The sequence below is a fragment of the Domibacillus sp. PGB-M46 genome (assembly GCF_022668875.1).
In the GTDB taxonomy this organism is placed as follows: Bacteria; Bacillota; Bacilli; order Bacillales; family Domibacillaceae; genus Domibacillus.
Genome location: NZ_JAKGCR010000024.1, coordinates 1 through 57,671, shown reverse-complemented (window position 1 = coordinate 57,671; position 57,671 = coordinate 1). Strand labels below are relative to the sequence as shown.

The window sequence follows — 57,671 nt, the reverse complement described above, 5'->3', positions numbered from 1 at the left end:
TCAAAAGTACTATAAGGTCTTTTTTGTTTCTGAAATTTTTATTAAAGTTTAAAATAAACTCCTCATCATAAAAGAAAAGGAGATTTTCCGTACATAACGCCCATCATTTGAATCTCCCAGAGAGCAAGGCGCTCTTCCGCAAAAAATATTCCACATTAAATAACTCTGCAGCTTTATTAACGGCCAGCCGTTTATCGAGGAGCAGATCTAATTTTTCAAGCATAAAAGTCGGCATGCAGAAGTGAAGGGTGAAGGTCTTAGCTTGCCACTCTTGCAGCTGGACAAAATGGAGGCTTGCTGAATAATCCAATGGCGCAGGCGTTCTAAAGCAAATTCATATTCTACGTTGAAAACTTCATTTATAACTGCCGCTGCAGCATCTTCAGTATCCGGCACATGCAGGTTCTCCGACATAAAAGTAGGGAGACAAAAATGATAAGAAAAAGCCTGCGCCTGCCCTCTTGTGACCGTATAAAAGGTAAGGGGAGAGTTTCTTGATTGCCAGCATGACAAAGAAAATGGCAGAGCTCATGTGCAAATTCCTTCCATTTCTGCTGAGTATTTAGCTGGTTAGTGATCCGAAAAGCTCGAAAAATGCTAACAAATAGGGCGTGCGAAAACTGGATAATTTTATATTAGGCAAAACCACTGCACATTTTCCTTTCCTATCTATACCTTATAGGGAGGAAGGAGTGTTGGAATGTATGATAAACATGTATCCAGTAGTTATTGAAGGAAAACAGTTTACCGCCGTAACGATTAACTTTCCGAAAACGTATTTCTCTGCTGTAACAAATGAAAAAGGCTATATTATGTGCGGAGCTTTAGATGTGGAAATACTGAATAAGAAAAAAGAGAGAGGCATTATTGCAGGCCGTGCACTAGGTGTAACCACAATTGAACAATTGTTGGAAGCGCCGTTGGAATCGATCACTGATGAAGCGAAAAAGCTCGGCATTGCGGCAGGGATGAAAGGGAAAGATGCACTGCTCCTAATGGCTGAGGATTAATGTTGCACATGAATAAAATCATGACTAAAACAAGGTAAGGGTACAAGAAAAGGACACAGTAAACCGTGTCCTTTTTCTGCTTTAAAGTGATACAGGTGCCCAAATAGCGCCTGTTTCTGTGTTTCGTATGATTCCGAATAAAAGTGCCAGAATGGCTGCGCTGACCATTAAGCGTTCAGCCCATACTCGGTTTCCCTTATGAGACCAGTATAAATAAAGTCCAAAGAAAGGGATCAGGACATAAACGAGCATATTATAGCGGAAAGATTGATACAAATTCCCATCAATCAGGGCTAAGGATGCTCTTGTGACACCACAGCCGGGGCAGTAAAAGCCTGTTGCTTCCCGGAACAAACAAGGAATATGCAGGCCCCATTTTGGAGAAAGAACTTTAAGGTAAATAAGGGCTGCTATGAGAAATGCAGCCCCTATCAAAAGCTTTCTTTCCCACGCTTTTCTATTAGTCCACGAGCTTATTAATCTCTGCCTGAGCGATTGCCATGGATATAATCCCAAATCCAAACACCCCTAAAATGACAAATAGAACGCCTTGATCTGAAGAAGAAACACCTTTCGTTTCTTGTGCTGTTCGTAAAGCCCGGCCGATTTTATAGTACCAGTATAACGTATAAAGTCCACACGTAATCAGTCCTAAAAGAATGGCCATTCCTCCAGATAAAGAGTAATCGCGGCTGAGTTCACGAAGATCCTCCGACAATGTGTACTGCCAGTACAAAGTGTACAGACCGCATGTAATTAAGCTAAGAATGATTGCAATTGCAACGCTGCGTTGCTTTACCATGATGACACGTCCTCTTTCAGCAGTTTTATAGCAAGTTCATTCCTGCCAAGCAGGTAAGGATGAACGACTATACATCAAATTCATGTCCTTCAATCTTGTCTGTTTGAAAGAATATGTACAAAATAAAAAAGCAAACTGGGTTAAAAAGATTGATTCAACAGACCTAATCTATAATAATCGAAACTAAACTATAAGTAAAAGGGAATTTTGAAAGGAAAAGTATTAAATGGGAAAAAATTGAATCTAGGTGCTCTGCAAACTTCTTTTCCTCAGATTAAGTCGATTCGTCCTCTTTAAAATTTAGTAGATCATTTGAAAAATATCGTTATTTAAAGGGGGATAAAAAGTAAAAAAAGAAGCATAAAGCTTTACTTTAGACTTTAAACTATAATTTCTTTTAAGGTTAAGCTCTATATTTTTGTCATTACAGCAACTAGCAAAACAGGTGTTGTATTAAGAGGGCAAGCGAATAGGGAGGCTGCTAAGAAACGCTTCTCTTCTCGTTTAAAATCTTAATACAAACGACTTTTGGTTCTTTTTTTATTTATAGGTTTATATTTCGATTGGGGGATAGCCATTAAAAATGCTAGAGAAAAATCGAATGGATATAAATGAGTAATAACGCCATTGACACTCATATAAAGAATACATATAGTAATTATTATAATAACTACTAACCAAGGGAGAAGCTAATGGAGGAAATCTTTAAAGAATTGCAAAAACTAGGCTTTTCCCAATACGAATGTAAAGCCTATATTAATTTGTTGAAAAATTCACCTGTAACAGGGTACGAGGTCAGCAAGCGATCTGGTGTGCCACGCTCTATGATTTATGAGGTTTTAGGCAAGTTGTTGGATAAAGGGGCTATTTATACTGTTCCTTCAGAGCCCGTGAAGTATGTGCCTCTTCCGGCGAAAGAATTAATCCAGCGGATGCGGAAAAGCTTTGATGAGTCTTTCGATTTTCTAGAAAAGAATCTGCTATCGTTAGAAAATGAACAAGAAACAGATGTAATTTGGCGTGTAAATAGTGATGAGAAGGTGATGACTGAAATCATTGAAATGATTGACAAGGCGCAAGAAGAAGTCTGGTTATCCATTTGGAGTCCTCAAGCCTCAGCTGTTAAGAAAGTGATAGAGAAAAAGGTTAGTGAGAAAATCAAGGTATTTTCAATGCTTTTTTCAGAACCAAACACGAAACTAGGTATCACATACCACCATGATTTTATGGCTCATGATATATCAGAAAAACGGATGGGCGGACACTTAACAATTGTTGTCCGGGATAAGGAAGAAGTATTAATTGCCAATTTCTCTCCTGATACAGCTGCTTGGGCAGTTAAAACAAAAGACCCCGCCTTGGTTTTAGTGGCAACCGAATATATCAGACATGATATTGCATTTGGGGAGCTCACAAAAGAAGTAGGAATTGATAAAGTACAATCTTTTTGGAGAAATGACCCAGATTTGTACTACGTAGTTACAGGAAAACGGTTCGAATAATGAGCCGTCTTTTCTTTGCTTTTTTAAATAGGCGTTAGGTTTATAACACCTAAAATGAATGCGGAAGAGAATTAGAGAGGAAAGGAATGAGAAGAGTGATGACTCATACTATATCAATTCTTGTACAAAACCAACCGGGAGTTTTGGCTCAGTTATCGGAGTTGTTTAGAAGCCATGGTTATAATATTGAGAAGATTAAAGCGGGAAAGAGTAAGAAAACAAGCCTCACTAAGATTAAAATTGCTGCTACGGGAAGCGATGAGTCATTCGAATCTCTTGCTGTACAATTAGGAGACATATCACATGTAGTAGATGTAGATATATCTAGACAACGTCATTACTCTTTTTGGTTAGTAGCCTATTGCTTGTGTATTACGTTACTTGGCACTAATTTTCCCGCTCCTCTTTATGCGGTATACCGATCAGAATGGCAAATGTCTTCAGGGATTATTACTTTTTTGTATGCACTCTATGCGCTCATTGTAATTCCAACTATTATTATTGTTGCGCAGTTCTCTAAACAGTGGGGAAGAAAAAATGTATTATGTGCAGGTGTCATCTTTTCTATTTTAGGTTCTGTTGGTTTTGCCTTGTCAAGTGGTGTAAGTGGATTACTTATCGCCCGTTGCTTTCAAGGGCTATCAGTTGGAATTCTAAATGGGATCGCCGTTACGTATATGACAGATTTTCATCCTAAACACGACAAAGTAAAAAGCGCATTTGTTGCTGCTATTGCCGGAACTTTGGGAAATGCGGTAGGGCCGCTTGTTTCTGGTTTCCTTGGAGATTATTCACCCTATCCTATGCAATTTTCTTACGCTGTCCATGTTTTACTTGCTATTGCAGGGCTTTTGGGCCTGAATTTTATGTTGGATAGCAAAACTGCTGCAAAACGTGTAACCGTCCTTCAAATACCAGTCATTTCAAAATCTTTAAGAAGGCCTTTCTTGCTGGCGGCTTCTGCCTCTTTTCTCTCCTGGGGCGTTATGAGTTTAATGCTGTCGGTTATACCGACCTACCTTAATCTGTTCTCCAACCAGCCTAGTCTTAGTTTTTCAGGGACCATGGTGGCTTTAGTTCTAGGTTTGTCAACTATTCATCAAGTAATATTGAGAAAACAGCCTGTATTTCGTTTAATCATAATAGGTTATGTTCTTTTAATTCTCGGGCTGCTGTGTTTATTTCTCACCTTATGGTCAAAATCCTTATTGTTGCTCGTTTTAACGACTATTTTTATCGGATTGGGAAATGGACCGAGTTATGCAGGCAGTTTAGCTTACCTTAATCAAATTTCCACAGACGACAATCGAGCAAATATGACCTCTTCTTTTTTCGTGATGACATATTTAGGAGTCAGTATTCCAGTCATAACGCTTGGTTACGTTGGACAATGGCTGGGTCTTACTCATGCCATTCAGGGGTATTCTTGTATTATGATTGCTTTAATTGTTATCAGCCTGTTCGCCTGGTTGCGCAAGAAAGAAGAGTAAATTTAGATGTTGAAAGATAGGGAGTTTAATTAAGGTGCTCACAATCACTAAATAGCTGAATTTGGGGTTTGCCTTTCATCCGAATGAAAGAAACAAAATTTGTATACCGAATAAAATATAAAAGAACCTTGAGTTTGATCAAGGTTCTTTTATATTTTATTTAATCTGTTTATAAATCAAAGCTATACAGGAGCTCTTTTCTTTTTGTTTGTTTCTTTCTTTTTTGTTCGCCTGAAATTTGCTGAACAGGTGTAGAATCTTAGGAAAGTTATATTTCTAATCCGGCAATTCCAAAGGCGCCAGGACCGCCATGGGTGGAAATAACGGCACCAGCTTCGATCCATGTAACATGTTGAAAACCCGCTTCTTCAGCGATGTCATCCATCTGCTTCTTAGTACTCTCATCAAGCCCGATTGAATAAAGAAAATAGAGCTGTCCTTTATCGATATTATACTTATTTAAATAATCATGCATCATTTTCACTGTGACGCGGCTCATACTGCCACGGTATTTTTTGGTTGATACAAGTTTACCATCCACTAATTCAATGAGCGGCTTGATTTTCAATAAAGATCCGCTGAGATAAGCGGCATTTGAGACCCGCCCGCCTGCTCTTAAAAAATCAAGGCTGCCGGGAATAAAGGCAAGACGTGATTTAGGAACCTGTGACTCGATTTTTTCGATCAATTCAGAAGGAGTGACAGAAGGTTCCGCTTCCAGAAGAGTAACCGCATGCATAACAATCGCCATAAGGCCGCCTGACACATTCAAGGCATCAATCAAAAAAATATCGTCAAACTCCCCGGCCGCGGTAACCGCATTTTGAAAAGAAGAAGAGGCACGTGATGTGTAGCCGATATGAATGATAACGCAGCCAGGAAAATCCGACTTGATTTTCGTGAAAAATTCGTGATATTCATTGGAATTGACTGAGGTGGTAGAAGGTATTTTTTTTGTGCGTGCATAGTAGTCATAAATATCTCTAACAGGTATGAAGCCATCCAAATAATCCTGTCCGTCCATGATGACATGCATGGGTACGATTTGAACACCGTACTTTTGTGCTACATGAACAGGTAAATCGGCTCCGCTTTCAGTAGAAAAAATAACTCTTCTCATTAATATCTCCCCTTTTCCGTTCTGCGGCCACTTTTGTATGTTTATTCTATTTTCCAGCTATATCATATGGTGAAAGTATGAGATGATTAATAAAAAGTGTATATGATTTTGAATATTTTTTAAAGATGAACAGTCACTGGCTGTTCGTTTTGCTCTACATTAGCAGCTTGATCCTTATGAATACATATCTAATGAAAGGCTGCATGGATTTTATCCCTATAGGTCTGGATGGAAGTGCCCGAATTGACAGAACAGGCGATACAAGAATTTTTTGTAAATTAATTATGTCATTTTCAAAACTAGTAGTAGCTGTAGCAGCTATGAACGGATTTGCAGGTTCGCTTGGTGACTTTATTTGATCTTCTATTATTCTCAAAACGCTGGAATCCTATATGCTTCCAATTGGCTTGTAGAATCTAGTCAATGAGGTCACGGACGCAAGTTATACGACATTTGCGGCTGGAGTGATTTAAATCAGTATTCCAATTGCTCTTATCTTTGTCATGCTGCAGAAAAACTTTGTTTCTCGCTTAACAGCAGGCGGAACAAAAGGATGAGAAAAACGATTAAATAATTGGGACGAGGAGAAATGTATGTCAAAGCTTAAAAAGACATTTACGACACAAGCGAAGTTTATGCTTCATGGCGGTGACTACAATCCTGATCAATGGCTGGACCGGCCGGATATTTTGATGGATGATATTGAGTTGATGCAGCTTTCCAAAACCAATACTTTTTCACTTGGTATTTTTGCCTGGAGTACGCTGGAGCCGGAAGAAGGGGTGTATCACTTTGAATGGCTTGATGAAGCGATTGATAATATCTACCGAATTGGAGGCCGGGTTATACTGGCTACACCAAGCGGAGCCCGTCCTGCCTGGATGTCACAAAAATATCCGGAAGTTTTACGGGTCAATGCGTCAAGGGTAAAACAGCTGCCTGGAGGCCGTCACAATCACTGTTTTACATCGGAGATATACCGCGAAAAAACGCAGAAAATGAATCGTTTGCTGGCCGAAAGATATGGTGATCACCCGGCTTTATTAATGTGGCATATTTCAAATGAATACGGCGGAGGATGCCATTGTGAAAACTGCCAGGGTGCTTTTAGAAACTGGCTGAAGGAAAAATATCATCATGATATTAAATTGTTAAATGATGCATGGTGGAGTCCGTTTTGGAGTCACATATTTAATGACTGGTCCCAAATCGAATCACCGTCGCCGATTGGGGAAAATGCTGTTCATGGCTTGAATTTAGACTGGCGCCGGTTTGTGACCGATCAAACGATTTCTTTTTTTGAAAATGAAATCGTTCCGCTAAAAGAGCTGACACCTGACATTCCAATTACGACCAATTTCATGGCGGATACACATGATTTAATTCCTTTTCAGGGCCTTGACTACAGCAAGTTTGCCAAACATCTTGATGTCATTAGCTGGGACGCTTATCCTGCCTGGCATAATGATTGGGAAAGCACAGCTGATTTGGCAGTGAAAGTCGGCTTCATTAATGATTTGTACAGAAGCTTAAAACAACAGCCTTTTTTATTGATGGAATCAACACCAAGTGCTGTAAACTGGCACCGTGTCAATAAAGCAAAACGCCCAGGTATGCACTTGCTTTCCTCTATGCAGATGATCGCGCACGGATCGGACAGCATCTTATATTTTCAATGGCGAAAATCGAGAGGATCATCAGAGAAATTTCATGGGGCCGTTGTAGATCATGACAACAGTGCCGACAATCGTGTTTTCCAGGAAGTCACCAAAGTCGGTGAAACCTTGCAGCAGCTTTCCCATGTGGTTGGAACAAACCGTTCAGCTGATGTCGCTATTTTATATGACTGGGATAACCATTGGGCGCTTGAAGATGCACAAGGTTTCGGTCTAGAGACAAAACGTTATCCGCAGACGCTGCATCAGCATTACCGGCCGTTTTGGGAGCAGGACATTCCAGTAGACGTCATTACAAAAGAGCAAGATTTTTCCCCGTATAAATTGCTGATCGTACCGATGCTGTATTTAGTCAGCGAGCAGACCATTTCGCGGCTAAAGACTTTTGTAGCAGGGGGCGGCACGTTAGTTATGACGTACATCAGCGGAATCGTCAACGAGTACGATTTAACATATATGGGAGGCTGGCCCCAGGATTTGCAAGGGATATTTGGGATGAAGCCGGTTGAGACCGATACGCTGTATCCGGCTGACAGAAATTATGTGAATTATCAAAACAAATTATATGGGTTGCAAGATTACGCCACGGTGATCGAAAATCAGTCCGCTCAAACAGAAGGGTTGTATCAAGAAGATTTTTACGCCCATACACCGGCTGTAACGAGCCATCGGTATAAACAAGGAAAAACCTATTACATTGGCGCCCGCTTACATGATAATTTCCATAAAGATTTTTATCAGACCTTGATCAGTGAATTGTCTCTTGCACCCGTTTTTGCCGTTCAGCATGAAGAAGGTGTATCGGTACAGGTTCGCCAGTCTGAAGAAAAAGACTTCATTTTCATTATGAATTTTACAGAAGTGGAACAGCAAATAACGCTTGAAACAACAGTAAAAGATACAGCGACTGAAAAAGAACTGGCAGGGGAAATCACACTGGCAAAATATGAAGTGAAAATAGTAGAGAAAGAAAAAGCTCATTAAGCTTTATAAGCATCCACTTTATGCTGTAAAACCGCTAAAGTGGATGTCTTTTCGCATTGTTAGAAGATGAAAAGTGCATTGTCTTGCAAACGATTACTTGATAGAAATACAGCTTTGAGAGATACTAATCATAGACGTAAAAAAGAGTGGAGAAAAAGAGACGTAAACCTTCATTTTATTTGTGCTGTATATACTTGTCGTGACATTTACTTTACGTGGGCTACAACCAACAAGCGGCCTTGCTGGCTGGGGTAACAGAATTCTGTGTAGCCGCTGACATCTTTGAGTAAAAGCTGAATTGAACGAGCCGTTACAGGAATAGAAGCCGGATTATACAATCTATCTTGTTTTTGCAGGGCGGGAATGCACACAACTCGAATATATATGTATAAGCCCGAACAAGCGGAAAACAATATTAAGTGGACATGGCTGTACAAACTGGAATAACCCTATAGTGATTAATATTCCTATTTCAGGACGGAGCAGTTACAATCAGCAAAGAGTAACCTATCACTCTTTGACAACGAATAACTGAAAGAGAGAAAAAAGACAGCGTGGATACAGCCATGCTGTCTTTTATATAAATCAATGATTAAAATCTGTATAAAAAGTAAATCATAATAAAAAAGTTGATTAGGCGCTCCCTGGTTCATTATGGATGAATAAATACGAATTTTTCAGAAGTAATAATAAGAAAATAAAACAGAGGAGTAAGAAAATGAAAAATAAATCACGATTTCAAGTTGGCCAATGGGTGGAAGGGGAAACGTGGGACAAACAAAGAATTTATGGTTATGTAGTAAAGGTAGGAAAACCAGCAGATATCACAAAAGTATATATTGTCGATTCAGCCAATATAGAATTACGCGGAAGAATGATTCATGTTTTGTCCAAATCACTTCAAAAAGTCCCCGAGCAGACACCAGCTGAGGCGGCAATTGAACAGCTGATTGACCTGGCACTTTTAACAAAGGACCAAGGCTGGTTTGAACATTTGTCGAAGCAGCTTTGTGAGTTGAGAGTACAATATTCATAGCTGTATCTGTTTTCCTCTATATTGAAAAACCAATTTCAAACGGAGAAGCAGTGTATACAGCCAATGAAAAGGAGCTCACGGTGAAAATAAATACTGATCAGATTTAAGCAGTATCCACTTTGCACATTAAAAAGGCTGAAGTGGATGCTTTTATAATGTTAAAAAGACGAGGGAATAACAGGGTTTATAAATTATGTGTACAGCATTTCTCTTCTAGTTGCAAAAAGTGGTTTAAGATAAATTGTTTAAATTGAAGCGCTGCATGTGATAATAACTATCTTCCTCCCACCCAGGCAATGTCAATGTTCCGCTTACAGCGCGGCTGTGATACGGGTATTTGTACGATTTGGCTTTGGTCGGTTCCTTTTAAATCGGGCAGAATCGAAACACCCAGTCCTGCGGCGACAAGCCCCGCTACCGTGTCCGCTTCCTCTCCTTCAAAAGTAATCTTTGGCGTAATGCCTGCTTCTTTACATAGTTATTCAATCATAATCCAGAGGGAGTATCCTTGTTTCAGCGTAATAAAGGATTCATCTACGCCTTCATGTTAGATCCTCATCTGCTTCATAAAATACTCGCCTTAGGACTATTCACGTTTGGATTTTTTGGCAGCCATTCTGCTGCAAGCGGCTGGGTAGGGCAGCATGCCTTCAGAAACAAAACGCAGGCTTCTTCACTATATTTGTTTCTGTACTACATGGGATCAAATATAGGAGGAACGGCGGGCGGCATGTTTTGGACCTTTTTTGGATGGAAGGACTTATCACCATGACAATGGGCTTTTTCCCCCTTGCTTTCATCCTGTCAGCATACCTGTCCAAAATGGCTGTTAAGTCAAAGCAGGTTGCAAAATATAAAATGTAAGTTGAAAAAGCATCCTGCGACTGGCAGGATGCTTTTTTGGATTAAGAGGAAAGAGATAAAGCTTCGCTTTGCACGCTGGCTTCGATATTGCGCAGCATGGAAAACAAAAACTTTTGGGAAGCCCGGCAGTTTTGCCAGGAAGACAGCATAGCTTGAGGGGATTGAACAAATGGGCCTTCTTTCAAAGAAGGATGCAGATGTTTCGCAATATATTGTACGCTCTCAGGCGTAAATTCTGGATGAAATTGAAGGCCAAGCACCCGGTTGTTTACAGAAAACATCTGCCTTGTGCATGCCATGCTTCCAGCTAAGAGAACTGCTTTATCCGGCAGTTCAAATGTATCTTGATGAAATTGAAAGAAACACTCAGGGATCACAACATCTCCCAAAAACGGATGCCTCCGGGCGTGGGGATGAAGAGCGACCGGCCACCATCCTGCTTCACTATATGTGTGCTGCCGTACTTCTGCGCCAAGCGCTGAGGCGATAAGCTGGGCTCCCAGGCAAATGCCAAGCACATGTTTCCCGCCGTCGATAACGTTTTTCAGCCATTGTTTTTCTGTTTTAAGCCATGGATACTTGTTTTCTTCATAAACAGACATGAGGCCGCCGAGCAAAATCACCAAATCAAATTCCAAAGGGTCGGGGAGGCGTTCTCCTTTATGCAGCCGTGTAGATGTAAACAGCTGATCGGTTTCCTCAAGCCATTGATGTATTGATCCAAGTCCAAGCAAATCCATATGTTCGATAATGTGTACTCTCACAGCCCTCACCCCTTTTACATTTCTTTTTATTATAAGAACTTCAGAGGGAAAGAGGAAAGAAAGGGTTAGATTTTCTGACAGGATTCTTGGTTAGAAAGAAAAGACTCAAGGATGAGTATTTTATTTAAGTAAAAGTTTCAAAAAAGAAACAAAGTGAATGATAGGTGTGGTTCATCAGTACTTTACTTTTCTTTAAAATCATTTTTAAAATATAGCAGATTATGTTATTCTCGAAGAATTGGATAAAACAGGGATGAAGGTGATGGAAATTTATAAGCATTCTCGTGAAAAACGAACAAACTTCAAGGAAATAAAAATCATGATTTCAGGGTATGGGGCAGTCGCAAAAGAGTTAGTGCGGCTTTTGAGTAAACAAAACAATTGGGCCGAAACATATGGTGCCACCTTTCTTTTGACAGGCATCATCGGAAGTGAAGGAATGATTTATGAAGAGAATGGAATCGACCTTTCACAGTTGCTGCAATGTGAAAAAGGATCAGCTGGACTGCGCTCCTATAGTAAAACGAAAGGAATTCCCGTCACTTCTGCCTGCTTGAATGGGGATGTATTAATAGAATGCTCACCAACTGATATTCAAACGGGCGGGCCTGCTCTTGGCTATATAATGGAAGCTATTCAAGATAATATGAACGTTGTTTCTGTTTCAAAAGGAGCGCTTGTCCATTCTTTTGCTTCCATTATGGCTGCAGCAGAAGAAAGGCAGGTTCAAATCAAATATAGCGGAGCAACCGCGGCCGCGCTTCCTACACTCGACATTGGCGAAATGAGTTTAGCAGGCAGCACGGTAACGAAAGTAGAAGGTATATTAAATGGAACGAGTAATTTTATTTTAACGGCTATGCAAAAGGAGCTTGTTTCATACGAACAAGCCCTAAGTATTGCAAAGGAAAAAGGCATTGCGGAATCTAATCCGGCACTAGATGTTGAGGGAACAGACAGTGCATGCAAATTATTGCTTATTGCCAATAAAATATTTTGTGCTCAGTATACATTACAGCACGTACAAGTTGAAGGAATTACACAACTGACGCGAAGCACAATGATAGAAATAGAGGGACAAGAACAGAAAATGAAGTTGCTTTGTACGGCTGAGAGAACGGGAAATAGCGTGTCGATGAAGGTGAGGCCTGTTTCAATCAATCAGGACCATCCCTTGTATCATGTAGAAGGCGTAGAAAAGGGTATTACGTTTTACACAGAGGAAATGGGCAGAATCTGCTGCACAGGCGGGGCATCCAGCCCAAAAGGAGCAGCTGCTGCCGCATTAAAAGACCTGATCAATTTATATCGAAGCCACTAAAAGAGCCGTAAATAAAGTATACGGATGAAACCGCTGATCCATTCAAGATCAGCGGCTTTTTGATGGTGGATCTTTTTTCCTGTTTAAAAGATAAGAAGGTAGTCATAAAAGCACGCTGCTTTGCATAAAAATAGATTCTATAAAAGGATTTTGATAGATCTGTAAAGAAAGGAGGGGATTGCATATCTTTTGTGCAATTAGGTGATTCTATCTTTAAATTTAGCGGGCCAGAAACTAGCATTCTATTCTACAGAGGAACTTATTGGGAATTTATATGCACTGGACAGGTTGGTTAAATTGGAAAATATTTTATAATATTTAGTGCAAAAAGCCTATTAATAAGATATAATTCATTTAAGTAAATTGGGAATTTATTCATTTTACAAGTTGTACATAAAGGTGAAAAATTAGAAGGAGCTTTATGCGTCTTAGACATCATAGCTTCTTTTCCTCTAAGAGCAAGATTTCTCAAAGGAGTAATGATGAACATGATTGAAAAAACAGTTCCTGTAGATGCCCTGCATCCAGAAATCGCTTCTTCTCTTCTTAATCATATACCGGATGCTGTGATGCTCCTCTCTGTTGAGGGTGAGATGTTTTATCGCTTTGCTTTCATCAATAACGCAGCAATAGACTGGTTTAATTGGCCTGCAAATGTGTGTGGAATGCTTTTACACCAGGTGTGGCCGGAGGATTCACAAGGCATTATCCTAAAGCACTGCAGGGAAGCGGCAGCTTCTCGAAGCAGCATAACCTTTAATGAGCTAGTTTGTCTACCGCAAAATAAAACGGCCAGACAAATGGTTTTGACGCCTTTGTTTAATGAAAGAAATCTTTGTACTCACCTTATCTTCACTATTCAAGGGATCAGCAAATCATCCATCCAGAAGACGCAAATTGAGATGGACCATTCTTTTTTTGAAGCATTTTTTACTCATTCGGTGGACCCAATTTCGTTATGGACGGTGAAAGGTGATCTTTTGGAATTAAACCCTGCTTTCAAAAAAGTGTTCGGTTGGGAAGAGGGGGCATTTAAAACAGAAACAGCGCTTCATACATGCGGCTTTATTCCCGAGGATAAAGGAGAAGAAGCAGAGATTCTTTTTCAGCAAATGCTTCAAGGACACACTATTTCTCATTATGAAACGCAGCGGCGGCATAAAGATGGAAGACTGCTTGATGTAGCCATTACCTACCTGCCTATTAAAAATCAAAAAGGAAATGTGACAGCAGGAGCTATCAGTTTTTGTGATATTTCTGAGACGAAGAAGCTTGAAAGAGAGCTGCGTAATGTAAAAGAACAGCTTGAGCTCGTTTGGAACAACACAGCGGACGCGATTGACTTATTTACGCTTCAAGGACGACTGCTGCAAATCAATCCTGCTTTTACTTCTCTTTTTGGCTGGACAAAGGAAGACACGGAAGGGGAAAGGCCAGCCATTATCTTCACGCCGCCTCATTTAAAAGAAGAGCTTCAGCAAATGCGCAGCCAGCTCCGAAGAGGACAAACGATTGTTAGTTTAGAAACCGAACGACAAAAAAAAGACGGCAGTACGCTGGATGTACTGGCGACTTACAATCCTCTTAAAAATAAAGCAGGAGAAGTATGGGCTGTAATAGGGGTATACAAAGATATTACGAAACTAAAGCAGGTACAGGCAGAGTTAAGGGAAAGCGAAGAACGGTACCGCATCATTGCTGAACATTCACATGATATTATTAAAGTTCTTCATTCAAATGGCCAGATTACCTATGCTTCTCCTTCCCACGAGAAGGTAATCGGTTTTAAGCCGGATGAGTTAGTAGGAAAAACATTTTTTAATACTATTCATAAAGAAGATGTCGAGCAGATAAGAAAGCAGTTTGAAAGTTCAATAGCGGAAAACAGCATGTGCCAGGCACAATTCCGCCAGTATACAAAAGACGGCTCATGGATCTGGGTAGAGGCCATTTTTACACCGGTCAGTAGCAAAGAAGGGCTTGTTCAACAATACACAGTAGCAGCCCGGGATATCACACAAAGGAAGCGGGATGAAGAGGAACTGCAAAATTATGCATCACTTGATTCATTAACGGGTGTATACAATAGACGAATGTTCACTGAATTTATCGATAAGGAAATTGCTGCAGCGAAGCATTCCTGCCGCAGTTTTGCCGTTATGTACATGGATATCGATAAATTTAAAGAAGTTAATGATTCATATGGCCATGAAATAGGTGATGAACTATTAAAACAGTTTGTCCAAAGGCTGATGAAAGCAACACGCAAAAGTGACATGATAGCCCGCATGGGAGGAGACGAATTTACGATTTTGCTCTCCGGTATCAACAGCTTAAAGGAAGTAACGGAAGTAGCCGAAAGAATTCAGCAGGAACTCCGGATGCCCTATCACCTTCAGGGGCACATGATCAGGGCCACATCAAGCAATGGCATTGCTTTTTATCCGCATCATGGCGAAAGTACACAAGTATTACTGCGTCATGCAGACAGAGCATTATACAAAGCCAAAGAGAACCGTAATACGTATCATATTTATGGATGAAAGCAGAAAAAAGGCATTGCTTGTTTCAATTTCCTCATAAGCAAGTCTATAAAACAGTAGGGAAAACAACAAACAAGCTGGTGAATAAACACGTAAAACCGCAGACAAAACTGCTTACCAATCTTAGATTGGAGGTGGCTTTGTCTTTTTTGCTTTCTACTCTAAAAATAAAAAAGTACAGATAATCTTAAAAAATTGTAGAAAAACAGGGCGCTAAAACAGCCTATAATCAATATAGTTAACGCTTACATATAGTTGGCCTCTCATAAGAAGCAGGGTGGATTGTTCAATAGCTGTGACGTTTATTTTCATATTTATCCAGTTTTTCAGAATGATTTAATGTATCTGCGTTTAAAACAGCAGTTTGTGAAGTGAAAAACTACTTTTTAGCAGGGAACTCAAAAATGGGGGGTATCATAATGGGAAAACAATTGAAAAAAATCAAAAAGACATCACAGCTGAAACGGTTCGCCGCTTTATCTGCAGTCGGCGTGTTATTGGTTACTTCTAACGCTGGAGGAATGACTTATGCACAAACATCTGCAGCAGAATCCTTCCAGGCCGCTGTCTCTGCTGACTCCCAGACTGAAACACCTCAATTAATCAACGCACAATCAATCGATTCAGTTATTCAAGCTATGACCCTTGAGGAAAAAGCAAAACTTGTAGTAGGGACCGGCATGCCTGGCATGTTTGGCACACCAAAAGCAAAAGTAGCCGGTGCGGTTGGACAAACGTATGGCATTCCGCGTCTCGGTATACCAAGCTTGCTGATGGCTGATGGACCGGCCGGGCTGAGAATTAGTCCAACAAGAGCAGGTGACGAAAAAACCTACTATGCGACGGCTTTTCCGATTGCTACATCTCTGGCTTCCACATGGGATACAGAGATCGTGCAAAAAGTAGGACAAGCACAGGGAAATGAAGTAAAAGAATACGGAATTGATATTTTTCTTGCTCCTGCTCTCAATATTCATCGAAACTTATTAAATGGCCGTAACTTTGAATATTTTTCCGAAGACCCGCTGGTGGCTGGCAAAATGACAGCGGCTCTTGTAAATGGAGTAGAATCAAACGGGGTTGGGGCTACGATCAAACATTTTGCAGCGAATAACCAGGAAACCAACCGGATGACGATTGACACAGTGGTTTCAGAAAGAGCTCTAAGAGAGATTTACCTAAAAGGGTTTGAAACGGCTGTAAGTGAAGCGCAGCCGTGGGCCGTGATGAGCTCTTATAACAAGCTAAACAGCCTGCCGGCTTCTCAAAATAACGAGCTGCTTACCAGTGTGCTTCGAAATGACTGGGGATTCAAAGGATTTGTTATGACAGACTGGTTCGCCGGGACGGACCCCGTCGAGCAGATGAAAGCGGGCAATGATCTGATCATGCCAGGTATGGGACAAGCGGAGGCGATTGCCAATGCGGTAACGAACGGCCTGTTAGATGAAGCAGTACTTGACCGCAATATTAAACGAATTCTGCAAGTGGTAATTGAAACACCGACTTTTAAAGGATATGAGTACTCAAGTCAGCCGGACTTGCAGGCACATGCTAAAGTGGGAAGGCAAGCCGCAGCCCAAGGAATGGTATTGCTGAAAAATGAAGGCGGAACATTACCTCTTCGTACAAAAGAAAAAGTAGGGTTGTTTGGAAACACACAAATTGAAACAATTAAAGGAGGTACCGGAAGCGGAGATGTCAATGCAGCCTACACCGCCTCTATTGCGGATGGATTAGAGGAAGCGGGCTTTCATCTGAATCAAGATTTGCTGAACAGCTATAAAACTTATATTGCAGACTTGAGAAGGATGGATGAGTATAAAATTGTCGACAGTCCATGGGGAAGCGACTTTGGAAAGCTTACGCCGCTGATTCCAGAGAAGACATTGGCAGCAGACGAAATTCAGTCAACGGTAAAGGAAACGGATACCGGGGTCATTGTGATTGGAAGAAATTCTGGCGAGAGCGCTGACCGAAAAAATGAGAAAGGGGATTATCTTCTGACAGATCAGGAGCAGGCGATGATTGCAGAAGTAGCAGGAGCTTATCATAAGGAAGGTAAGAAAGTGGCGGTTGTCCTAAATATTGGCGGCCCGGTTGAAATGACCAGCTGGAGAGATAAAGTGGACAGCATTCTTTTAGCCTGGCAGCCTGGCCAGGAAGCCGGGGGTGCAGTAGCAGATGTGCTGTCAGGAGCCGTGAACCCGTCAGGAAAGCTTACAACCACATTCCCAGTTGCTTATAGTGAAGTACCTTCAGCAGATAACTTCCCGGGTGATCCGGCTGAAAACCCGGAAAAAGTGGTGTATGAAGAAGGGATTTACGTCGGTTACCGTTACCATTCAACATTTAAGGTAAAGCCTGCCTATGAATTTGGCTATGGCCTGTCATATACAACATTTGATTATAGCAACATTCGAGTGAACCAAAAAGAATTTAACAAAAAAATAAAAGTTTTTGCCACAGTAGAAAACACGGGTAAAACAGCAGGAAAAGAAGCGGTTCAAGTTTATGTTTCCGCACCAGATGGAAAACTGGAAAAACCAGCACTTGAATTGAAAGCATTCGGCAAAACAAAAGAGCTTCAGCCAGGTAAGAAAGAAAATATGGTATTTGAGCTTGATGCCAAGTCGCTTGCTTCTTTTGACGAAGATAAGTCTGCCTGGATTGTAGAAAAAGGGACATATACGGTAAAAGTCGGTGCTTCTTCTGAAAATATTAAAGGAACCGCATCTTTCCAGGTAAACGATGATATTGTAGTAGAAGAGGTGGAAAACGTTTTGTCACCAAAAGAACCAATAGACGAACTTTCAAAAGAAAGTAACTAAGCATGCTGACACGATAATTTTGCCTGCAGAAGAAACGAAGAAAACCCTGTTAAACAGTTGTTGACTGTTTAACAGGGTTTTCTCCGTTTCTATGTGAAGCATAGCTGTGTGAAATCATTCCCACAATTACAAAAAGGATACCACACCAGGCTAACGTAGAAGGAGCAGGGATTGCTAAAAATAGAAGCTCCCCGGCTAAAGCAAAAAGCACTTCCATCGATTGTGTGGCTTCAACTGAAGCCAGCTTTTGCATATTTCCTCTTACCATATCCGTTGCTTTAAAAAACAGTACTGTTGCAATCACACCTGAACAAAGGGCCACTAATAAAGATTGGAGATTTTGTTCCTTGCTTGGCAGGCCGACGGTATAAAAGCCGTACAAAGAAAGAAGAAGCCAGAATGGAAGACTTGCCAGGGTCATGCCTAACACTCTCTGAAAAGCATCCAGCCGTCCTTCACACACGTCCATCATTTTTCGGTTCCCTAAAGGATAGGCAAATGAGGCGATCAGAACAGGAACCACGCCTAGCAATACGTTTTCGGCAGAAAACTGCTTTGCATGTTCCATTTGCATGAATACAATGCCCAGCAAAATAATGAGTGACATAACCATGCCTTTAAAAGGAATTTCTCCCTTTGCCTGCAATGGACCATCCTTTGTATACACTGTTTCAAAAAATAAAGGGGCAAGTAAAGCTCCGGAAATAATGGTAATTTGCCACGTTCCAGCAATCAGCCAGCCCGGTGAATAAGCAGCGGCATAACATAACGGTGCATAAAAAAGGCCGAACCCAATAAAGCTCCATAAAAGCCATGTTCCGGGATGCTTTTTTATTTCGACCAGGAGCGGACGTAAATTTTTTCTTAGCATTACAATACATAAAAGAAAGGGCACCATAAAAATGTAACGGAGCGATGCACTCCATATCCAGCTGCCGCCGGACAGCTCCATGGAGGCATTAAGCACAAAAGTAAAAGCAAAAAAGAAAGCAGCACAAACTCCAAGAAAAATAGGCTTCATAGGACTATCACCTCGATTCTGTTTGCTGCGTAAGCAGTGTTCCGAGACTTAGCCAGTTTTTCTCTACAAGATAAACCGCTTTTTCAAACTGTTGATTTTCACACGCCGATATAATCTGATTGTGCTGCTCGATCGAGTTTAATGCTTTTAAGGTAGCGAATTGTGAAATCTCTAAACGGTGAATTTTTGGCTCGCTGCGTTCTAAGGCCAGGACAATTTCAGGATTTCCAGCCGCATCCAAAAATACCTTGTGAAAAGCGGTATCTGTTTCAATTGCTCCAATCACATCTCCTTTTTCAATTGAAAGCTGCAGCGCCTTATTGATTGATTTTAAAGCTTCTATATCAGTTTGATTCAATAAAGGACATGCGAGCCGGGCGGCTAGGGCATGTAAAGCAGCTACCACGGTAAAAGCGTGCTTTGCTTCCTCTACATTTAGTGGGGCGACACGTGTAGAAGAACCGGGAAGTGATTCTACCAGCCCTTCATCTTCCAGGCGTTTTAGCGCCTCCCTCACAGGAGTGCGGCTAATGCCAAACTGTTCAGCTAATTTTTGGTCGTGCAGCCGTTCTTCTGGCTGAAATTCTAATGTGACAATCGACTTTTTTAACGCTTCGTACACTTCATCTCTAAGAGATAAACGCTTAATAGGTTTTATGATATTTTTTTCCATAAAACCAATATATCGCATATCGATTTTTAACGCAACCCCGCTTTATTAGTACGAAACAGCTCGGAGGGGGCAAAGACAACTTATACGATGAGCTCTGATTTAAAGGGAAAGGGAGAACAGCGATTTATTTCACCCAGGAACTTTTTTAGAATCATCAATAAAGTTGCTATATTACAACCTTTGTAGTCTAGAGAAGGATGGTGCAGAACTTGATCCAAGCAGGACGGTTTGGAAAATAAGAGAGCTTAAAAACATTTATTCCTGGAAGATGGCCTGCAAAAAGAGCTTCATTCGAATCTTATTACTTTGTAAACACAATCTGTCATAGCGGATCATGCTGAACAACTTGTATAATGAGCAGGGAGGGTACGTCCATGGAAACATGGCTCCCTGCTTAATCAGCATGTCAAAGGGGTAGGAACAATGACATTTATTGAAGACCGGCGGGCTCTTGTGAAAATGGCACACATGTATTATGAAGAAGGAGCCACACAATCAGAAATTGCAAAAGAAATGGGCGTAAGCCGCTCATTGATTTCAAAATATTTAGCAAAGGCAAAAGAGCAGGGCATTGTGGAAATCATTATTCACGATGATATTATCCATCCATTTCGCCAACTGGAAATGCAGGTGGAACGTTCTTATGGCATTCGGGAAGTAATCTGTATCCCAAGTTTTGGCGGGGAATCGTCTAAAAGTCGGCTCGGTGCGGCAGCGGCCAAGTATTTGCTGCGCATTATGCAGGATGGTCAGGTAATTGGTGTTTCGTCTGGAACTACACTGTTTGAAGTAGCAAAAGCAATGATTTCCAATCAATCATATCCTTCTGTTCGGTTTGTCCCGCTTGTGGGCGGAATGGGGAATGAACGTGTAGACATTCATGCGAATCATATTGTAGCAATGATGGCTGGACAGCTGCATGCTGAATATAAACTGCTTCATACACCGGTTATGGTGGATTCTAAAGAAGCCAAAAAGGTATTTATGAGCCAGTCTTCTATTAAAAGTGTATTTGATCTTGCTGCTCAATCTGATGTGGCGGTTGTTGGTATTGGCGGAACGCCTGAACATTCCACGATGGTACAGTCTTATCTTGGACAGGAGCATCAAAATCATTTTGCCGATCAAGATATTGTAGGAGATATATGCTATAACTTTATCAGCAAAAATGGAACAACTTCTCGAAGTACTTGGAATGAACGAATTATTGCTTTTGAGGCTGAGAAGCTAAGAGACATTCCTCTTGTTATTGGAGTAGCGAGCGGCAAAGAAAAAGTACAATCCATACAAGCAGCTTTAAAAGGAAAACTGATCAATGTGCTGATTACGGATGAAGAAACAGCGAAAGACCTTGTTGCGGAACAAAATAAAAATTAGCCCTTTTTATTGCCCGTTTTAATGAAGCTTGACTCCTTCAAATTCGAATGAGGATATAATGTCGTCGCTTTAAAAAGAGTAGAAAGTGCAAGGGGAAAAGAGGCAGACTTCCTGGTTAAGTTCGCAGAAGATTTTATTGGAATGGTTCAAAAAGGCGGGGAAACCTTTATGGATATGTTCGCCGGTATCATTCCACACCCATTTGTTTGATTCTTGCTGTAAACACTTTAATTAAGTTTATCGAAGAAGAGCGGATTGCCCGCTTTGCCTAAAAACAACGAAAAATATTATTTTGCGGTAAACAATAAAAAAGTAAAAAAGCTGGCCTGAGGATTCTGGCCAGCTTTTTCCATTTCAATCAAAGAAAGCGTGGGGAATTTTTATGTGACGGCTAGCCCTTTACGCGATTGCTCTGCCTGCCCGGCCGGCTGTTTGGAAAGCTTGGCACATTCTTTAAAGGCACGCTGTTTGCAGCCGAGGCACGTTCCGGTATTTAAACGGGCTAATGCATAATTTAACGCTTTTCCAGTACGGTCAAAGAAATATTCTTCACCGAGATGCTGATAAAAACCGGTGCTTGAAAGCAATTCTTTCGGCTGTCGTTTCAATCCTGACAGCAGCAATTGTCCGCCTTGTTCTTTCAACTGATTGGCAATGGAGACAAGAAGCGCTTCACCCGAGGTGTCAATAAAAGAAACGTTGCTCATACGCAGCAGCAACACTTTTGGTTTTGACTTTAAAATGTGGTCAACCGCTTTTTCAAACTTTTCAGTTGATCCAAAAAACAACGGTCCTTCAATGGTATACATGCCGATTTGAGGACAGTTTTTACCTTGTGCAACCATTTCTGGCTTTACCAATTTGTCTTCTGGATCGGGAAGTACTTTAGAAATCTTTAAGCCGCGGCTCATTTTAACCACAAACATAAGCAGAGCCAATAGCAAGCCGGCTCCTACTCCAGTCGTTAAATCGGTGAAAACTGTTAACAAAAATGTAACGATCAGGACAGCTGAATCTGCACTTTTTGTTTGTACAATGTGACGGAATTCTTTTCGTTCACTCATATTCCAGGCCACGAACATTAAAATCGGCGCCATACTTGCCATTGGAATATGAGAAGCGTAAGGAGCTAACAAAAGCACGACGAGCAGCACGACAAGGCCATGCACAATGCCTGATAAAGGAGAAGCCGCCCCGTTTTTAATGTTGGTAGCCGTTCTGGCAATGGCACCTGTAGCGGGGATGCCTCCAAACAAAGGAGTCACCATATTGGCAATTCCTTGTCCAACGAGTTCCTTATTACTGTGGTGTTTTTCTTTACTCATATTATCAGCCACAACGGCTGATAAAAGAGATTCGATTCCTCCTAAAGCAGCGATTACAAGCGCAGCAGGCAAGAGCATAATCACCGTTTCCCATGTGATGGCTGGAAATTCAAAAGCTGGCAGTCCGCCTGGAATTGCTCCGAATGCCGTGCCGATGGTCTCTACCTGACCGCGAAAAAAGAAGAAGGCGACAGCACTTGAAACTAGCAAACCAGCCAGAGGCCCGGGTATTTTAGGAACATATTTTGTCATTAAAATAATCGTTCCGAGGCATATGAAGGAAATCAGCACGCTGATCGGATTAACTGATCCAATGTGCAGTATAATCTCTATCATGTTTAAGTGAAATTCTTCATGTTTCTTAATATCCCGTAAACCAAGAAAGTTAGCGATTTGCCCGGAAAAAATAATGACGGCAATGCCGGCCGTAAATCCGATTGTAACAGGGCGCGGGATGAACTTAATAAACCGTCCTGCTTTCAAAAGACCGGCAAGAAGAAGCAGGATTCCGGCCATGAATCCGGCAATCAGAAGATTTTCATATCCATACTGGGAAACAACCGCAAAGAGAATAGGAACAAAAGCTCCTGTAGGACCCGCGATCTGAAATTTTGAGCCGCCTAAAAGCGAAACCAAAATGCCGGCAATAATGGTCGTGTACAATCCATACTCAGGTCTTACACCAGAAGCAATCGCAAAAGCCATCCCTAATGGAATTGCGACAACCCCTACGACTAACCCAGCAAGCAGATCTCTTTGAAACCCGTTGATGCTGTATCCTTCAAATCTTTTTAAAGCGATCATGTGTTCATTCCTTTCTATGATTTTAGTCATTAAATATAACTACTATCTATTATAGTTATTAATTGTAAATAAAATGTTACTGTACCATTACTATCCATAGGAGGAAGGTTCTTGTTTTTGTAATAATCAGAAAAGATAATTAAAGACCAAAATTGGGGAAAGAGGAGTGTTTTAGTTTATAAAAAATTAAATTTAATGTATAAAATTTAACATTTTATTAAAATAAAAGGAGTAATTACTCTGAAATGATAAAAATTACCTTATTGTAAAAAAGCCCTATTTTATAAAGTTGTAAAAATAAATAAAAGAAATTAAAGGTTAAGAAGGGGAAAGAGGACTACCACCAAAACTGGGTAAGTGTGCAGCAATTCAATAAAAGACAGTTACTCTATTTATCTCTTATTAAAGTAGAAAAAGCAGCCGATCGGCCGCTTCAAAATTCTATTATTTGTATAATTATTCTATCCAGGCACTTTCACTATAACCGCATTGCCCAAGTCGTTTCTTGAACAGACAGCTGCCATGCCTACCCATTTGCCGCCACGCTGTTTCAATACATGCGCTAGATCCAAATAATTTGAGAAGTTTCCCTCATGTAAACTTCTCCATTTACCTCAAAAATTTGACGGAGAGATCCACATGGCTTTGTTTCCGCCATCACTTTTGGCTTCTTCAGGAGTAATCTGTCTGATTATCGTTTATGACCATGTTTGATCTTAACCTCCTGTATGCTCCGGGAGCGGTTCCGTATTTTTTCTTAAACACTTTGCAAAAGTAAGAATAAGAACCAAACCCACATTCGATCGCAATATGTTCAAGTGTCATATTCGTGTATATCATCCGGTCAATGGCGGAGGACAAACGGATCTCTTGAGCATATTCAACCATCGTTTTTCCAATACAGCTTTTAAAGAGATGGACAGATCGTGATATGCTGAGTCCTGCATGCTGCGCTACATCTTCTGCTTTGAATGTTGTCAGTGCATGCTCTTCGATATACCGCATCATACGTGTCACTGAATAGGGACGGGAAAAAGCAGGACTCGTTTCAGTGGAGGCCCGTTCGAGGGATAGACAAAGCGCCCGCAGCAAATAGCTGGTGATCGTTTTGTTATCACTGGATAAAGGCCTGCGTTCCTCAATGATAATATTCTGCCACAAGGAAATGAGGGTTTCATTAATCCCAATGTGTGAAATGGTCCGCTTTGCTGATCGGGACCACCATTCATCAAGCCAGGCGTCGTTACAAATGAGGTAATAATCACCGCTGCCAACCTTTTCTTTAATAAAAAGTTCGTAGTGATCTTCTGGATGAACCATTAAAAGATCCCCTTTTTTGATCAAAAGTTTCTCTCCATTGATTTTGGCTTCACACGACCCCTCCGTTTGCAAACGAAACAGATAACTTGCAGATCCAGGTTTGTGCTGGGAATAAAACCCCTGTGTGTGATAAGAGTAACCGCATACATATATGTTCATATCATTCACTCGCTTTTTTTACATAATAGCAAAATTGTACATGTTTTAATTATATCATTTATGTTCATTTTTAATTGTCCGTTATATGCTGTAGTCAGATTAATCATATAACAAGAAAAGGAGAAATGAAATGAAAGCGATTCCGGTAGCAGTTCAAATGTTTACTTTGCGTGATGAAAGCGAGAAAGATTTTGCCGGTACATTGAAAAAGGTAGCAGAACTTGGCTACGATGGTGTTGAACTTGCAGGATATGGAGGGCTGTCCGCTGCTGAAGTCCGTACATTGCTGGATGAACTTGGGCTAAAAGCCGCATCAAGCCATGTACCGCTGGACGAATTAAAAACAAATTTGGCACAAGTGATTGAAGATCAAAAAACATTAGGAAGTAAATTTGTGGTTTGCCCATATTTACTTCCTGAGCAGCGAAGTGAAGAAGATTATAGGGCGCTTATTGCCTTACTGAATGAAGCTGGGGAAACATGCCGACAGGAAGGTATCACGCTTTGCTATCACAATCACGATTTTGAACTGGATCGCTTATCAGATGGCCGGATGGCACTCGAAACCATTTTTAATGATACGGACTCAAAAAATGTAAAAGCGGAATTCGATGTGTATTGGCTGACTAAAGCTGGGGAACAGCCGATCAACTGGCTTCGTCGTTATAACGGAAGAACACCTCTCGTTCATTTAAAAGATATGACAACAGATGAGGAGCAATTTTTTGCAGAGCTCGGCACAGGCGGTGTGGATCTTGATGAGGTTCTGGCAGCAGGTGAAGAATCCAACGTAGAGTGGTGGATAGTAGAACAAGATATGACTCATAAGTCTCCGTTTGAAAGTATTGAAATCAGCATTAACTATTTAAAAACGAAACTGCCGCATCTTACAGGCAACTAAAAAGGGGGATAAAGATGGCAGTAAATGTTGGCGTTATCGGCTGTGGAAATATTAGTGGCATTTATTTGGAAAATAGCCGCCGCTTTCCGCAGTTTAATATTATTGCTTGTGCGGATTTAGACAAGGTAAAAGCCGAAGAAGCATCTCGTAAATATGGTGTTGAATCTGTATACAGTGTAGAGGAAATGATCGCTTCACCGGATATTGATATGATTTTGAACTTAACGGTTCCGCACGCTCACGCAACAGTAACACTCGAAGCTATTGAACAAAAGAAGCATGTGTATTCGGAGAAGCCGCTTGCTGTTTCATTGGAAGATGGAAAGAGGATTATGGAAGCTGCACGTTTAAACGATGTCACAGTCGGTTCCGCACCGGACACTTTTTTAGGCGGCAGCATTCAGCTTGCCGGCCAATTAATGAAAGATGGAGTTATTGGAAAACCAGTTGGCGCAACCGCATTCATGATGTCACGAGGGCCTGAATCATGGCACCCGAATCCCGAATTCTTTTACCATGCAGGCGGCGGGCCGATGTTTGATATGGGTCCGTATTATCTTACGGCACTTGTCAGCCTGATGGGTCCGGTAAACCGCATTACCGGATCCGCTCGAATTACGTTCCCGGAGCGTACCATTACAAGTGACACAAAATACGGAGATAAAATTACCGTTCAGGTTCCAACTCATGTTACCGGCATTCTAGATTTTATAAACGGGGCCACGGCAACCATTACAACAAGCTTTGATGTATCCGCAGCACGCACGCCATTCATTGAAATTTACGGTGAAGAGGGCACGATCAGCCTGCCGGATCCTAATCATTTCAACCAGCCTATTTTAGTGAAAAGACACGATGAAAAAGAATGGAAAGAAATCAAACCAGAAGGAGATGCTCTCGATAACTTGCGTGGAATCGGACTTGCAGATATGGCGGAAGCGATTGAAACAGGCAGACAACCGCGCGCAAATGGAGAGATGGCCCTGCACGTTCTTGAAGCTATGCATGGTATTCATCTGTCATCCGAACAGGGAAGGCATTACATAATGGAGAGCAGTTGCAATTGCCCGCCGTTAATCAAACAGCCAAATGCAGCAGTATAAGACTGGGGAGGAAAAGGGAATGAGTAAATTGAGGGTAGCAGTTATTGGATGTGGAAGTATTGCAAAATATCGTCATCTTCCAGAATATAAAGCAAACAATCAGGTAGAGGTTGCAGCGGTATGCGACATTGTGGCAGAACGTGCAGAAGAAATGGCAGCAACGTATGGCGCAAAAGCCTACACCGATTATAAAAAGGTAATAGCTCTTGATGATATTGATGCTGTCAGTGTATGTCTGCCTAACTATTTGCATGCGCCTGTATCTATTGATGCGCTAAATGCAGGAAAGCATGTTTTGTGCGAAAAGCCGATGGCTACTTCAAAAGAAGAAGCAGAAGCCATGATTGAAGCGTCGAAAATAAATAATAAAAAGCTAATGATTGCGCACAACCAGCGTTTCGTCTCTTCTCATCAGACGGCAAAAGAGATCATCGACAGCGGCAAGCTTGGGAAAATTTACAGTTTTAAAACAACATTTGGCCATCCAGGGCCTGAAGCATGGAGTATAGATGGAGCGGAAAGCTGGTTTTTTAATAAAGAGCAGGCGTTTATCGGCGCAATGGGCGACCTCGGCGTCCATAAATCAGATTTGATGCGTTACTTGCTTGGTGAGTTTACAGAAGTGGGTGCGTTTATTGAGACAAACGCAAAACAAAATACGGAAGTGGATGACAATGCGGTTTGTATTCTAAGAACAGAGAGCGGCATTATCGGCACGCTTGCTGCAAGCTGGGCCTACGTTTCGGGCGGCGACAATTCCACGATTATTTATGGAGAAAAGGGTGTGCTCCGTCTAGAAGCAGATCCGGAATATTCCCTCATTGAAGAATACCGCAACGGTAACGTAGTGAATCATAAATTGGATAAAATCCAAACCAATGAAGAAGGCGGGCAGACAAACTCGCATGTAATTGATCATTTTATTGAAAGCATTCAGGAAAACAAGGAACCGCTTATCAACGGTGAAGAAGGCCTGAAATCTCTGCAAATTATCTTAGCGGCACTTGAATCACAGGAAACAAAGCAAATTGTTTCACTAAGACAGGAAGTGCCACTCGGATAAAGTAAGGTATTTGTAGGACGGCAGAAAAATATTGTAAAAAACAATCACTAAAAAACAGTTTAGCTTTCCATGAGTTTGAGCTGCTTCCCTTTTCAGGAGCGGCTTTTTTATATTTCTTTTATAAAAAGAAAAAGGTCTTGGGGAAAATTCTTCATTGTACTAAAGGTACTAATAGATTACTATAATCAAGCAGTGGATACTAAAAGCTATGTGTACAGCAGGTTTGAAGTGTTTAAATTGTAAAGCTTTCCCATTCTCTTTTACAGGGTTCAATTCACAGTTGATTTAAACCAAAGGGCAAAGTAAAATACAAAAACCGGCGAAAAAGTGAACGCAGGTTTGCATAAACATTAGTGTAAGGAAACAAAGGGAAAATGTGACGGACCGTGCGGAGGCATTCAGGCTAAAAGCCGAAGCGGCTTCTAATAAGTTGTAGTTAAAATAAAAAACAGAAGAGGGGAAGATATGGACTGGGAAATAGAATTATGGATGATTGGGAAAATCGGATTTGCGGCCTTTTTGGGTTTCTTGCTTGGTGTTGAAAGGGAATTTAAACGCAAGCCTGTCGGCATGAAAACCTCTATTGTAATCGCTGCGGCAGCCTGCCTGCTTACCATCGTGTCGATTGAATCAAGCTTTCGCTATGCAGAAGCAGCGATCCGGCCGATGGACCCGCTACGCCTTGCAGCCCAGATTATTTCGGGTATCGGTTTTATCGGAGCGGGGGTTATTCTCCGCCGGAGCAATGAAATGATTTCAGGTTTGACCACAGCTGCCATTGTTTGGGCATCGGCAGCAACAGGGATCGCGGTCGGAGCAGAGTTTTATCTGGAAGCCGTTGTAATGGTCATCCTCGTGATTTTTGCGGTTGAGATTATACCTTTTTTAATGAAGTTGTTTGGCCCAAAAACACTTTTGATGAAACCCATCTACGTGAAAATTAAGGTAGAAGACAGCGTGAATTTAACTCTTTTGCTGAAAAGTATTAAACAAACTGGCGTGAACGTAAAAAATTTGCGGCTTAAAGATCTAGAAGATGATTGCAAGAACATGTATCTGGAAGCCGAAGTAGAAAAGCAGCGGTATACAACGGACGTTTATGAGAGCATTCGGAGGATTGAAGGCGTAATATCTGCTGAAGTACAAGGAACATAACGTTCTCGTACTTCAGTTTTTTTCTGAAAAAATCGCAGTTTACATACATGTCCAAGTTTTCGGACATCATATACGTGGGTGTCCATACATCCGCTAACTACGATGTGGAGGGAGATTCCATTGAACATTCGTGAAGGCTTGATTCCAACTGTATTGGGTTCAGCTGTTACGGTCACTGGATATGCCCTAAGACAAAGAGATGGGACGAATAAAGCCATTGCAAACACCGTTTTTGGTTTTGGACTAGCTCACATAGTATTAGGCGCAATTGACCTCGTGGAGCATCGTCGTTAGTTAAAAGGCAGGCACAAATTTGTGCCTGCCTTTTTAATTTTAAAGAAAAAGGAATCTGACATAAGAGCGGCTTAGCTGGTTCAGTTTGAGGAGCAGAAAGAAATATGAAAAATCTTTCAGCACAATCAGTTGACAGACAGAAAAGAAACAGGTATATTTATCTTGAATTCAAGATAATTTATTTTAAAGTGGAAACTACTTAGAAAGAAAAAGCAGAATTTATAAAAAAGCTCTTATCCTTACTTAGTCTTAAAACAGAAGATTTATCATCCTTTATACATCAATATCTCGAATTCGAGATATTTGTTCTAGGGGGATGCGAAAATGACTGAATTCACTCAGCTAGTAGAAGAACGGCGCTCGGCGAGCAATTTCCTGGCCGATATGCCTATTACTAAAAACGAATTAAATGACATTTTATCGCTCGTCAAATTGGGACCATCGGCTTTTAATCTGCAGCATAAAAAATATATAACCTGTAAGTAATAGATCCAGAACTGAAAGAAAAGATAAGAACGGCTGCCTTCGGGCAATATAAAGTGTCAAGCGTTTCAGCCGTGAATATTGTGCCAGGAGACAAAGGCGCATTTGAGAAGACCTCACAAATTTACAAGGGTTTAAAAATGCTCGGAATTGTGAACAAGCAAGAATATGAGCAAATGGTGGAAGATACCGTTTCCTTTTATGAATCAGGAGGACGGGAATTTCAGCGGGACGAAGCACTCCGGAATGCTTCTTTATCCGCCGTGCTGTTTATGCTGGCGGCTAAAGAAAAAGGCTGAGATACATGTGCCCCGTGATTGGATTCGATCCTAGAGCGGTAAGAGAGCTGTTAAATATATATAATGAAGATGAACCCATTTTAATGATTAGGATTGGAAAAGAAAAAGCAGAAAGCAGAAAGCTGCGCGGGTACCGAAAACCTCTCAGTGAATTTGTGACGTACTACTAAGTCGTTCAATCAAGAATCCGGTGCATAACGAAGCCGAACCAATCAAATCAAAAAGGAGTAAGTACAGTGAGCAAACAAACAGCAGGCATTCACCATATTACAGCGATTGTCGGCCATCCACAGGAAAACGTTGATTTTTACGCAGGTGTGCTGGGGCTGCGCCTCGTAAAACAAACAGTGAACTTTGATGACCCCGGAACGTATCACCTTTATTTTGGCAATGAAGGGGGAAAACCGGGAACCATTATTACATTTTTTCCTTGGGCAGGCGCCCGCCAGGGGACGATAGGAGATGGCCAGGTAGGGGTCACTTCTTATGTGGTTCCAAAAGGAGCGATCGCATTTTGGGAAGAACGACTGGCGAAATTCAATGTACCGGTTACCAAAATGGAACGGTTTGGAGAGCAATACCTCGAATTCGACGATCCGCATGGACTTCATTTGGAGATTGTGGAGCGGGAGAAAGGTGAAAAGAATACATGGTCTTTTGGAGAAATTACACCAGACACAGCCATTAAAGGGTTTGGCGGTGCTACTTTACTATCAGCCCAGCCGGATAAAACGGCCCACTTACTCGAACAGGTGATGGGACTAAAAAAAGTAAGTGAAGAAGGAGACTTTTTGCGTTTCGAGTCTTCAGCCGACATTGGAAATATTATTGATCTAAAGCGAACGCCGATTGGGCGGGGAACAATGGGTGTGGGCACTGTACACCATATTGCCTGGCGCGCCGAAGACGATCAGGATCAACTGGAGTGGCAAAAGTATGTGGCTGAAAACGGATATGGTGTAACGGCGGTACGGGACAGAAATTACTTTAATGCCATTTACTTCAGGGAGCATGGTGAAATCCTGTTTGAAATTGCAACTGATCCTCCAGGGTTTGCGCATGATGAGACATTTGAAACCATGGGAGAAAAGCTGATGCTGCCGGAGCAGTACGAACCCCGCCGGCAACAAATTGAACGGGTGCTGATTCCTTTCCAGGTAAGAGAACTCGATTAAATTCTGATTGGAGTGAGTGCTTTGCTTTCCATTGACCCATCTGCAAACACAGAACGGGAAAATTATAAGTTTCTAATAGGGAGCATTATCCCGAGACCGATTGCTTTTGTAACGTCGATGTCAAAAGAAGGAACACTGAACGGCGCCCCATTTAGTTATTTTAATATTGTTTCGTCTAACCCTCCGATGATTTCTTTAGCAATTCAACGAAATCAGGGAGAACGAAAAGACACTGCCCGAAATATTATCGAGTCAGAAGAGTTTGTCGTTCACATTGTAGATGAACAAAACGTAGAAAAAGTGAACGAAACGGCTGCTAATCTTTCTCCCGAGGAAAGTGAAATAGAACGGGCGCAACTGACGCCGGTAGAAAGTACGAAAATTTCCGTTCCAGGCGTGAAGGAAGCAAAAATTCGAATGGAATGCCTGCTGGAGCAGTCACTGGAACTAGGAGGCGGAGATACTCCTGGGTGTGACCTGATCATCGGAAAAGTCGTGCAGTTTCATATTGCAGAAGATATTTATAAAAACGGCAAAATCAATCCGGATGGATTAGGAGCTGTAAGCAGGCTGGCGGGAAATGATTATGCAAAAATCGGCGAAATCTTTACCATTGACCGTCCAAGCTGACAAAAGTTGAATCCGGGAGAGAAACGGGGTGTACAACATGCAAAAAACAGCGGGCATTCATCATATTACCGCGATGGTGAACGATGCACAAAGAACGATTGATTTTTACGCAGGGGTGCTGGGGCTGCGGCTCGTAAAGAAAACAATCAACTTTGACCGTCCAGAAGTGTATCACCTATATTTTGGAAACGGATCAGGAGACCCGGGAACAGTCATTACCTTCTTTCCGTGGGCTAAACAGCCGAAAGGCCGTATCGGTACGGGACAAGTGGGCAGTATCAGTTTTGTCATCCCAGCCGGTTCAACGGAATTCTGGAAGAGCCGGTTACAGAAGTTTGGTGTAAGATTTTTTTCATCGGTCCGTTTTGGCGAAAAACATATTGCTTTTCAAGATCTAGATGGCCTTGAACTGGAACTGGTCGAAAGGGAAGAAGTATCATCACATAACGGATCCTTTGGTGGTATTCCATCGGATAAGGCGGTTCAAGGATTTAGCGGGGCGATGTTAATTTCTGTGCAGCCCCATAAAACGGCGGAAGTGCTTGAAAACATACTGGGCTTCGAATGCCTGGGACAGGAAGAAGGCTTTCTAAGGTTTAAATCAGAAGCACCGGTTGGAAACACGGTTGATATTAAGCTCACTCCTTCTGTCCGCGGGCTGATGGGAGCAGGAACGGTTCACCACATTGCCTGGAGAGCAAGAGATGAAGAAGAGCTTCTCAAATGGAGGGCGGTTCTTCAGGAAAAGAACTTCTATCCGACCGAAATCCGTGACCGGCACTACTTTAAAGCTCTTTATTTTCATGAAGGGGGCGGTATTTTGTTTGAAATCGCCACTGACCCGCCAGGCTTTGAGGTGGATGAACCGATCGAGAAGCTCGGGCAGAAGCTGATGCTGCCGTCCTGGCTGGAATCAAAACGACAAGAATTACAAAAAAACTTGCCTCCTGTAGAGGTTCGTATTTTGGAAGGAGACCAGAAATGAAACACCTTTTTCAAAAAGGCAAAGACCCCTCAAAGCCTACACTATTACTGCTTCACGGAACAGGCGGCAACGAATTAGACTTGCTGCCTCTTGCCGGGAAAGTAGATGATGAGGCTTCCATTTTAAGTGTAAGAGGAAATGTACTGGAAAACGGTATGCCGCGTTTTTTCCGGAGACTGGCGGAAGGGGTATTCGATGAAGAAGACCTTATTTTCCGCACAACAGAACTAAATGTATTTTTGGATGAAGCGGCTGAAACGTATGAATTCGACCGAAATAATATGATTGCGATTGGCTATTCAAACGGAGCCAATATTGCAGCAAGCTTACTGTTCCATTATCAGCATGCACTAAAGGCGGCGATTCTTCATCACCCTATGGTGCCTAGAAGAGGCATAGAGCTTCCTGATTTGACTGGAACGTCCGTTTTTATCGCAGCCGGTACGAATGATCCAATTTGTGCCCCGATGGAATCAAAGCAACTTCAGTCTTTACTGGAACAAGCAAACGCATCGGTAGACGTTCACTGGGAAAATCACGGCCACCAGTTAACGCTGACCGAGGTAGAAGCAGCTGCTGACTGGTACCGCAATTTATCATTTTAAATAGATCGGTTATCGTTTCGAAATAAAGGGAAGAAGTGATGATAATGGAACAGACCTATAATGAGCTAAAAGCCGTTACGGTAATTTTGCGGGCTTCCCAGGCGATTCAAGACGTCGTTCGAAAAGATGTAGCGCTCTATGGGTTAAACCCAACAGAGTTTGCGGTTTTGGAATTGCTGTACCATAAAGGCGATCAGCCGATTCAAGTGATTGGCAAAAAAATATTAATTTCAAGCGGCAGTATCACATATGTGCTCGATAAACTTCAGCAAAAAGGGTATGCTGTTCGAAAAGGCTGTCCGAAAGACCGCCGTGTCACGTATGCAGCCATTACACAAAAGGGCAGGGAGCTAATGGAGGAAATATTCCCTAAACATGAACTTACGATGGGAAAGGTATTTGAAGGCTTGAAGCCCGATGAACTCCATACTGCTATCCAACTGATTAAACGAATTGGCTACCGGGCACGATCGCTTGAATGAAATAAAAAAGAAAAGATCTTTTTAACGTTTATATCTCGAATTGAAGATAATTGAACCTAATTGGCTAGGAGGAAAAAGAAATGAATCATTTAAAAGGCATTCACCATGTGACAGCTATTACAAGCAGTGCAGAAAAAAATTATGAGTTTTTCACATACGTACTAGGTATGCGGTTAGTCAAAAAAACGGTAAACCAGGATGATATTCAAACGTATCATTTGTTCTTTGCTGATGATAAAGGAAGCCCCGGAACGGACATGACGTTCTTTGATTTCCCTGGTATTCCAAAAGGTGTGCATGGCACAAATGAAATCTCAAAAACGTCTTTCCGGGTGCCGACCGATGCGGCACTTGATTATTGGGTAAAACGATTTGACCGCTTAAACGTGAAACATACAGGCATTAAAGAACAGTTTGGCAAACAGACACTTTCGTTTGTTGATTTCGATGACCAGCACTATCAGCTTGTTTCAGATGAGCATAATAAAGGAGTGGCTTCTGGCACGCCTTGGCAGAAAGGGCCAATCCCTTTGGAATTTGCGATTACAGGTTTAGGCCCTCTGTTTGTCCGCATTGCTGACTTTAAGTATTTCAAACAAATGATGGAGCAGGTGCTATTATTTAAAGAAATAGCAACGGAAGGTTCCCTGCATTTATTTGAGGTAGGCGAAGGAGGAAACGGGGCTCAGGTTATTGTAGAACATAATACGGTGCTGCCGCAGGCGCGCCAGGGGTACGGCACTGTTCACCATGCAGCCTTCCGTGTAGAAGACCGGGCCGTGCTGGATGAATGGACGGACCGCCTTGAAAGCTTTGGCTTCCAGACATCTGGTTACGTAGACCGTTACTTCTTCGAATCTCTTTATTCCCGTGTTGCACCGCAGATTCTATTTGAATTTGCGACGGATGGACCTGGATTTATGGGCGATGAGCCTTACGAAACAGTAGGCGAAAAGCTTTCATTGCCGCCGTTCTTAGAGGCGAAACGTGAACAGATTGAAAAGCTTGTACGGCCGATTGATACGGTAAGAAGCACCATTGAATTTCAAAAAGAATACGAATAAATCAATATAAAACCAGCAGCCCAGTCAGTCATACACTTGATTGGGCTGTTGATTTCAAAGCGTTCGTTTATCACTTTTTCTGAAGTGTCAAGTCTTTTAAATGCTCCACTGCTTTAATTAAAAAATCTGGTTCGCCAAAACTGCCTGATTTTAATACAATCAGCATATCCCGTCCAAAAGCAAGACCAGAAGGAACACCGGTTGCAATTTCGTCCAAAATAAAGTTGCCTTTAATGCCCAGCTTTCGGCTTATGGTGCCAGACGTATCGCCGCCGGCAATGACGAGCCGCTTTAAATCCAGTGCATCTACAGCCTGTACCGTGATATCTGCCAGGAGAGCGGAAACCATTTTGCTGATAGTTAGAGAATCAATATGTGCTTCCAGTCCAAGATCTTTCGTTTGTTGAACGATTTCCGGGCTGTTATTTGCCATTAAAAGTACATCTTGTCCGCTTTTAAGCTTTTCAATTGTTTTCTTCAGTGCTTTTTCTAATTCTGCCTGACGCTCTTCAGCTAAGAAAACAGCTCGGGAATCAATCACGACAGAAGGGCATCCATTCTGCATAAGCAGTGAGGTTTGCTCGCGTGTTTGCGGAGTTAAGCTGCCGGACACAACTAAAACTCCGTTATCATCTTTCATATCCATCGTTTGAAGCGGGCTTTCTAAGTCTTCAGCTGGGAGAAATTTTGGAAGTTCTTCGCCAAGAGCCGAGCTTCCGCATAACACTTTAATGTCTTTTACGGCTTCCGCTACAATTGTTAAATCCGCTTGTGTTTCTGCGTCAATAATACAATAGTTGAACGCTTCTTTTTGCTTATCAATTTCATTTTTTAAAACCTGTGCGCCTTGCCGGACTGTATCTAAATGAATCGCGGTTACTTTTCTGTCGGTTTGTTCCTGAAGAATAGAGACCAGGCTTGATTGATTCATTGGATGAACCGGATCATGAGCAAATTCAGAGTCTTCTAACCGTTTTCCATGGACAGTGTGAATGCCATTTACGGTTCTGCGTCCGTTCTTGGGAAAGGAAAGGACAATAACTGCAAATTCTTCATTTAAAGCATCAAGCATAGCGTCAAACTCTTTGCCGATATTACCACGGAATACAGAGCATGTTTTATTGAAAAATTGTGTGCAGGGCAAGTCTTTCAGAGCTTTAGTGGCCGCATATACCTTTTGATAACTGAGATCTGGAGCATCTAAGCGGCTGTCGGTATCTATAATCACTACATTGGCATCCTGCTGTAAATCCATTTCGTTGCTAAACGCTACGACTTTGACTGTCCAATCATTTTTACTGAACATAATCCCAATGTCATTTGCGCCGGTTGTATCATCAGCTACAACACCAATCATATTCCTCATATAACCCCTTCTCTCTAACCTGTTGTTTTACTGGATAACATTAAATCTTAAATGGCTTTCAGGCATCGTCTCTAACCTTAATATAAATTTCCCCTATCCTTTCGAAAGAGTAGGATTTACTTTCTTTCTTGGCTTGTAGTGAGAATCTTCTAAGAAGCTGGTCACTACTTGATCCGGAATCAAGGTTAGTTTCACTCCCGCTTCTTTTGCCTTTAACATCATGCGGCATGCCATCTCCAGTGTTTCTAACCGCATCAGTGCGTCTCCAATCGTATCATCAAAAACAACAACTCCATGGTTTCGCATCATGATGATATTAGCGGACAATGCCTGTTCTGCAATGGCTTGGCCCAGCTCGGCTGTACCAGGATGAAAATAATCGGCATACGCAATATGCTCTAAGTAATACATGGTTTCAATAAATAGCTCTGAATGAATTTTCTCATTGCTGCAGGCAAAAAGGGTTGTATAAAAAGGGGAAGAGTGCAGAATGGCGTTGGCATCCGGCCGGTTTGCATAAATACCGGAGTGCATAGGCGTTTCCTTTGAAGCTTTTCGCGCTCCTAATTTTTCACCTGTTTGAATATTCCATTGAACAAAATCATCTTCAGTCAACTCAGCCATTTTAGTGCCTGAAGCTGTGATCAACATGTGCTCATTGTTCAAGCGCCTGCTAAGATTACCGGAAGTTCCCCAGGCCAGCTGATGATGGACCAAATACTTACCTGCTTGAATCAGTTCCTGTTTTACATTCATATATATTCTCCTCTTTGATTAAAGAGATTTTTAAATACCAGGATTTACTTTGATATTTGGATACATTTTGTAAAAGCCCATTTCCCGCCCAACTGATATACACCTTCCTGCCAGTTCTTCTCCTAACTGTTATTTATGTAAAGAAGAAGGAAACTTACTTGCTCGTTTGTATATACTGTGGCAATCGATTTCCTAAAGAGGAAGTGGATTCCTCATATAGTTAGCTGCTTTTATATTTTTTTTAAAACTACAAAAAATGTCCACGTCGAAAATCTCGGATTTTACAAAAGAGAGCTTTCTAATGTAAAGTCCGAGAGAGATAATGATTAACTTAAAACAGCCTGATTAATCCGCTCTGATATTGCTTCTGCAAAGCCGGATGTTGACGCGCTGCCGCCAAGGTCTTTTGTTTTCACGCCGTCTTCAAGCGACTGATACAAGCCACGTTCCACAAGCTGGGCCATTTCCTTCAGCTTTGGATCGTTGTGGCGTTCCGCCAGCCAGTCCATCAGCATTACAGTAGACAGCATAATACCTGTTGGGTTGCCGATATTTTTCCCGGCAATGTCCGGTGCAGACCCGTGTGCTGCCTGCGCCATTGCCAGGTTATCATTTGAATTGATGGATGGAGCCAGACCAAGGCTGCCTACAAGTTCACCGGCAAGGTCAGAAAGAATATCCCCATACATATTTTCCGTTACAATCACATCAAAATCTCTAGCACGGCGTACCAAATGAGCTGCCATGGCATCAATATGGTAATCGTCTACGGCTACTTCAGGGTACTGCTCGGCTACTTCCCGGCAAACTTTTAAAAACAAGCCAGTACTCAAACGAAGTACATTCGCTTTATGAACAATCGTTACTTTCTTGCGGCGCTGCATGGCCATTTTAAACGCTGCATGGGCAATACGTTCCGCTGCTTTTCGGGTAAAGACGCCGGATGTTACGACCACATCTTCCGTGATCTGCCATTCGCCATGCCCGCTGTACATGTTGCGGTCCGCGTAAAACCCTTCTGTATTTTCCCGGTAGATCACAAGATCTGCTTCGCCGACAACGCTTTTGATGCCGGGCATCGTCTTAGCCGGGCGGACGTTGGCATACAAATCAAGGGAGTGGCGCAGGGCACCGCTTGGGTTCAGCTTCACTTTATGTTCCGGCGGGTAAGCGGCAGAGTCATGCGGACCAAGAATCCAGCCGTGTGTATTTTTCAATGCTTCTTTTGTTTCATCTGGCAGAGGCTCATTGTATTTTTTAATGCCTTCCCAGCCCATCGGCAGATCAATCCAGTCAATGTCCACGTCCGTTTTGCGGGCCGCTGTTTTAAAAACTTCCACTGTAGCGCTTACAATCTCTGGTCCGATGCCATCTCCGGCCAGTACTCCAAGACGATAAACAGTCATAGTGATAACTTCCTTTCTAATATAAAAATGGAACCTCAGTTCAGTGAAGCCGTATAGTATTTCCTGTTTTTACTGTAACTGTTTTCAAGGAATTAATGAAATACTGTTTTTTAATAGTTAACCATTTAATTTTTCTATTTCTAAAATATATCGAATATGAGGACGGAAACGGCAATCAGTATAATAAAAAAATAGAAGAACAAGAAGAATCAAGACCTTAGCGCCTAACCCCCACTAAATCGGAGATTTTGAAGGGGAATGCGGCGCTGATTTTTGTTCAAAATTAGAATATGTAGTCTATAACATATTCTAGAATTCCTTTATACCAAGGGATGGAGGAGGCTTTTTGAAAAAGCCCCCCAAAAGCTCCCCCATTTACATGTTCATTAGGTTTCTAAAAGCATGTACAGATTCTTTCTCAAGTTCTTTAAAAGAATGGCCATAAATGTTCAAAATCATATGCGGCGTGTTACCCAGACGGTCCGCAATGGTCTTAACAGGAATCCGCTGGCTGATCAAAAGAGTTGCCTGTGTATGACGCAAACCGTATGGCGTAATGCGTTTCACGTTCCAGCCCCGTTTTTTCACAGAGCTTTTTAAAGCAGTGTTGTAATACACAATCTATGCATGGTTCTCCGTTAAGATGGGAGATGAAAATTAAATCCTCACTTTTTAAACGTGAGCCATATCGAAATTTCATTTCCATACACCAGGTCCGGTACGCTGCCAATTGCTGCAAAAGAAAATCACCCACCAGGATAGTCCGATAACTCTGCTTCGTCTTAGGCGTTCTAATTCCATGTTTATCCCGTGTTTTATTGATGCTTATTGTCTTTTTTTCAAAGTCAATATCATTCCACGTTAAACCAAGTGATTCACCGATTCTAAGCCCTGTATAAGCAAGCAAAAGAATCATAGTATAGTGCGTCCGGTTTTTCAGCTGCTTAGCTCCAGCAATAAATACCTTTAATTCATCAGCTGTCAAAAAGTTGTCTTTGGACTTTTTGTCTGTATTCGGAATCGTTATTTTTAAAAACGATTGCGTGGAAGGATTTCATTATCGACCGCTGCGTTCACTGCTACCTTAAAGATCCGATGGAACAATTGGACTGTGCTGGATTCAAATGTTTTTGACAGTTTATTAATAAATACCTGTTTGTACGTAACTTTGTCCAGTTTTTGCAGGCGGTAATGACCGAGAAGGGCAGCATGAATGATAGACAAGTGAGTGTTTTTACGGTTGGCAGCAGCACCGTGTTAAGCAAAAATATTGTCAGCTGCATTACGCCAGCAGAAGGGATTTTGACAGAGGTAAATGTGAAAATTCACCTGAATAACGGTAAGAAAATGAATGAATACGTGGGAAATTACAGTGCGGAAGGGATTACTGCACAAATTAACAATCCTGCTTCTGTAATGTTTGTAGTGGGAGCAGCGTTTTTAATAAAAACCTTATCCGCATGATCAAGCTACTCGAACAAACAACAGCATAAAGAAAAAACCATGTCGCCTAAGGACGCATTTTTTAATAGATTCAGGTAGAGAAGCAATATACAGAACTGAAAGGATTAATGGGTGTACAACAAGCTCCTGCCTAAAAATACAGGGGAATAATAATACACCTTAAAAAAGGTGTATTGAATTTGGCCCATTAGTCTTTACTTTTATCTGGGCAACGGGAGTAATCATCTACTTTTCTTCCGTTTTTATCTTTGCGATAATTAACTACGGCACCACATTCACAAGTGCCATAATAAGCAATACCAGTTCCAACATTGTCAGCTTCGAGGTAAATTATTTTTTCGTGACAGCAAAAGCAAACTTGTTTCATAACTATAACCCCATTTCTTTTGATATGTAGAAAATATATCAGAGAATGGATTTATTTCATATTCGGAACATTATGCGTCGTAACAGCACCATCTAATGATAGATACTTTTTTTATGCCATAAAGGCCGTTAATAAAAAACCATAGGTAAAAAAAGGTGGTTTCATTTTCTCTGTTGTTTTATATATCAATTACCGGTCGGGATAATTTTCTGTAAGGGTTCACTAAATCCAATATTTAGTATATGATAATTTTGTATTAAGAAAATGGTTCTGTTGGGAGGGAATTATGGGGAATTATAAAGGCGTATTGTTTGGTTTTATTATGTTTATCGGGCTAGTGATAACTGGAGGTACTGATAGTCTAGCCGCAAATTTTAAAGAATTTGAATCTAAATCAAATGTTGACCCGTTTCATAATTTTGTTATTAAGTTCAACGAAGAAATCGATGAGAATACAGTCAATAACACAAATATTTATGTTTTGGACTCAACAGGCGCACAACTTACTTCAAAAGTCACACTGAATGCTGATAATCGATCAGTAAAGTTACAATCACCAGAAAAGGGGTACGAGAGCGGAGAAACATATACAATGTACATCACGAATGGTGTGCATACGAAATATGATAAATCCTTAAAACAAGAAACGAGAATGGTATTTACCATTAGCCAACGTCAAAATGACAGCTATCTCAGAAATACAGAAAACGTTTATGTTTATAGAGATAGGTACGGATTTGAAAGGATCTACAAATATCACGGGAAATACAATGGAGAAGATGAGGCATTCATTGGGACTGATATGTGGGAAAGCTTATATAATATGGACCCAATTTTTCAAAAAGAAACGGAAAAGGGTTTGTATTCAAATAGCGAATTGTTAATTCCTTACCCTATTAAGGTAGGGGGGGGTTGGGAAGACCGGGAAGGGCTGAAGACTGTTTTAGCCGCGAATGAAACAGTCACAGTAGCGGCTGGAACCTTTGAAAATGTTGTTGTTATAGGAATTCAAATTACAGAGTATATTACAGAGTATAAGTATTATGCAAAAGATGTAGGACTCATATTATCTAAAACGCATGTAGACGCTCCGGATCAAAAAGAAGAGTCTGTAATTGAAGAGTTATATGAGCTAAGGGAAAATCCAATTGGAGAAGTTGGAGAAAATGAAATCGGGGCAATAAATTCTGTAAACGGGGATTGGTATTCAGATTATTCGGATTTTAGAACTCGAACATTGGAGGTTCCTCAATTCCAAACAGATATTGGCATAACAATGGCTAAATATAATACATTAAATGAAACTGGTAAAAATAATGTAGTTATATCGGTGTTAGAAGGAAAACCTTATAATACAAATCCTGCTTCGGCTGGTGCGGCTGACTTTAGAAATGCGTTTGCAAATGCGGTAAATGCACAAATTTCTGCCGGTAATCTTAATTAATGGAATTAGAGTGCAAGGTTAAGTAAGATATGAGAACCCTACCTTTTTGGTGGGGTTTTTCTTATAGCTTTTCATATTTATAGTTAAAAACTATGCTGCCTCCGGGCGGCATTTTTAATAGATCCAGATAAGTAACTTTACAGGAGAGCGAGGGGCAAACAATTGGAGGGGATTAACATGGAAAAGATGGTTCAAGATCATGAACAGCGTATTATTGCGTTGGAAGAGTTCCAAAAAGAAACAAATGAAAATATCAAAAAGCTGCAACAAAGCCAAGAAGAAACTCGGCACAGTATGCTGAGAATGGAAAACACTGTTTTGAATTCAACAAAAGAAACAAGGGAAATACTTCAGCCATTTGCAAACCATTATTTAAGTCAAGTCAGTGCTTAAACATCTGTTGGTAAAGACGTACGCCTGAAACGACTAGATATGCGCGAGAAAATTATCATTGGTATCATCACAGGAGTTTGCGGAACTGGAGGGGCAGCTGGCTTATTTGTAGGCGCTGTGTCTGTTTATAAATTACTGCAGGGAGGACAATAAAGTGAAAAATATTGATCATGGAACCATCGTGCGGACGGTGGTTCTTTTTGTTGCGTTGATTAATCAAATGCTGTTGGCGGCAGGATACAGCCCGCTGCCTTTTAAAAATGAAGAAGTTGAATTGTTTGTTACTACTTTAATTACTGCAGTAACAGCAGTATGGGCTTGGTGGAAGAACAATGATATTTCACGAGAAGCACGCCGTAAAGCGGCATTGCTTAAACGAGAGGAGCAATCAAAATGAACTGGGTACCTACGTATATGAAATTAGAATTAGATATAATGGAGATACCGAAAGCGTGTGTGGTGGTGATCTGCGAAGGCAAGGTTAAGATCGGAGAACTGCCTCCGCATGGAGAATATAAGATCGTCACGCATCAAGGGAAAGTCAAGCGGATGAGGCGGGAAGAAGGGGAAGAGTTTTGATAGCAAAAAATAAAAAGAAGTTTTTAATTAGTATTGTTATATTGCTTCTAATTGCAGGCTCTTTGTTGTCTTTTCGTGGATCTGGAGTAAATACTAATTTTCCTGTACCTCAAGGTGCTGAATTAACACGCCAGGATGTAAAAGAAGGCTATGAAGAATACAATTGGAGTCCTGCTTCGTAAGAAAATGGCTTGCCATTCTATTACGCAATTGTTATTAGACTTTGGGGATGGAAGCAGGAATCCCGCTTTGGAGCGACAACATACTATGAAAAACAAGGAGTTAAAATGAGTACTACTTCTTTAAATAATTCTCTATTTGTTAGCGTGGAAAAAGACTAAGTTTTACTTGTGTAAGAATCAATAATTAGTTCTCTCAGCCATCTGAAGGACACTGAACCGACACGAAAAATCGTGCGCTGTTTGGTGTCCTTTTTTATTTGCCTAATAACAAGAAATGGGGAATGAATGTGTGGACACTCATTTACGAATACAAACAGTCACTAAGAGCGCTCAAGGAAATGAAGGCAGACATTGAAGCCAAACGGGAATTGTCGGAACAGGATATCCGGGATAAGACGCTCATTAACAGCATGATTAGCGAAATGGATTTTGCGATTCAATGGATGGTGTCCGGCCGGAACCCTGATGCAAGACGCGGGACGGATCGGACAGGGGCTTATACACTAGATCCGAAACTGATTGAAGCTGTGGTACCAAACCAAATGGCCACTGAAGAGAGAAAGCTCACAGCCCATGAACAATGGCTGCTAGATGACGTTCTGGCAGATTTAACAGTAAGGGAAAGAGATGTATTCACGTTAGTGAAAGCGGAAGGATTAACCTATGAGTATACTGCAGAGTTGTTAGGGCTTACTAAATCATCTGTTCAAACGTATTTAGAGCGGGCAGAGACAAAAATCTTCAGGCAAAAAAACAGCAGCCTTTTTGTTTCTTGAAAAGAAAAAGTATAAAGACCTCATCATCTGATGAGGTCCATCCTGTTACTTTATTATTTTTTTGCTAAACGTACCAATTCCATTTGGGTTTCTCCATCATAAACTGACTTTATAAGCCCGACATTTGGCGCAAAATATGTAATGTAGCCATCATCTCTTTTCACTGTTACTACATTTTTGAACGTTCCTGCTCGTGTAGTTAATGTTCCATTAATAGCTTTTATTCTAGACATCGGTAGGTGATTCCAGTCTTTCCACTTGGCTCCTACTTTTAATGGGTAGGCAATGGCAGTGGAGTTATCAGCCGAAGGCGTAGTGTCATATAAACCGGTACTGTCTTCATATAAAAAGTGTGGTTCGTCATCGGGATAAAACCATTTGTCCCATCTGTAATACTTTCCTATATAATAGGTATTAAAAGTTTTTTTCTCGTATTCATAAGTATAAACCTTTGTTTTATCTTGCAGATAACTATACATCCGTAGGTGCTGGGAAGATACATAAGCTTTCCCTTTTTTATATCCGATTTGTGACCATCCGTCTTTGGTTTGCGAGTAAACGGAAACCGAGACATTGTTTTTCAAAGAGCCAATGACTTTGTATTTGCTTCCAGGCCCGCTTCTAACGTTGAGAACGCCACTGCTAATGCTAACGTAACCAACTTTTGAAGAGGCAGCGTGGGAGCTTGTCGATTGAAACTGAAATGTTGCTGATAAGAGTACAACCAACAATAGAATGATCTTGCAGAATGTTTTCATGTGACTTATTTCACTCTCCTAATTAATTATCAGGTGAATTATACTATTACAATAGACTTGTGTAAATGCTTGGTTTAACTAGCGATAAATATGATATATTACATATTTTTATTGTTATAGTCTTTAATGATATCTTAGGTAGAAAACTAAATTATCAATATAAATTTAATTTGCTTTTAGAAGTTTTGTCGTCCAGATACCATATATATAAGAACGTAAAAAAATAACCCCCTATTGGTAAGGGGTTTTTGTTTACTTATTTTTTGGTTAAGCTAACTAGTTCAGAAACAGTTTTGCCTTGGTCGACTCCTTTGATAAAACCAACATTTGGAGCTAGGTAACTAACATATCCGTCACTAGATTTTACTGTAACAACGTTCTTAAATGTCCCAGCTGGAGTTTTTAGCGTTCCGTTCAAGGCAGTTATCTTGCTGCTTGTGTCTTCGCCTTCATATCCAATAGTCCAGCTTTTTCCGACTTTTAATGGATAGGCGAGATCGATGTAATATTCTGAGTGACGGAAACCTGAATACAATCCCTCGCTATCTTCATATACGAGATAGGTTGCATTAGAAGAGGAAGTCACCCATTCATCCCATTTATCCCATTTTCCTTTGTAACTGTGCTTGTAGGTTTTCCCTTCGGATTTGTAAGTATATATTTTTGTTTTGTCTTGAAGATAACTATACATTCTTAAGTATTGAGAAGAAACATAAGCTTTTCCTTTTTTGTAGCCGATTTGTGACCATCCGTCTTTTGATTGTGAGTAAACTGAAACAGAGGCATTGTTTTTTAAGGAGCCAATAACCTTATATTTGCTTCCTGGACCATTTCTAACGTTAAGCACACCGCTGCTAATGCTAACGTAACCAACTTTTGAAGAAGCGGCGTGGGAGCTTGTCGATTGAAACTGAAATGTTGCTGATAAAAGTACAATCAACAATAGGATGATCTTGCAGAATGTTTTCATGTGACTTATTTCACTCTCCTAATTAATTATCAGGTGAATTATACTATTACAATAGACTTGTGTAAATGCCTGGTTTAAATAGCAATAAATATAACCAGTTACATAATTTTGTCGTTGTAGTTTTTAACGATATTTGGGGCGGAAAACTAAATTGTCGAAATAAATTTAATTTTCTTTTAGAAATTTTTGTCGTACAGGCACCATATGTATGAGAGATAAAAAATGAACCCTGCCATGTTGTGGCAGGATTTATTTTCTTCATACCGCAGTTATCGCAACGGTCGTTTTAATTCGATAGCTTATTTCTTGTTTTATAATGAATTTCCCTTGCTTTCTGCTATAATGTACCACATATCAATTATTGTGAAAATTTGTTAAAAGAGTAGGGGAGAGAAATATTAATGAAAAAAGCACCTCATATTATAGCTGCGGCTACACTTGCGGGAATGATATTTGTTTCAACTAACCCATCAGCGGAGGCAGCAAGCTTTGATCCCGTTTTAGCACAGCCTACAAGTACATTTCCTTTTACGGACGTTCCTGCAGAGCGTGTGGAAATGGTTTCAGCTCTTTATCAAAACAAGTTTTTTAACGGTGTCAGTGCTGATAAATTTGGATGGGACCTGCCGATCAAGCGTGTAGATGCTGCGATGATCGCTGCACGCGGTATGGGTTTTAGAAAGGGTAATTCCATGCCAGAGGAATGGTTGACCTTTAGAGATATTCCAGGCCGTGCCAAAGATGCGATTATTTATTTACAATTTTACGAAGTGGTAAATGGAAAAACGGAAACACTTTTTGGATCTAATGATATGATTACAAGAGGAGAAGCTGCTATCATTCTCGCAAGAGCCTACAATGACGTATTATTATCGCCAACCGAGACGGTGCATTCATTTACAGATGCAACGGGGCGGTACGCAGAGGCTATTAACAGGCTTGCTGCTACAGGTATTGTAAATGGAAAAACGCCTGACCGGTTCGGCACGAATGACCCGGTAACACGAGGTGCGTTTGCGATGATGGTATCCCGACTGAGTGATCCGGCTTTATCCCCGTCTTCTTATGGCAGTCTTCCTTCCTCACAAGACGGCCTAACGATGGAGGTAGAAAAGAATACTTATAGTTTATCGTCTGATACAGGTATAAGTCTGACACTCATTAATGCTACAGATTTCCGTTATGAATATCATCATGGCTACGCACTGGAAAAGAAACAAGGAGATAAGTGGCTAGGATTAAGATCTAACTATGGAATATCATATCCGCCAATTATACCTACAATAGAAGCTGGTGAAAGCCAAAGGGGAAATGTTAGGTTTGACAGCTTTAGAACCTTGATGACAGCGGGAGAATATAGAATAAGGAATACATTTTATCCTTGGGATTCATTGAATAAAGAGGATGTCGTCTCTATAGCGGCTTATTTTACAATTACTGAATAAATTTGAAGTATATAAGACTGTTGAAAAATAATCTGAATAGAAAGGTGCACTCACTTCCTAGTGGGTGCTTTTTCTTTGCCTAAAAACAAAGTGAAATAAAGGAAGCTGATGGTGCTTTCTTGATTAAAACAAAAATATTTATATAAGAAGCAAGATTATCTTGTTAGTTAAATAAATAAAAACAGCCAACATTAGTATACCGGCCGTTTTCCATCTTTTCAGATCTTTGAAAGTTTAAGAAATAACTACTAAATAAGTGGTGCTTTTTTGCTTTATAGGACTTTGCGAAGTTGGTCAAGTTGTTGCAGAGAAATTTATCTTTTTTTGTCGAAATTTGATGAATAGTTCTTATTGGATTTTATTACTTTCTCTTGCATTATATAAGAGGGAGGAAATGGTAAAATGAGTGAAAAACAAATAGAATTCAAAACATATATTGAACAGCTTGAGGAATTCAGGGAATCGGGCCATATATATCCCCACATTATGGCTGTTTCTACTTTACTTAGTGAAAAGAATATCATAACGGAAGAAGAGTTCTACAGTGAAATGATCAAGCTGATAAAAGAAAAAAGAGAAATAGTTGCATATAGATAAACGGGCGCATAACGGAAAGGAGGAAATAAAAAGTGAGTTATAAAAAAACATTTATTGAGTTTAGCAAAAAAGCCTTCAAAAGTGAATTAGAAGAGAAACTTTCTAAAGAGAGCGCTTATACTTTAATCTCCAATTATTTTAATGAAATTTCAGCTTCCTTGAAGGGTGAGGAGGAGGTTGCTGGAAAAGCATTAAAAATAAAAATAGAAGAGAGAAGTTGGAGTATCCAGCTTAACGAACTTTCAGAACTATCCATCCGTTTTTATAAAGACGAAATTTCAGTGAAGGTAAAGCCAGGATCTCAATGGTGTGAAGAAATTTTGAAATATGAGCAGGGAAGATTTTATAGCCATTCTAAAAATATGGAATTAAGCGAAGAATTGTTAGACACATACTTAAGAGGGGCATTCGAGTCTACTATCAATCAACTAGCAAAATAATGATTTACAAAAGTGCCTACAAAGGCGCTTTTTTCTTTGCCCAAAAATAAATTTGGAGGTGGTGGTGATGTAAAGTGGTTAACTGGAATGCTATTAGATCAGAATGGGAAACAACTAAGGTTACGCTCGCTGCATTAGCAGAGAAGCATGGTCTAAAACTCGGTACATTAAAAAGCCGCGAAGGTTGGTCAAGGGACCCAACGAAAAAGGATGCAACCAAAAGAGAAAAGGTTGCAACGATTCAGCAAAAGGATGCAACCGAAAGAACACAGACGGTTCAACGGAAGAGAAGTGGAAACCCGCATCCGAACAACCAATTTACAAAACGGAACAAGGCAGCTGAAAAGCATGGGCTGTTCACCAGGTTCCTTCCTGAAGAAACAAAAGAAATCATGGACACAATGATCGAATTTTCTGTCGCCGATCTAATATGGCGGCAAATACAGATTCAATTTGCTGCGATTATCCGCTCTCAGAAGATTATGTGGGTGGAAGGTAAGGAAGAAATGATCAAAGAGATTAAAAAGACTGAAACTTATTCTAATGATGACTCAACTTCAGAAAAACAGGAATGGGAATTTCAATTTTCCTTGGATCGGCAGGCAACCTTCCTTAACGCTCAATTGCGGGCGATGGGAGAACTGCGCCAGCTTAATTAAGCAGTTTGACGAGCTTGCTCACAATTATGATGAACGCCGCTTGAAACTGGACCAAATACGTGCTGCAACCGACAAAACAAAATTCGAAGTACAAAAGATTAAATTGGAAACAAAAAGCCGTGACCAGTCAGATTCACAGGTGGTCATTGTTGACGATATCCCGAGGGTTGATGAAGAATGACAAACATCCAGCTTAAAAAAATACTGGCACCTTCTTTTTACAATATTCATCATCACATAAGAGATAATGCTTTCACTAAGTAGTGGCTTAAAGGTGGACGCGGAAGCACAAAGTCATCTTTAATCAGCCTTGAAATCATTTTAGGCATTTTAAAGGATCCGGATGCAAATGCAGTTGTGTTCCGACAATACCAAAACGAATTACGAGAAACCGTGCATGGGCAGCTATTGTGGTCAGCAATAAAATTAGGTGTGGAAGACAAGTTTGATTTCCAGGTTTCTCCGATGCAGGCCATTTATTTACCTACTGGTCAGAAGATTGTTTTCAAGGCAGCAGATAACCCGAGAAAAATGAAATCAGTTAATCTTGGCCGAGGCTATATCAAATATGCCTGGTTCGAGGAAGTAGACCAGTTTGCTGGAATGGCGGACATTCGGAACATACTCCAATCACTATTCCGTGGAGAAAATCATATGCGTATTGCCTTTTATTCATTTAATCCACCCAAAAGCGGACGCTCCTGGGTAAATCAAGAGACCAAAATAGAGAAGCTAGGCAGGAAGGTTCATCACTCAATGTATCTAACTGTCCCGAAAGAGTCGCTAGGTGATGTATTTTTAGCAGAGGAAGAACACCTAAAGAAAACAAATGAAATGGCATACCGCCATGAATATCTAGGTGAGGAAGTCGGTACGGGTCTTGAAATTTTCAATAATATTACACTCCGTAAAATAACTGATGAAGAGATCCGTTACTTTGACCGCATCCGCCAAGGGATTGACTTTGGATATGCGGTGGATCCGGTTGTTTTCGAACGAATTCATTATGACAAAACGCGGCGGCGATGCTACTTCTTTGATGAATTTAGCGGAGTGGGCGTATCAAATCGCAAGCTGTATGACCGAATTAAAGTGCATAAACGCATAAATACGACCGCTGATTCGGCAGAACCGAAAAGCATCGATGAATTGCGGTCATTAGGCATGAATGTTTTAAAGGCTAAAAAAGGCTCTGATTCCATAGAATATGGGATTAAATTTCTGCAGGATCTTGAGGAGGTCATTATTGATCCGAACCGCTGTCCGCGGGCAGCAAATGAATTTGTTAATTATGCTTACGAAATGAATCGGAACGGTGAAGTGAAAAGCACCTATCCAGATAAAGACAATCATGCAATTGATGCAGCGCGATATGCGTTAGAATACGACCTGAAGAGTTACCGTGCTGGCATCAGCAGCGCAAAAGGATGGTAAGTTTCAACTATACTATTTTGTCCCTATATTCTATAATTGTAAAAAATTATAGATGAAATGAGGCTAAATTCCATTGCAGGAAATGATCCTATATAAAGTTGAAAAAGTAATTGATGCCCCTATTGAAAGAGTTTTTTCTTATTTATCGGATGATGAAAAAATTAAACAGTGGAATTCACTGTTTGTGGAAAATATTTATAATTCTGAAGAAGATAAGAATGCATGCATACCTGGCACAAAATATAAAAGCGTATCTAAAGTTGGGAAAAAACAGCTTGCTTTTGATGCGGAACTGCTTACCTATAATGCACCTTACAGCACGACTGTCAAAGGATACACAAAAGAAGGAGAAAGCTATTCGAAGTATGTCCTAACAGAAACAAATGAAGGAACACTGGTCATATTAGAAGCTTCACTTATTCCAAAGAATTATTACTATAAAATTATGGTTAAATTATTTGGCTGGGTATCAAAGATGATGTTAGACGAAGAGTTCGATAATTTAAAAGAATTGCTAGAAAAAAAGTAAGAGATTGTTTTTTAAGTTTAATAGAGACATTAAGAAAACCGTTTGTAGCTAACGGTTTTTTATTTTTGCAAAAGGGGAGGTGGTGGTATGCCCATCAATCGGGAAGCATGGGATAACAGCTTAATTCGTCGCTATCATGGCGATGTGTTTGGGTATCGAAAGCTGTATGACGGTGATTATATAGAATTGTTTCCTCGGGAAAAGCAGCTGTTGAATGATAAAGAAGCATATGATTCCAATCGCTATAATGAAAAAGGAATAGCAGAAGGCAATGTAAAGGCGCCTTATATCATTGCCAATGTTGCAAAAGTTATTGCAGAAGTGCCGGCTATCTTTGTCAGCCGTTCGATCGGAAATATAAAAACATCCGTTACATCCACTGAAGGACAAAATGAAACAACTGGCACTGCTGATGACATTATTGAAGATCCAGATGGCAATACAATAAACGATAAAATCATAGACTTGCAGCAGGAAATGATCGATCAGATCACAAGAATAGCCGGCTTAGCTTTAAGCACTGGCCAAATGTTGTCCAGCATCAAACCGATGGTGGTCTCGTCGGCGTGCCGTTTTTAGATGATCGTGGATTACGGCTCGAATTTAAAATGCGAGACGTTTATTATCCGCATGAGGATGAGATGGGCGTTGATTTAGCTTTTCATAAAGAAATTGGTGATGACCAGTACCTACATGTGTACCGCGAGCGTGTGGAGGTAGAGCGGGTTGGATTAAAACGGAACGCCCGCTTAGAAACATCTAACATGATGTACAAGCTTGAAGGGACACGGCTTGAATTACTTAGTGTAGAAGAAGCAAAACGTCTGCTTAATATGTCGGAGTTAAATAAGACATATGAAGGACGCTCAACTCCATTCATCGTGTATTGGGCGAATGAACCAACATACCAAGAGCCATACGGCCGCAGTGCGTTAAAAGGGCAATTTAGCAAGCAGGATGAAATCAATTGGACATTGACAAAAGGGTTCATCATTTTCACCAAGAATGGTGAGCCGAAAATGGTTGTCAGCATGGAAACCTTCCGTGCATTGCAGGAGGAGGCAGAGAAGCGCTACGGTGAAGGCGCACCGATCGATCATCGTGATATGAATATTATTACGTATGACGAAAATGGCAAAGCAATGGAATTGGTGCAGCTGGATGTCTCTAAGATCGGGAATATGCAGTGGATCAAGGATTTGATGAAGTTAATGTTTATTGAAACGAAGACATCTGAAAAAGCAGTCGATTTTTATATGGAAAGTAGTGTTACAGGTGCTCAATCAGGCAAGGCAAAGTTTTATGATTTGATTGTATCTATTATCAAGTCAGAACAGATTCAGGGAGAATACATTGCTTTTTTAAAAGAGCTCATCGAAAACTGCCTTTGGATTGCAAATAATGAGGACAGCAGTGTGCTTATTGAAGAACCAATCATTGAAACACGCGACATGATCCCGATCAGTCGCGAAGAGTTACTGATACAAAATACAGCTGTCCATACTGGGGGCAGCCAGTCGCTTGAAACAACTGCCCGCCGTATGAATCCGGATGCTCCTGAGGAATGGATTGAAGAAGAACTGGCACGTATTGAAGAGGAAAAACAGTCGGATGACAGCACACCTTTACTGAGGGGGCGGCAAACGCTTCTGAATTTGAATGACAACCGGAATAAGGCCGGCAATATTGTGAGTGAGGAAGAATGAACCTTGAACAGCTATTAAAAGCTTTTTCAGAGGTTCTTTTTGTTGTGGTTCAGCAGGTTGAAAGCACAGAAGACCTCTTAAATGATAAGCAAAAGATGGCGCTTATTGCCTCTATTATTGCTGCTTTGGACGAATTACAGGCAGCTACTGAGCAAACCTTGCCGGAAGAACTAATATCCGCTTACACGGCGGGAATGAGTGAAGCGCATGCGGCTTTACAGGAGCTTTTACCATCTTCACCTATAAGCCCGGTTACAACGACTATTGCATCTGCAGCTAAATTAAAACCAATTATTGCAAACCGCATTCACTTAAATGCGCTGAACAGCCTGGTTAGTGATACATTAGCTGATTTGAAAGCAGCCTTCCGGACCGCTCATGAATATGCCGTTACAACGATAAATGACACGATCGATGTGGTTAGGTAGGAAATTGCAGCCGGTCTTGTTCAAGGTGATCATAACCGGGTAACAGCCAAGCGGGTTGCAAAAGCATTCGCGCAAGGGAGTCTTACTTCCTTCATCACTCGTGATGGAAAAAGGCTTCCACTTGATGTCTATGCCAGGCTTGTTGCCCGCACCAAGACACGCCAGGCACAAGTGACCGGAGCAGAGAACCGCTATAAAGAAGTAGGAGTTACAACAGTACGTATCTTCGAAAATGCTGTTACATGCCCTGTGTGTGCGAAATACCGCAACATGATTGTTGTGATTAGTGGTACCGTGCCAGGATTTAAAACAAAAGATGAGATTCCTTTGCCGCCGTATCATCCAAACTGCCACGGAACAATTCGGCCTGTCGTACTAGATTTCCTGACTGAGGCAGAGTTGGCAGAAGCAAAAGCTTTAACCACTGCTTTTCATCCAGAAAAGGATACCAGGACGCCCGTTCAACGTAAGGCATATGCAAAAGAGCAGGAGATCCGTCGAAAGGCCAGGGAAGAGGTTAAGTACTATAAGCGAATGAAGGCCGTTCTTGGAAACGGGGCGCCTACAACAGTTGGAGCTTTCCGTCGTATGAAGCGGAGTAATAGTAAAGGCTGGCAGAAGTTAAAAGGTGATTATTTAAGGGCGATAAGGGAATGAATTTGTCTTTTTCCTGCTTGAAGACGTAATAAAGAACCAGTAGACCGTTTGCACCGACGTTATGAGTGCTATCCTAACGGAGACAGACTCCGACATCAAATGTAAGGAGAGGAAATAGATGAAACGTGATTTTCTAAAAGGATTAGGGCTTGAGGATGGAACAATCGATCAAATCATGAAGGAACATGGTTCGAGCGTAGCCGCCTTTAAAAACCAAGCCAAGCAAGCGGATACGGATATAGAAGAACTACAGAAGCATCTTAAGGCACGCGATACTCAATTAGAGAATCTAAAAAAGGTAGCTGGTGACAGTGAGGAGCTTCAAAAGCAAATTAATGATTTGCAGGCTGAAAACAGAAAGCTACAGGAAAAGTTCATGCCGATATGAAGCAAAAAATATTTGATTTTACATTAGACCGTGCGCTTATGGAAGCGAAATCTAAGAATGCCAAAGCAGTCCGGGCCTTGTTAAACACTGAAGCAATTACGTTGGATGGTGAAACTTTAATTGGTCTGAAAGATCAGCTGGACAAGCTCAAAGAGACAGATGCATATTTGTTTGAAGGTGAACAGCCGGGTCAAGGTCAGCAACAGCAGCAAACAAATAACCATTCACCAGGAGGGACTCAGCGTACGAACCAAAAGCCACCGAATAATGATGCCGCTTATGCAGCCGGTACTGGAACATACAGAAGTGAAGGAAACAGCTTAAACAAATTAAAATAAGAGGAGCAGGCCACATATGGAACTAACAATCTTTTTAAATGACAACACAAGCATCCCGGTCACGATGGACAACTATTCAGCTGCACAAATGGCGGCCAGCATGAACGATAGATAAGTGAGTGTTTTTACGGTTGGCAGCACCGTGTTAAGCAAAAATATTGTCAGCTGCATTACGCCAGCAGAAGGGATTTTGACAGAGGTAAATGTGGAAATTCACCTGAATAACGGTAAGAAAATGAATGAATACGTGGGAAATTACAGTGCGGAAGAAATTACTGCGCAGGTCAATAACCCCGCTTCCCTAATGTTTGTGATAGGAAACAGTGTTTTTAATAAAAACTTGATTCGATTGATCAAACCGATTGAGCAGACAACTGCATAAGAAAAAAACCATGTCGCCTCAGGCGACATTTTTTATAGATAAATATAGAAGGGCTAGGGGCAGTACAGCGGAATGGAGGATTAGGTATTTATGAGGATGAAACACATCAATTAAGCTACCATCCGTATTCAAAATACTAAATATCGTTTGGCCAAAACCTACCCGCTATCAATGAATCTATAAAAGCATGTTGGCTTAACTTTATACTTAGCCCTTTTGCCTGAACAAGGAAGGAATCTTTATCGGAGAGATATAATATTGGGGAGGAACCAAATGAACTGTAAAAGTGGACATTCGTATCAACTTGCTTTGCGTAAGTTTTTAATTCCTGAGTAATAACAAAGAGTTCTCCCCAAAAAGGAAGATAAGGTTTTGCTTTGTAACGAATAAGTACAGACTTCAAATTTTCCGTCATGTCAGCAGGTGCTTTTTTAATTTTCATTTTAAAGTTCCATCCTTAAATTAGTTGATAGAAATTTTTAAAATCGATGCATAAGGATAGTACCCGCTTTATTAAGTTTGAAAACATGCTTGGGGATGCAATGGATATGGAGTTTTAATGATTATAGATAAAGAATAAGAAGTCGTAATTCTTCTTAATTGTAAGCAGAACCAAATAAACTACATGATAGCACCCTTCGGGGTGCTCTTTTTATTTAAAAGAGGTAAAGGTATTTGGTTTCAACTAAACTTCCATGATGGGTTAAGTTCTAAAAAATAGTGACAGAGAATAAGTTGTAATATATGAAAGGGAGGGATTCTATTGTCTACCAACATTATTATTACACACCCAATACTCATGCAAAAGGCGCTGGAAATAGTTCTTGAGGTAACGACTTCAGTAATAGAAAGTGACAATTATAAAGAGTTAAATAGTCTAATAAAAGGCATTGGAAAATCTTCTGCTGCCGATAAACTAGTTATTAGTAAAGAGGCTGCAGAAAATTTAAGTAAATGTATTGCCTTGTTTAAACAAAGTACTACGTGCCATTGGTTGAGACAAGATTTACTTGATTTGATTTTGAAAGTTGAAAGAGGTTGTTCAAAACAAATGATTTAAAATCTTATTAAATCTTTTTTACTTTTGCAAACATTTCGATAAGGCTTATAGAAAATAAAACCAAATTATTTATTTAAGAGCATCCATAAAGGGTGCTCTTTTTGCGTTGAAAATTCATGCTGCCTAAGGGCGGCGTTTTTTTATAGAGAAAAAATTCTGCAGGGGGTCATCTCAATGGAAGAAGGTGACAAAAAAATGGAGGGATTTCATGTGTTAATCCGTGGTGAAGGTTTAGAGATAGTGAAATTGTATTTGTTTGGCGGCGCTCAATTTATTGATTTACTGCTGCTGATGCAGGTATGCGACATTGCGACAGGCATCATGTGCGCCTGGAAGGAAGGGCGTTTGCGCAACCGTACAGCGCTGTATGGGTATGCAAGAAAAGTGGGCGTGTTCATCGTGATCATTGCAGCCAGTATTGCGGACCAGGTTCTTGGTTTAGATGGCGCACTGGCGAAAGGCACAGTCCTTTTCTACATCTGCAATGAGATTTTATTGATTGTTGAGAATGCAGGGAAACTTGGTGTACCAATTCCGGCAGCCATTTTGGAAAAGCTTGCACTGTTTAATGATAAGCCAGGCGAAAAATGCATTAATCCAAAAGACAATCAAGCAGGTTAAATCACACTTTAAAACGGTCATCTGGCCGTTCTTTTTTATTCGAATAGGAGGATGAATAGATGAGCTGGGTACCTGCGTATCACCAAAGAAACCTTGGGAATTTAGATAATTTAGCACCAAATACAAGAGCGCAGGCCATGAAATGGTACCAGTACTGTGTCGATAATACAATCGATGTTCTGATTTATGAAACGATTCGGACCGTTGCGCAGCAGCGGGAAAACATGGCTAAAGGTGCATCTAAAACCATGAAGTCTTATCATTTAGTCGGACAAGCCCTTGATTTTGTACCAATCGCGGATGGCAAAGCACAGTGGTCTAAATCGGCTTATAGCAAATTTCCATTCTATGCGGCCATTCAGTATGCGGAGAAGCTGGGCTTTGAAGCAGGTTACCGCTGGGGCTGGGATGCTCCTCACCTACAATATAATTACAAAGGTTACGGCACAGACAAAGTACGAACGGTGGCAGCTGCAGCACCAATCAACGTCATGAGTAAAGAAGAAACACTTACCCTGCAGGAAAAACTCACAAAGCTCGGCCTCGATACAAACGGTGTCGATGGCATTTATGGAAAAGGCACAACAAATGCGGTTATGATTCTGCAACGCCGCACTGGCCTGGCGATCGATGGAATTGCCGGCAAGAATACTCTGGCTAAGATCGATGAGTTGCTTAAACAGAAATCACTTATCGGAACACCAGGTACTTTCCGCGTCTTTATAGGCACATTTGGAACGCCAGAAGCGGCAGAAGAAGCAGCCAAAAAGGTTGGATTCAATGCTTTCAAAGGCGAAAACGAAAACCGGGTTTATACAGGCGTATTTACGTCTCTTGAGTCTGCAGAGGAAGCACGGGCACTTATTGAAGCAGAACATGGCTACAATCCTAAAATTAAATCATATAGTGCATAACAAAAAGCCCTAGCTAATGCCAGGGATCAGAGTTTTGATAATGTGCAATAAGAACTAGTTTAAAATAACGGTAAACTTAATTATAACAACTCTTATTTACCTATAATTACCCGAAAATCCTCTTATTAGTGATAAAATTGATCTATTAAAAACTGGGAGGATGATTTGGTGATGGAAAGATTAAGGTTTCTAATTTTAGTAATGGTATTGCCTATTTTGTTTATTATTACAGAACAGGAAAACATACTAGCAGCGGAGGATACTAGAGTTATTGAGGAGGCAAAAAAAGTATGGGATATTAAATTTAATATTGATATTGATAGCTCCTCTATAAGTGATGGAACAATTAGAGAATTATATACAAGATGAAGTCTATACTTTAACAATTAAAACTGGTGTGCAGGCTAAAAATGGTAGAGCACTAAAGAAAGAGGTAACACTAGATTTTATTTTGAACGGTACGGATTTAAAAATTATTGATATGCAACCTGCAATTGATGATTACATGGCCGCATTACAAAATAAAGTAAAGGAATTAGAAGGAAAATTAGATGAAAAAGACACTAAGATTGCAGAATTGACAACGTCTGTAGATGAAAAAGACACTAAGATTGCAGAACTGACAACGTCTGTAGATGAAAAAGATACTAAGATTGCAGAATTGACAACGTCTGTAGATGAAAAAGACACTAAGATTGCAGAATTGACAACGTCTGTAGATGAAAAAGACACTAAGATTGCAGAACTGACA

At 40.8% G+C, this 57,671-nt stretch carries 60 protein-coding genes and 6 pseudogenes; 46 read left to right on the top strand and 20 right to left on the bottom strand.

All coding sequences use genetic code 11. The features are described from left to right. Window positions 1-103: 103 nt before the first annotated feature. On the bottom strand, window positions 104-310 hold the full coding sequence (locus tag L2D08_RS19685) for a hypothetical protein (RefSeq protein WP_242236418.1): 207 nt from the start codon (window positions 308-310) through the stop codon (window positions 104-106). A 49-nt stretch (window positions 311-359) separates the two neighbouring features. Beyond that, window positions 360-578, bottom strand: a complete 219-nt coding sequence (locus L2D08_RS24580; RefSeq protein ID WP_375337621.1) for an ImmA/IrrE family metallo-endopeptidase — start codon at window positions 576-578, stop codon at window positions 360-362. A 126-nt stretch (window positions 579-704) separates the two neighbouring features. On the opposite strand from L2D08_RS24580, the gene L2D08_RS19680 reads away from it, so the two are divergent. Further along, complete coding sequence (locus tag L2D08_RS19680; protein ID WP_242236445.1) at window positions 705-1,010, top strand: YunC family protein; 306 nt, start codon at window positions 705-707, stop codon at window positions 1,008-1,010. 81 nt (window positions 1,011-1,091) lie between these two features. On the opposite strand, the gene L2D08_RS19675 is transcribed toward L2D08_RS19680, so the two are convergent. Together L2D08_RS19675 and L2D08_RS19670 are read right to left on the bottom strand one after the other, a co-directional pair. After that, a complete protein-coding gene (locus L2D08_RS19675) occupies window positions 1,092-1,445 on the bottom strand; it encodes a DUF2752 domain-containing protein (protein ID WP_242236417.1) in 354 nt (117 codons plus the stop codon). A gap of 25 nt (window positions 1,446-1,470) precedes the next feature. After that, a complete protein-coding gene (locus L2D08_RS19670; protein ID WP_242236415.1) occupies window positions 1,471-1,812 on the bottom strand; it encodes a DUF4234 domain-containing protein in 342 nt (113 codons plus the stop codon). A 692-nt stretch (window positions 1,813-2,504) separates the two neighbouring features. Here L2D08_RS19670 and L2D08_RS19665 point away from each other — a divergent pair. Together L2D08_RS19665 and L2D08_RS19660 are read left to right on the top strand one after the other, a co-directional pair. Further along, window positions 2,505-3,314 carry a TrmB family transcriptional regulator gene (locus L2D08_RS19665; RefSeq protein ID WP_242236413.1) on the top strand — a complete coding sequence of 270 codons (810 nt, stop codon included), beginning with the start codon at window positions 2,505-2,507 and terminating at the stop codon, window positions 3,312-3,314. An 86-nt stretch (window positions 3,315-3,400) separates the two neighbouring features. After that, window positions 3,401-4,804 carry an MFS transporter gene (locus L2D08_RS19660; protein ID WP_242236411.1) on the top strand — a complete coding sequence of 468 codons (1,404 nt, stop codon included), beginning with the start codon at window positions 3,401-3,403 and terminating at the stop codon, window positions 4,802-4,804. Window positions 4,805-5,072: 268 nt separating this feature from the next. Here L2D08_RS19660 and L2D08_RS19655 read toward each other — a convergent pair whose 3' ends face one another. Continuing rightward, the gene (locus tag L2D08_RS19655; protein WP_242236409.1) at window positions 5,073-5,924 is read right to left on the bottom strand and encodes a DegV family protein; all 852 of its coding nucleotides are present in this window, start codon (window positions 5,922-5,924) and stop codon (window positions 5,073-5,075) included. Window positions 5,925-6,049: 125 nt separating this feature from the next. Here L2D08_RS19655 and L2D08_RS19650 point away from each other — a divergent pair. The 3 genes and pseudogenes from L2D08_RS19650 to L2D08_RS19640 all read left to right on the top strand — a co-directional run. Next, window positions 6,050-6,481: pseudogene (locus tag L2D08_RS19650) on the top strand (ABC transporter permease subunit); the annotation flags it as partial. Window positions 6,482-6,517: 36 nt separating this feature from the next. After that, entirely contained in the window at window positions 6,518-8,584 is a 2,067-nt protein-coding gene (locus L2D08_RS19645; RefSeq protein ID WP_242236407.1) for a beta-galactosidase GanA, read from the top strand. Window positions 8,585-9,302: 718 nt separating this feature from the next. Beyond that, entirely contained in the window at window positions 9,303-9,620 is a 318-nt protein-coding gene (locus tag L2D08_RS19640) for an IDEAL domain-containing protein (RefSeq protein WP_242236405.1), read from the top strand. 274 nt (window positions 9,621-9,894) lie between these two features. Here L2D08_RS19640 and L2D08_RS19635 read toward each other — a convergent pair. Together L2D08_RS19635 and L2D08_RS19630 are read right to left on the bottom strand one after the other, a co-directional pair. Further along, window positions 9,895-10,083 (bottom strand): annotated as a pseudogene (locus L2D08_RS19635) (LysR substrate-binding domain-containing protein); the annotation flags it as partial. 442 nt (window positions 10,084-10,525) lie between these two features. Then, the gene (locus tag L2D08_RS19630; protein ID WP_242236403.1) at window positions 10,526-11,248 is read right to left on the bottom strand and encodes a type 1 glutamine amidotransferase; all 723 of its coding nucleotides are present in this window, start codon (window positions 11,246-11,248) and stop codon (window positions 10,526-10,528) included. Window positions 11,249-11,486: 238 nt separating this feature from the next. Between L2D08_RS19630 and L2D08_RS19625 the strand changes: the two genes are divergently transcribed. From L2D08_RS19625 to L2D08_RS19615, 3 genes are all read left to right on the top strand, one after another. After that, window positions 11,487-12,569: a homoserine dehydrogenase gene (locus tag L2D08_RS19625; RefSeq protein WP_255822048.1), complete on the top strand. Its 1,083-nt coding sequence runs from the start codon at window positions 11,487-11,489 to the stop codon at window positions 12,567-12,569. Between the two features lie 488 nt (window positions 12,570-13,057). Beyond that, window positions 13,058-15,112: a sensor domain-containing diguanylate cyclase gene (locus L2D08_RS19620; protein WP_242236400.1), complete on the top strand. Its 2,055-nt coding sequence runs from the start codon at window positions 13,058-13,060 to the stop codon at window positions 15,110-15,112. 419 nt (window positions 15,113-15,531) lie between these two features. Beyond that, window positions 15,532-17,943: a glycoside hydrolase family 3 C-terminal domain-containing protein gene (locus L2D08_RS19615; protein ID WP_242236398.1), complete on the top strand. Its 2,412-nt coding sequence runs from the start codon at window positions 15,532-15,534 to the stop codon at window positions 17,941-17,943. A gap of 49 nt (window positions 17,944-17,992) precedes the next feature. On the opposite strand, the gene L2D08_RS19610 is transcribed toward L2D08_RS19615, so the two are convergent. Both L2D08_RS19610 and L2D08_RS19605 read right to left on the bottom strand, forming a co-directional pair. Beyond that, complete coding sequence (locus L2D08_RS19610) at window positions 17,993-18,964, bottom strand: DMT family transporter (RefSeq protein ID WP_242236396.1); 972 nt, start codon at window positions 18,962-18,964, stop codon at window positions 17,993-17,995. A gap of 7 nt (window positions 18,965-18,971) precedes the next feature. Then, entirely contained in the window at window positions 18,972-19,637 is a 666-nt protein-coding gene (locus L2D08_RS19605; protein ID WP_242236393.1) for a GntR family transcriptional regulator, read from the bottom strand. A gap of 423 nt (window positions 19,638-20,060) precedes the next feature. Here L2D08_RS19605 and L2D08_RS19600 point away from each other — a divergent pair, with 423 nt between their 5' ends. Next, window positions 20,061-21,014, top strand: a complete 954-nt coding sequence (locus tag L2D08_RS19600) for a sugar-binding transcriptional regulator (protein WP_242236391.1) — start codon at window positions 20,061-20,063, stop codon at window positions 21,012-21,014. A 380-nt stretch (window positions 21,015-21,394) separates the two neighbouring features. Here the strand turns inward: L2D08_RS19600 and L2D08_RS19595 are convergent, their stop codons facing one another. Both L2D08_RS19595 and L2D08_RS19590 read right to left on the bottom strand, forming a co-directional pair. After that, a complete protein-coding gene (locus L2D08_RS19595) occupies window positions 21,395-23,143 on the bottom strand; it encodes a SulP family inorganic anion transporter (protein WP_242236389.1) in 1,749 nt (582 codons plus the stop codon). Between the two features lie 672 nt (window positions 23,144-23,815). Continuing rightward, on the bottom strand, window positions 23,816-24,622 hold the full coding sequence (locus L2D08_RS19590) for an AraC family transcriptional regulator (RefSeq protein WP_242236388.1): 807 nt from the start codon (window positions 24,620-24,622) through the stop codon (window positions 23,816-23,818). A 130-nt stretch (window positions 24,623-24,752) separates the two neighbouring features. On the opposite strand from L2D08_RS19590, the gene L2D08_RS19585 reads away from it, so the two are divergent. From L2D08_RS19585 to L2D08_RS19530, 12 genes and pseudogenes are all read left to right on the top strand, one after another. Beyond that, window positions 24,753-25,523 carry a sugar phosphate isomerase/epimerase family protein gene (locus L2D08_RS19585; RefSeq protein WP_242236386.1) on the top strand — a complete coding sequence of 257 codons (771 nt, stop codon included), beginning with the start codon at window positions 24,753-24,755 and terminating at the stop codon, window positions 25,521-25,523. A gap of 14 nt (window positions 25,524-25,537) precedes the next feature. Continuing rightward, the gene (locus tag L2D08_RS19580) at window positions 25,538-26,626 is read left to right on the top strand and encodes a Gfo/Idh/MocA family protein (protein ID WP_242236385.1); all 1,089 of its coding nucleotides are present in this window, start codon (window positions 25,538-25,540) and stop codon (window positions 26,624-26,626) included. A 19-nt stretch (window positions 26,627-26,645) separates the two neighbouring features. Then, a complete protein-coding gene (locus tag L2D08_RS19575) occupies window positions 26,646-27,689 on the top strand; it encodes a Gfo/Idh/MocA family protein (protein WP_242236383.1) in 1,044 nt (347 codons plus the stop codon). A gap of 465 nt (window positions 27,690-28,154) precedes the next feature. Further along, window positions 28,155-28,844 carry an MgtC/SapB family protein gene (locus L2D08_RS19570; protein ID WP_242236382.1) on the top strand — a complete coding sequence of 230 codons (690 nt, stop codon included), beginning with the start codon at window positions 28,155-28,157 and terminating at the stop codon, window positions 28,842-28,844. A gap of 120 nt (window positions 28,845-28,964) precedes the next feature. Then, window positions 28,965-29,138: an asparagine synthase gene (locus L2D08_RS19565; RefSeq protein WP_242236381.1), complete on the top strand. Its 174-nt coding sequence runs from the start codon at window positions 28,965-28,967 to the stop codon at window positions 29,136-29,138. 324 nt (window positions 29,139-29,462) lie between these two features. Then, a pseudogene (locus L2D08_RS19560) lies at window positions 29,463-30,090 on the top strand (nitroreductase family protein). A 66-nt stretch (window positions 30,091-30,156) separates the two neighbouring features. Beyond that, the gene (locus tag L2D08_RS19555) at window positions 30,157-31,095 is read left to right on the top strand and encodes a ring-cleaving dioxygenase (RefSeq protein ID WP_242236379.1); all 939 of its coding nucleotides are present in this window, start codon (window positions 30,157-30,159) and stop codon (window positions 31,093-31,095) included. Between the two features lie 21 nt (window positions 31,096-31,116). Continuing rightward, window positions 31,117-31,725, top strand: coding sequence for a flavin reductase family protein (locus tag L2D08_RS19550; protein ID WP_242236377.1), 609 nt, complete (start codon window positions 31,117-31,119; stop codon window positions 31,723-31,725). 37 nt (window positions 31,726-31,762) lie between these two features. Continuing rightward, window positions 31,763-32,710: a ring-cleaving dioxygenase gene (locus tag L2D08_RS19545; RefSeq protein ID WP_242236441.1), complete on the top strand. Its 948-nt coding sequence runs from the start codon at window positions 31,763-31,765 to the stop codon at window positions 32,708-32,710. Further along, entirely contained in the window at window positions 32,707-33,315 is a 609-nt protein-coding gene (locus tag L2D08_RS19540) for an alpha/beta hydrolase (RefSeq protein WP_242236375.1), read from the top strand. The genes L2D08_RS19545 and L2D08_RS19540 overlap by 4 nt, the downstream gene beginning before the upstream one ends. A 44-nt stretch (window positions 33,316-33,359) precedes the next feature. Next, entirely contained in the window at window positions 33,360-33,797 is a 438-nt protein-coding gene (locus tag L2D08_RS19535) for a MarR family winged helix-turn-helix transcriptional regulator (protein WP_242236373.1), read from the top strand. Window positions 33,798-33,877: 80 nt separating this feature from the next. Beyond that, window positions 33,878-34,861: a ring-cleaving dioxygenase gene (locus tag L2D08_RS19530; RefSeq protein WP_242236371.1), complete on the top strand. Its 984-nt coding sequence runs from the start codon at window positions 33,878-33,880 to the stop codon at window positions 34,859-34,861. Window positions 34,862-34,931: 70 nt separating this feature from the next. Here L2D08_RS19530 and L2D08_RS19525 read toward each other — a convergent pair whose 3' ends face one another. The 5 genes from L2D08_RS19525 to L2D08_RS24575 form a co-directional block, all read right to left on the bottom strand. After that, entirely contained in the window at window positions 34,932-36,227 is a 1,296-nt protein-coding gene (locus L2D08_RS19525) for a four-carbon acid sugar kinase family protein (RefSeq protein WP_242236369.1), read from the bottom strand. 93 nt (window positions 36,228-36,320) lie between these two features. Continuing rightward, on the bottom strand, window positions 36,321-36,983 hold the full coding sequence (locus L2D08_RS19520; protein ID WP_242236368.1) for a class II aldolase/adducin family protein: 663 nt from the start codon (window positions 36,981-36,983) through the stop codon (window positions 36,321-36,323). A 326-nt stretch (window positions 36,984-37,309) separates the two neighbouring features. Beyond that, a complete protein-coding gene (locus L2D08_RS19515) occupies window positions 37,310-38,389 on the bottom strand; it encodes an isocitrate/isopropylmalate dehydrogenase family protein (RefSeq protein ID WP_242236366.1) in 1,080 nt (359 codons plus the stop codon). A gap of 375 nt (window positions 38,390-38,764) precedes the next feature. Further along, window positions 38,765-38,956 (bottom strand): site-specific integrase, encoded by a 192-nt coding sequence (locus L2D08_RS24105; protein WP_375337620.1) that lies wholly within the window; start codon window positions 38,954-38,956, stop codon window positions 38,765-38,767. Then, on the bottom strand, window positions 38,883-39,374 hold the full coding sequence (locus L2D08_RS24575) for a site-specific integrase (protein WP_255822047.1): 492 nt from the start codon (window positions 39,372-39,374) through the stop codon (window positions 38,883-38,885). Before L2D08_RS24575 ends, L2D08_RS24105 begins: the two co-directional genes overlap by 74 nt. A 224-nt stretch (window positions 39,375-39,598) precedes the next feature. On the opposite strand from L2D08_RS24575, the gene L2D08_RS19505 reads away from it, so the two are divergent. Then, the gene (locus L2D08_RS19505) at window positions 39,599-39,853 is read left to right on the top strand and encodes a hypothetical protein (RefSeq protein ID WP_242236364.1); all 255 of its coding nucleotides are present in this window, start codon (window positions 39,599-39,601) and stop codon (window positions 39,851-39,853) included. A gap of 187 nt (window positions 39,854-40,040) precedes the next feature. Here the strand turns inward: L2D08_RS19505 and L2D08_RS19500 are convergent, their stop codons facing one another. After that, window positions 40,041-40,220, bottom strand: coding sequence for a hypothetical protein (locus L2D08_RS19500; RefSeq protein WP_242236362.1), 180 nt, complete (start codon window positions 40,218-40,220; stop codon window positions 40,041-40,043). A gap of 286 nt (window positions 40,221-40,506) precedes the next feature. On the opposite strand from L2D08_RS19500, the gene L2D08_RS19495 reads away from it, so the two are divergent. The 6 genes from L2D08_RS19495 to L2D08_RS19470 all read left to right on the top strand — a co-directional run bounded on the left by L2D08_RS19495 (window position 40,507) and on the right by L2D08_RS19470 (window position 43,594). Further along, window positions 40,507-41,664 (top strand): Ig-like domain-containing domain, encoded by a 1,158-nt coding sequence (locus L2D08_RS19495; RefSeq protein ID WP_242236361.1) that lies wholly within the window; start codon window positions 40,507-40,509, stop codon window positions 41,662-41,664. Between the two features lie 177 nt (window positions 41,665-41,841). After that, window positions 41,842-42,057: a hypothetical protein gene (locus tag L2D08_RS19490; protein ID WP_242236359.1), complete on the top strand. Its 216-nt coding sequence runs from the start codon at window positions 41,842-41,844 to the stop codon at window positions 42,055-42,057. Between the two features lie 154 nt (window positions 42,058-42,211). Continuing rightward, window positions 42,212-42,454, top strand: coding sequence for a phage holin (locus tag L2D08_RS19485; protein ID WP_242236357.1), 243 nt, complete (start codon window positions 42,212-42,214; stop codon window positions 42,452-42,454). Next, window positions 42,451-42,636 (top strand): XtrA/YqaO family protein, encoded by a 186-nt coding sequence (locus L2D08_RS19480; protein WP_242236355.1) that lies wholly within the window; start codon window positions 42,451-42,453, stop codon window positions 42,634-42,636. The genes L2D08_RS19485 and L2D08_RS19480 overlap by 4 nt, the downstream gene beginning before the upstream one ends. Further along, complete coding sequence (locus tag L2D08_RS19475; RefSeq protein ID WP_242236354.1) at window positions 42,633-42,818, top strand: hypothetical protein; 186 nt, start codon at window positions 42,633-42,635, stop codon at window positions 42,816-42,818. Before L2D08_RS19480 ends, L2D08_RS19475 begins: the two co-directional genes overlap by 4 nt. Window positions 42,819-43,105: 287 nt before the next feature. Continuing rightward, window positions 43,106-43,594, top strand: a complete 489-nt coding sequence (locus tag L2D08_RS19470) for a sigma-70 family RNA polymerase sigma factor (RefSeq protein WP_242236352.1) — start codon at window positions 43,106-43,108, stop codon at window positions 43,592-43,594. A 53-nt stretch (window positions 43,595-43,647) separates the two neighbouring features. On the opposite strand, the gene L2D08_RS19465 is transcribed toward L2D08_RS19470, so the two are convergent. Further along, the gene (locus tag L2D08_RS19465) at window positions 43,648-44,352 is read right to left on the bottom strand and encodes an SH3 domain-containing protein (protein WP_242236351.1); all 705 of its coding nucleotides are present in this window, start codon (window positions 44,350-44,352) and stop codon (window positions 43,648-43,650) included. A gap of 256 nt (window positions 44,353-44,608) precedes the next feature. Further along, window positions 44,609-45,322: an SH3 domain-containing protein gene (locus L2D08_RS19460; protein ID WP_242236350.1), complete on the bottom strand. Its 714-nt coding sequence runs from the start codon at window positions 45,320-45,322 to the stop codon at window positions 44,609-44,611. A 401-nt stretch (window positions 45,323-45,723) separates the two neighbouring features. On the opposite strand from L2D08_RS19460, the gene L2D08_RS19455 reads away from it, so the two are divergent. The 12 genes and pseudogenes from L2D08_RS19455 (at window position 45,724) to L2D08_RS19395 (ending at window position 54,325) form a co-directional block, all read left to right on the top strand. Continuing rightward, on the top strand, window positions 45,724-46,767 hold the full coding sequence (locus L2D08_RS19455; protein WP_242236349.1) for an S-layer homology domain-containing protein: 1,044 nt from the start codon (window positions 45,724-45,726) through the stop codon (window positions 46,765-46,767). A gap of 402 nt (window positions 46,768-47,169) precedes the next feature. Next, window positions 47,170-47,364 carry a hypothetical protein gene (locus L2D08_RS19450; RefSeq protein ID WP_242236348.1) on the top strand — a complete coding sequence of 65 codons (195 nt, stop codon included), beginning with the start codon at window positions 47,170-47,172 and terminating at the stop codon, window positions 47,362-47,364. A gap of 32 nt (window positions 47,365-47,396) precedes the next feature. After that, entirely contained in the window at window positions 47,397-47,804 is a 408-nt protein-coding gene (locus tag L2D08_RS19445; protein WP_242236347.1) for a hypothetical protein, read from the top strand. Window positions 47,805-47,878: 74 nt separating this feature from the next. Then, window positions 47,879-48,644 (top strand): annotated as a pseudogene (gene terS / locus L2D08_RS19440) (phage terminase small subunit). Between the two features lie 98 nt (window positions 48,645-48,742). Continuing rightward, window positions 48,743-49,897: pseudogene (locus L2D08_RS19435) on the top strand (PBSX family phage terminase large subunit); the annotation flags it as partial. A gap of 82 nt (window positions 49,898-49,979) precedes the next feature. Further along, window positions 49,980-50,426 carry an SRPBCC family protein gene (locus L2D08_RS19430; RefSeq protein ID WP_242236438.1) on the top strand — a complete coding sequence of 149 codons (447 nt, stop codon included), beginning with the start codon at window positions 49,980-49,982 and terminating at the stop codon, window positions 50,424-50,426. A gap of 87 nt (window positions 50,427-50,513) precedes the next feature. Continuing rightward, entirely contained in the window at window positions 50,514-51,005 is a 492-nt protein-coding gene (locus tag L2D08_RS19425; RefSeq protein ID WP_242236345.1) for a hypothetical protein, read from the top strand. After that, window positions 50,993-52,132, top strand: a complete 1,140-nt coding sequence (locus L2D08_RS19420; RefSeq protein ID WP_242236343.1) for a hypothetical protein — start codon at window positions 50,993-50,995, stop codon at window positions 52,130-52,132. Before L2D08_RS19425 ends, L2D08_RS19420 begins: the two co-directional genes overlap by 13 nt. Then, window positions 52,129-52,560, top strand: a complete 432-nt coding sequence (locus L2D08_RS19415; protein WP_242236341.1) for a hypothetical protein — start codon at window positions 52,129-52,131, stop codon at window positions 52,558-52,560. Before L2D08_RS19420 ends, L2D08_RS19415 begins: the two co-directional genes overlap by 4 nt. A 3-nt stretch (window positions 52,561-52,563) precedes the next feature. After that, on the top strand, window positions 52,564-53,217 hold the full coding sequence (locus L2D08_RS19410; protein ID WP_309241428.1) for a phage minor capsid protein: 654 nt from the start codon (window positions 52,564-52,566) through the stop codon (window positions 53,215-53,217). Between the two features lie 118 nt (window positions 53,218-53,335). Then, a pseudogene (locus L2D08_RS24570) lies at window positions 53,336-53,943 on the top strand (phage scaffolding protein). Between the two features lie 115 nt (window positions 53,944-54,058). Beyond that, window positions 54,059-54,325 carry a hypothetical protein gene (locus tag L2D08_RS19395; RefSeq protein WP_242236336.1) on the top strand — a complete coding sequence of 89 codons (267 nt, stop codon included), beginning with the start codon at window positions 54,059-54,061 and terminating at the stop codon, window positions 54,323-54,325. Window positions 54,326-54,461: 136 nt separating this feature from the next. Here L2D08_RS19395 and L2D08_RS19390 read toward each other — a convergent pair whose 3' ends face one another. After that, window positions 54,462-54,767 carry a hypothetical protein gene (locus tag L2D08_RS19390; RefSeq protein WP_242236335.1) on the bottom strand — a complete coding sequence of 102 codons (306 nt, stop codon included), beginning with the start codon at window positions 54,765-54,767 and terminating at the stop codon, window positions 54,462-54,464. Window positions 54,768-55,088: 321 nt separating this feature from the next. On the opposite strand from L2D08_RS19390, the gene L2D08_RS19385 reads away from it, so the two are divergent. From L2D08_RS19385 to L2D08_RS19365, 5 genes are all read left to right on the top strand, one after another. Beyond that, on the top strand, window positions 55,089-55,385 hold the full coding sequence (locus L2D08_RS19385; protein WP_242236333.1) for a hypothetical protein: 297 nt from the start codon (window positions 55,089-55,091) through the stop codon (window positions 55,383-55,385). Between the two features lie 174 nt (window positions 55,386-55,559). After that, a complete protein-coding gene (locus tag L2D08_RS19380) occupies window positions 55,560-56,006 on the top strand; it encodes a phage holin family protein (protein ID WP_242236332.1) in 447 nt (148 codons plus the stop codon). A gap of 59 nt (window positions 56,007-56,065) precedes the next feature. After that, entirely contained in the window at window positions 56,066-56,920 is an 855-nt protein-coding gene (locus tag L2D08_RS19375; protein ID WP_242236330.1) for a peptidoglycan-binding protein, read from the top strand. A 168-nt stretch (window positions 56,921-57,088) separates the two neighbouring features. Beyond that, on the top strand, window positions 57,089-57,289 hold the full coding sequence (locus L2D08_RS19370; protein ID WP_242236328.1) for a hypothetical protein: 201 nt from the start codon (window positions 57,089-57,091) through the stop codon (window positions 57,287-57,289). Continuing rightward, window positions 57,255-57,671: hypothetical protein (locus L2D08_RS19365; RefSeq protein ID WP_242236326.1), on the top strand; the 417-nt coding region annotated here is incomplete at its 3' end. The genes L2D08_RS19370 and L2D08_RS19365, both read left to right, overlap by 35 nt.

Bases quoted from the DNA above. Each gene is read 5' to 3' on its own strand.
- L2D08_RS19450 (WP_242236348.1), top strand. From the start codon at position 47,170: ATGAGTGAAAAACAAATAGAATTCAAAACATATATTGAACAGCTTGAG.
- L2D08_RS19430 (WP_242236438.1), top strand. From the start codon at position 49,980: ATGATCCTATATAAAGTTGAAAAAGTAATTGATGCCCCTATTGAAAGA.
- L2D08_RS19600 (WP_242236391.1), top strand. From the start codon at position 20,061: ATGACATTTATTGAAGACCGGCGGGCTCTTGTGAAAATGGCACACATG.
- L2D08_RS19615 (WP_242236398.1), top strand. From the start codon at position 15,532: ATGGGAAAACAATTGAAAAAAATCAAAAAGACATCACAGCTGAAACGG.
- L2D08_RS19500 (WP_242236362.1), bottom strand. From the start codon at position 40,220: ATGAAACAAGTTTGCTTTTGCTGTCACGAAAAAATAATTTACCTCGAA.
- L2D08_RS19605 (WP_242236393.1), bottom strand. From the start codon at position 19,637: ATGGAAAAAAATATCATAAAACCTATTAAGCGTTTATCTCTTAGAGAT.
- L2D08_RS19390 (WP_242236335.1), bottom strand. From the start codon at position 54,767: ATGAAAATTAAAAAAGCACCTGCTGACATGACGGAAAATTTGAAGTCT.
- L2D08_RS19455 (WP_242236349.1), top strand. From the start codon at position 45,724: ATGAAAAAAGCACCTCATATTATAGCTGCGGCTACACTTGCGGGAATG.
- L2D08_RS19595 (WP_242236389.1), bottom strand. From the start codon at position 23,143: ATGATCGCTTTAAAAAGATTTGAAGGATACAGCATCAACGGGTTTCAA.
- L2D08_RS19480 (WP_242236355.1), top strand. From the start codon at position 42,451: ATGAACTGGGTACCTACGTATATGAAATTAGAATTAGATATAATGGAG.
- L2D08_RS19380 (WP_242236332.1), top strand. From the start codon at position 55,560: ATGGAAGAAGGTGACAAAAAAATGGAGGGATTTCATGTGTTAATCCGT.
- L2D08_RS19645 (WP_242236407.1), top strand. From the start codon at position 6,518: ATGTCAAAGCTTAAAAAGACATTTACGACACAAGCGAAGTTTATGCTT.
- L2D08_RS19670 (WP_242236415.1), bottom strand. From the start codon at position 1,812: ATGGTAAAGCAACGCAGCGTTGCAATTGCAATCATTCTTAGCTTAATT.
- L2D08_RS19570 (WP_242236382.1), top strand. From the start codon at position 28,155: ATGGACTGGGAAATAGAATTATGGATGATTGGGAAAATCGGATTTGCG.
- L2D08_RS19610 (WP_242236396.1), bottom strand. From the start codon at position 18,964: ATGAAGCCTATTTTTCTTGGAGTTTGTGCTGCTTTCTTTTTTGCTTTT.
- L2D08_RS19590 (WP_242236388.1), bottom strand. From the start codon at position 24,622: ATGAACATATATGTATGCGGTTACTCTTATCACACACAGGGGTTTTAT.
- L2D08_RS19540 (WP_242236375.1), top strand. From the start codon at position 32,707: ATGAAACACCTTTTTCAAAAAGGCAAAGACCCCTCAAAGCCTACACTA.
- L2D08_RS19490 (WP_242236359.1), top strand. From the start codon at position 41,842: ATGGAAAAGATGGTTCAAGATCATGAACAGCGTATTATTGCGTTGGAA.
- L2D08_RS19585 (WP_242236386.1), top strand. From the start codon at position 24,753: ATGAAAGCGATTCCGGTAGCAGTTCAAATGTTTACTTTGCGTGATGAA.
- L2D08_RS19640 (WP_242236405.1), top strand. From the start codon at position 9,303: ATGAAAAATAAATCACGATTTCAAGTTGGCCAATGGGTGGAAGGGGAA.
- L2D08_RS19575 (WP_242236383.1), top strand. From the start codon at position 26,646: ATGAGTAAATTGAGGGTAGCAGTTATTGGATGTGGAAGTATTGCAAAA.
- L2D08_RS19415 (WP_242236341.1), top strand. From the start codon at position 52,129: ATGAACCTTGAACAGCTATTAAAAGCTTTTTCAGAGGTTCTTTTTGTT.
- L2D08_RS19680 (WP_242236445.1), top strand. From the start codon at position 705: ATGATAAACATGTATCCAGTAGTTATTGAAGGAAAACAGTTTACCGCC.
- L2D08_RS19530 (WP_242236371.1), top strand. From the start codon at position 33,878: ATGAATCATTTAAAAGGCATTCACCATGTGACAGCTATTACAAGCAGT.
- L2D08_RS19375 (WP_242236330.1), top strand. From the start codon at position 56,066: ATGAGCTGGGTACCTGCGTATCACCAAAGAAACCTTGGGAATTTAGAT.
- L2D08_RS19655 (WP_242236409.1), bottom strand. From the start codon at position 5,924: ATGAGAAGAGTTATTTTTTCTACTGAAAGCGGAGCCGATTTACCTGTT.
- L2D08_RS19460 (WP_242236350.1), bottom strand. From the start codon at position 45,322: ATGAAAACATTCTGCAAGATCATCCTATTGTTGATTGTACTTTTATCA.
- L2D08_RS19495 (WP_242236361.1), top strand. From the start codon at position 40,507: ATGGGGAATTATAAAGGCGTATTGTTTGGTTTTATTATGTTTATCGGG.
- L2D08_RS19425 (WP_242236345.1), top strand. From the start codon at position 50,514: ATGCCCATCAATCGGGAAGCATGGGATAACAGCTTAATTCGTCGCTAT.
- L2D08_RS19520 (WP_242236368.1), bottom strand. From the start codon at position 36,983: ATGAATGTAAAACAGGAACTGATTCAAGCAGGTAAGTATTTGGTCCAT.
- L2D08_RS19620 (WP_242236400.1), top strand. From the start codon at position 13,058: ATGATTGAAAAAACAGTTCCTGTAGATGCCCTGCATCCAGAAATCGCT.
- L2D08_RS19545 (WP_242236441.1), top strand. From the start codon at position 31,763: ATGCAAAAAACAGCGGGCATTCATCATATTACCGCGATGGTGAACGAT.
- L2D08_RS19525 (WP_242236369.1), bottom strand. From the start codon at position 36,227: ATGAGGAATATGATTGGTGTTGTAGCTGATGATACAACCGGCGCAAAT.
- L2D08_RS19660 (WP_242236411.1), top strand. From the start codon at position 3,401: ATGAGAAGAGTGATGACTCATACTATATCAATTCTTGTACAAAACCAA.
- L2D08_RS19580 (WP_242236385.1), top strand. From the start codon at position 25,538: ATGGCAGTAAATGTTGGCGTTATCGGCTGTGGAAATATTAGTGGCATT.
- L2D08_RS19535 (WP_242236373.1), top strand. From the start codon at position 33,360: ATGGAACAGACCTATAATGAGCTAAAAGCCGTTACGGTAATTTTGCGG.
- L2D08_RS19515 (WP_242236366.1), bottom strand. From the start codon at position 38,389: ATGACTGTTTATCGTCTTGGAGTACTGGCCGGAGATGGCATCGGACCA.
- L2D08_RS19505 (WP_242236364.1), top strand. From the start codon at position 39,599: ATGAATGATAGACAAGTGAGTGTTTTTACGGTTGGCAGCAGCACCGTG.
- L2D08_RS19665 (WP_242236413.1), top strand. From the start codon at position 2,505: ATGGAGGAAATCTTTAAAGAATTGCAAAAACTAGGCTTTTCCCAATAC.
- L2D08_RS19465 (WP_242236351.1), bottom strand. From the start codon at position 44,352: ATGAAAACATTCTGCAAGATCATTCTATTGTTGGTTGTACTCTTATCA.